Annotated in this window: 55 protein-coding genes and 3 pseudogenes (2 of these 58 only partly in view); 28 read left to right on the forward strand and 30 right to left on the reverse strand. The window is 71.4% G+C overall.

All coding sequences use genetic code 11. From position 1 onward, the window contains the following. The 6 genes and pseudogenes from BKD26_RS10675 to BKD26_RS10700 form a co-directional block, all read left to right on the forward strand. Positions 1-337, forward strand: the end of a protein-coding gene (locus tag BKD26_RS10675) for a DUF1343 domain-containing protein (RefSeq protein ID WP_084897596.1). 905 nt of this gene lie to the left of the window's left edge; 337 of the gene's 1242 nt are visible here — the last part of the coding sequence; its start codon lies off the left edge, out of view; it ends in the stop codon at positions 335-337. A 403-nt stretch (positions 338-740) separates the two neighbouring features. Beyond that, positions 741-1352: a hypothetical protein gene (locus BKD26_RS10680; RefSeq protein WP_084897597.1), complete on the forward strand. Its 612-nt coding sequence runs from the start codon at positions 741-743 to the stop codon at positions 1350-1352. 100 nt (positions 1353-1452) lie between these two features. Continuing rightward, positions 1453-1979, forward strand: a pseudogene (locus tag BKD26_RS10685) (3-keto-5-aminohexanoate cleavage protein); the annotation flags it as partial. A 108-nt stretch (positions 1980-2087) separates the two neighbouring features. Continuing rightward, complete coding sequence (locus BKD26_RS10690; RefSeq protein ID WP_084897720.1) at positions 2088-3155, forward strand: RNA ligase (ATP); 1068 nt, start codon at positions 2088-2090, stop codon at positions 3153-3155. Positions 3156-3251: 96 nt separating this feature from the next. Next, positions 3252-3677: an Hsp20/alpha crystallin family protein gene (locus tag BKD26_RS10695; RefSeq protein WP_084897598.1), complete on the forward strand. Its 426-nt coding sequence runs from the start codon at positions 3252-3254 to the stop codon at positions 3675-3677. An 82-nt stretch (positions 3678-3759) separates the two neighbouring features. Continuing rightward, entirely contained in the window at positions 3760-4212 is a 453-nt protein-coding gene (locus BKD26_RS10700) for a DUF2267 domain-containing protein (protein ID WP_084897599.1), read from the forward strand. A gap of 22 nt (positions 4213-4234) precedes the next feature. Here the strand turns inward: BKD26_RS10700 and soxR are convergent, their stop codons facing one another. Next, positions 4235-4723 (reverse strand): redox-sensitive transcriptional activator SoxR, encoded by a 489-nt coding sequence (soxR, locus tag BKD26_RS10705; RefSeq protein WP_084897600.1) that lies wholly within the window; start codon positions 4721-4723, stop codon positions 4235-4237. 122 nt (positions 4724-4845) lie between these two features. Between soxR and BKD26_RS10710 the strand changes: the two genes are divergently transcribed. Further along, positions 4846-5307, forward strand: coding sequence for a MaoC family dehydratase (locus BKD26_RS10710; protein ID WP_084897601.1), 462 nt, complete (start codon positions 4846-4848; stop codon positions 5305-5307). Here the strand turns inward: BKD26_RS10710 and BKD26_RS10715 are convergent. From BKD26_RS10715 to BKD26_RS10725, 3 genes are all read right to left on the reverse strand, one after another. Continuing rightward, positions 5298-5939 carry a TetR/AcrR family transcriptional regulator gene (locus BKD26_RS10715; RefSeq protein ID WP_084897602.1) on the reverse strand — a complete coding sequence of 214 codons (642 nt, stop codon included), beginning with the start codon at positions 5937-5939 and terminating at the stop codon, positions 5298-5300. The two genes, BKD26_RS10710 and BKD26_RS10715, sit on opposite strands and share 10 nt — an antisense overlap. A 57-nt stretch (positions 5940-5996) precedes the next feature. Further along, positions 5997-6284 (reverse strand): YiaA/YiaB family inner membrane protein, encoded by a 288-nt coding sequence (locus BKD26_RS10720; RefSeq protein WP_031075520.1) that lies wholly within the window; start codon positions 6282-6284, stop codon positions 5997-5999. Between the two features lie 74 nt (positions 6285-6358). After that, the gene (locus BKD26_RS10725; protein ID WP_084897603.1) at positions 6359-7510 is read right to left on the reverse strand and encodes an acyl-CoA dehydrogenase family protein; all 1152 of its coding nucleotides are present in this window, start codon (positions 7508-7510) and stop codon (positions 6359-6361) included. 53 nt (positions 7511-7563) lie between these two features. Here BKD26_RS10725 and BKD26_RS10730 point away from each other — a divergent pair, with 53 nt between their 5' ends. Beyond that, entirely contained in the window at positions 7564-8217 is a 654-nt protein-coding gene (locus BKD26_RS10730) for a TetR/AcrR family transcriptional regulator (protein ID WP_084897604.1), read from the forward strand. Beyond that, positions 8214-8648 carry a HEAT repeat domain-containing protein gene (locus BKD26_RS10735; protein WP_084897605.1) on the forward strand — a complete coding sequence of 145 codons (435 nt, stop codon included), beginning with the start codon at positions 8214-8216 and terminating at the stop codon, positions 8646-8648. Before BKD26_RS10730 ends, BKD26_RS10735 begins: the two co-directional genes overlap by 4 nt. A gap of 143 nt (positions 8649-8791) precedes the next feature. On the opposite strand, the gene BKD26_RS10740 is transcribed toward BKD26_RS10735, so the two are convergent. The 6 genes from BKD26_RS10740 to BKD26_RS10765 all read right to left on the reverse strand — a co-directional run bounded on the left by BKD26_RS10740 (position 8792) and on the right by BKD26_RS10765 (position 16673). Beyond that, positions 8792-10120, reverse strand: a complete 1329-nt coding sequence (locus tag BKD26_RS10740) for an MFS transporter (protein ID WP_084897606.1) — start codon at positions 10118-10120, stop codon at positions 8792-8794. A gap of 221 nt (positions 10121-10341) precedes the next feature. After that, a complete protein-coding gene (locus tag BKD26_RS10745) occupies positions 10342-11421 on the reverse strand; it encodes a zinc-binding dehydrogenase (protein WP_084897607.1) in 1080 nt (359 codons plus the stop codon). A gap of 28 nt (positions 11422-11449) precedes the next feature. Then, positions 11450-12844 carry an aldehyde dehydrogenase family protein gene (locus tag BKD26_RS10750; protein WP_084897608.1) on the reverse strand — a complete coding sequence of 465 codons (1395 nt, stop codon included), beginning with the start codon at positions 12842-12844 and terminating at the stop codon, positions 11450-11452. Positions 12845-12952: 108 nt separating this feature from the next. Further along, positions 12953-13420 (reverse strand): DUF3574 domain-containing protein, encoded by a 468-nt coding sequence (locus BKD26_RS10755; RefSeq protein ID WP_084897609.1) that lies wholly within the window; start codon positions 13418-13420, stop codon positions 12953-12955. A 179-nt stretch (positions 13421-13599) separates the two neighbouring features. Continuing rightward, positions 13600-15180, reverse strand: a complete 1581-nt coding sequence (locus BKD26_RS10760; protein WP_084897610.1) for an amidohydrolase — start codon at positions 15178-15180, stop codon at positions 13600-13602. Positions 15181-15191: 11 nt separating this feature from the next. Next, on the reverse strand, positions 15192-16673 hold the full coding sequence (locus BKD26_RS10765; protein WP_084897611.1) for an APC family permease: 1482 nt from the start codon (positions 16671-16673) through the stop codon (positions 15192-15194). Between the two features lie 147 nt (positions 16674-16820). Here BKD26_RS10765 and BKD26_RS10770 point away from each other — a divergent pair, with 147 nt between their 5' ends. Then, complete coding sequence (locus BKD26_RS10770) at positions 16821-17441, forward strand: TetR/AcrR family transcriptional regulator C-terminal domain-containing protein (protein WP_084897612.1); 621 nt, start codon at positions 16821-16823, stop codon at positions 17439-17441. Here the strand turns inward: BKD26_RS10770 and BKD26_RS10775 are convergent. The 4 genes from BKD26_RS10775 to BKD26_RS10790 form a co-directional block, all read right to left on the reverse strand. Beyond that, positions 17429-18652 carry an MFS transporter gene (locus tag BKD26_RS10775; protein WP_084897613.1) on the reverse strand — a complete coding sequence of 408 codons (1224 nt, stop codon included), beginning with the start codon at positions 18650-18652 and terminating at the stop codon, positions 17429-17431. The two genes, BKD26_RS10770 and BKD26_RS10775, sit on opposite strands and share 13 nt — an antisense overlap. After that, positions 18652-20034 (reverse strand): CitMHS family transporter, encoded by a 1383-nt coding sequence (locus BKD26_RS10780; protein ID WP_084897614.1) that lies wholly within the window; start codon positions 20032-20034, stop codon positions 18652-18654. The genes BKD26_RS10775 and BKD26_RS10780 overlap by 1 nt, the downstream gene beginning before the upstream one ends. Positions 20035-20155: 121 nt before the next feature. After that, positions 20156-22354: a molybdopterin oxidoreductase family protein gene (locus BKD26_RS10785; RefSeq protein ID WP_084897615.1), complete on the reverse strand. Its 2199-nt coding sequence runs from the start codon at positions 22352-22354 to the stop codon at positions 20156-20158. A 107-nt stretch (positions 22355-22461) separates the two neighbouring features. Further along, positions 22462-23160, reverse strand: a complete 699-nt coding sequence (locus tag BKD26_RS10790) for a transferase (RefSeq protein WP_084897721.1) — start codon at positions 23158-23160, stop codon at positions 22462-22464. A gap of 88 nt (positions 23161-23248) precedes the next feature. Here BKD26_RS10790 and BKD26_RS10795 point away from each other — a divergent pair, with 88 nt between their 5' ends. Continuing rightward, positions 23249-24124, forward strand: coding sequence for a glycosyltransferase (locus BKD26_RS10795; protein ID WP_107417816.1), 876 nt, complete (start codon positions 23249-23251; stop codon positions 24122-24124). Here BKD26_RS10795 and BKD26_RS10800 read toward each other — a convergent pair. The 4 genes from BKD26_RS10800 to BKD26_RS10815 all read right to left on the reverse strand — a co-directional run bounded on the left by BKD26_RS10800 (position 24121) and on the right by BKD26_RS10815 (position 27768). Next, positions 24121-25230, reverse strand: a complete 1110-nt coding sequence (locus BKD26_RS10800; RefSeq protein WP_241518597.1) for an NAD-dependent epimerase/dehydratase family protein — start codon at positions 25228-25230, stop codon at positions 24121-24123. The genes BKD26_RS10795 and BKD26_RS10800 overlap by 4 nt on opposite strands. Before the next feature lie 93 nt (positions 25231-25323). Then, positions 25324-25668 (reverse strand): DUF6415 family natural product biosynthesis protein, encoded by a 345-nt coding sequence (locus tag BKD26_RS10805; RefSeq protein WP_084897617.1) that lies wholly within the window; start codon positions 25666-25668, stop codon positions 25324-25326. 165 nt (positions 25669-25833) lie between these two features. Further along, complete coding sequence (locus BKD26_RS10810) at positions 25834-27051, reverse strand: helix-turn-helix transcriptional regulator (protein WP_084897618.1); 1218 nt, start codon at positions 27049-27051, stop codon at positions 25834-25836. A gap of 96 nt (positions 27052-27147) precedes the next feature. Next, on the reverse strand, positions 27148-27768 hold the full coding sequence (locus BKD26_RS10815; protein ID WP_084897619.1) for a TetR/AcrR family transcriptional regulator: 621 nt from the start codon (positions 27766-27768) through the stop codon (positions 27148-27150). Between the two features lie 138 nt (positions 27769-27906). On the opposite strand from BKD26_RS10815, the gene hmgA reads away from it, so the two are divergent. The 5 genes and pseudogenes from hmgA (at position 27907) to BKD26_RS10840 (ending at position 33056) form a co-directional block, all read left to right on the forward strand. Continuing rightward, positions 27907-29229 (forward strand): homogentisate 1,2-dioxygenase, encoded by a 1323-nt coding sequence (hmgA, locus tag BKD26_RS10820; RefSeq protein WP_084897620.1) that lies wholly within the window; start codon positions 27907-27909, stop codon positions 29227-29229. Positions 29230-29241: 12 nt separating this feature from the next. After that, complete coding sequence (locus BKD26_RS10825) at positions 29242-29991, forward strand: GntR family transcriptional regulator (RefSeq protein WP_073758470.1); 750 nt, start codon at positions 29242-29244, stop codon at positions 29989-29991. Positions 29992-30005: 14 nt separating this feature from the next. Continuing rightward, on the forward strand, positions 30006-31208 hold the full coding sequence (locus BKD26_RS10830) for a type ISP restriction/modification enzyme (RefSeq protein WP_084897621.1): 1203 nt from the start codon (positions 30006-30008) through the stop codon (positions 31206-31208). 37 nt (positions 31209-31245) lie between these two features. Continuing rightward, positions 31246-31826 (forward strand): annotated as a pseudogene (locus BKD26_RS10835) (ABC transporter permease); the annotation flags it as partial. A gap of 33 nt (positions 31827-31859) precedes the next feature. Beyond that, on the forward strand, positions 31860-33056 hold the full coding sequence (locus tag BKD26_RS10840; RefSeq protein WP_084897622.1) for a CaiB/BaiF CoA-transferase family protein: 1197 nt from the start codon (positions 31860-31862) through the stop codon (positions 33054-33056). Positions 33057-33300: 244 nt separating this feature from the next. On the opposite strand, the gene BKD26_RS10845 is transcribed toward BKD26_RS10840, so the two are convergent. After that, positions 33301-33564: a hypothetical protein gene (locus tag BKD26_RS10845; protein ID WP_073758482.1), complete on the reverse strand. Its 264-nt coding sequence runs from the start codon at positions 33562-33564 to the stop codon at positions 33301-33303. A 194-nt stretch (positions 33565-33758) separates the two neighbouring features. On the opposite strand from BKD26_RS10845, the gene BKD26_RS10850 reads away from it, so the two are divergent. Beyond that, entirely contained in the window at positions 33759-35324 is a 1566-nt protein-coding gene (locus BKD26_RS10850; RefSeq protein WP_084897623.1) for a serine/threonine-protein kinase, read from the forward strand. Here the strand turns inward: BKD26_RS10850 and BKD26_RS10855 are convergent. Beyond that, complete coding sequence (locus tag BKD26_RS10855; protein ID WP_084897624.1) at positions 35308-36105, reverse strand: SGNH/GDSL hydrolase family protein; 798 nt, start codon at positions 36103-36105, stop codon at positions 35308-35310. The genes BKD26_RS10850 and BKD26_RS10855 overlap by 17 nt on opposite strands. A 711-nt stretch (positions 36106-36816) precedes the next feature. Between BKD26_RS10855 and BKD26_RS10860 the strand changes: the two genes are divergently transcribed. The 4 genes from BKD26_RS10860 to BKD26_RS10875 are packed head-to-tail and all read left to right on the forward strand — an operon-like array spanning position 36817 to position 40557. Further along, positions 36817-37647, forward strand: a complete 831-nt coding sequence (locus BKD26_RS10860; RefSeq protein ID WP_084897625.1) for a glycosyltransferase family 2 protein — start codon at positions 36817-36819, stop codon at positions 37645-37647. After that, a complete protein-coding gene (locus BKD26_RS10865) occupies positions 37644-38627 on the forward strand; it encodes a glycosyltransferase family 2 protein (RefSeq protein ID WP_084897626.1) in 984 nt (327 codons plus the stop codon). Before BKD26_RS10860 ends, BKD26_RS10865 begins: the two co-directional genes overlap by 4 nt. Further along, complete coding sequence (locus BKD26_RS10870; protein WP_084897627.1) at positions 38624-39421, forward strand: polysaccharide deacetylase family protein; 798 nt, start codon at positions 38624-38626, stop codon at positions 39419-39421. Before BKD26_RS10865 ends, BKD26_RS10870 begins: the two co-directional genes overlap by 4 nt. A 41-nt stretch (positions 39422-39462) precedes the next feature. Next, entirely contained in the window at positions 39463-40557 is a 1095-nt protein-coding gene (locus tag BKD26_RS10875) for a DUF5925 domain-containing protein (protein ID WP_084897723.1), read from the forward strand. Here the strand turns inward: BKD26_RS10875 and BKD26_RS10880 are convergent. Continuing rightward, complete coding sequence (locus BKD26_RS10880) at positions 40554-40925, reverse strand: GntR family transcriptional regulator (protein WP_084897628.1); 372 nt, start codon at positions 40923-40925, stop codon at positions 40554-40556. The genes BKD26_RS10875 and BKD26_RS10880 overlap by 4 nt on opposite strands. Positions 40926-40997: 72 nt before the next feature. Here BKD26_RS10880 and BKD26_RS10885 point away from each other — a divergent pair, with 72 nt between their 5' ends. Both BKD26_RS10885 and BKD26_RS10890 read left to right on the forward strand, forming a co-directional pair. After that, positions 40998-41921 carry a GNAT family N-acetyltransferase gene (locus BKD26_RS10885; protein ID WP_084897629.1) on the forward strand — a complete coding sequence of 308 codons (924 nt, stop codon included), beginning with the start codon at positions 40998-41000 and terminating at the stop codon, positions 41919-41921. Further along, entirely contained in the window at positions 41902-42399 is a 498-nt protein-coding gene (locus BKD26_RS10890) for a DUF402 domain-containing protein (RefSeq protein WP_084897630.1), read from the forward strand. The genes BKD26_RS10885 and BKD26_RS10890 overlap by 20 nt, the downstream gene beginning before the upstream one ends. Here BKD26_RS10890 and BKD26_RS10895 read toward each other — a convergent pair. From BKD26_RS10895 to BKD26_RS10910, 4 genes are read right to left on the reverse strand one after another with little or no spacing between them, the layout of a single operon-like run. Further along, positions 42378-42818, reverse strand: a complete 441-nt coding sequence (locus tag BKD26_RS10895; RefSeq protein WP_084897631.1) for a GNAT family N-acetyltransferase — start codon at positions 42816-42818, stop codon at positions 42378-42380. The two genes, BKD26_RS10890 and BKD26_RS10895, sit on opposite strands and share 22 nt — an antisense overlap. Further along, positions 42815-44311: a tripartite tricarboxylate transporter permease gene (locus BKD26_RS10900; protein ID WP_084897632.1), complete on the reverse strand. Its 1497-nt coding sequence runs from the start codon at positions 44309-44311 to the stop codon at positions 42815-42817. Before BKD26_RS10900 ends, BKD26_RS10895 begins: the two co-directional genes overlap by 4 nt. Further along, positions 44311-44826, reverse strand: coding sequence for a tripartite tricarboxylate transporter TctB family protein (locus BKD26_RS10905; protein ID WP_084897633.1), 516 nt, complete (start codon positions 44824-44826; stop codon positions 44311-44313). Before BKD26_RS10905 ends, BKD26_RS10900 begins: the two co-directional genes overlap by 1 nt. Continuing rightward, positions 44823-45806 carry a tripartite tricarboxylate transporter substrate binding protein gene (locus BKD26_RS10910; protein WP_084897634.1) on the reverse strand — a complete coding sequence of 328 codons (984 nt, stop codon included), beginning with the start codon at positions 45804-45806 and terminating at the stop codon, positions 44823-44825. The genes BKD26_RS10905 and BKD26_RS10910 overlap by 4 nt, the downstream gene beginning before the upstream one ends. A 124-nt stretch (positions 45807-45930) precedes the next feature. Here BKD26_RS10910 and BKD26_RS10915 point away from each other — a divergent pair, with 124 nt between their 5' ends. From BKD26_RS10915 to BKD26_RS10920, 3 genes are all read left to right on the forward strand, one after another. Then, positions 45931-46599, forward strand: coding sequence for a response regulator (locus BKD26_RS10915; protein WP_084897724.1), 669 nt, complete (start codon positions 45931-45933; stop codon positions 46597-46599). Between the two features lie 173 nt (positions 46600-46772). Next, complete coding sequence (locus BKD26_RS39735) at positions 46773-47012, forward strand: hypothetical protein (RefSeq protein ID WP_143662634.1); 240 nt, start codon at positions 46773-46775, stop codon at positions 47010-47012. A 101-nt stretch (positions 47013-47113) separates the two neighbouring features. Continuing rightward, a complete protein-coding gene (locus BKD26_RS10920; protein ID WP_143662635.1) occupies positions 47114-48667 on the forward strand; it encodes a helix-turn-helix transcriptional regulator in 1554 nt (517 codons plus the stop codon). 25 nt (positions 48668-48692) lie between these two features. On the opposite strand, the gene BKD26_RS10925 is transcribed toward BKD26_RS10920, so the two are convergent. Beyond that, positions 48693-49616: a radical SAM protein gene (locus BKD26_RS10925; RefSeq protein WP_084897636.1), complete on the reverse strand. Its 924-nt coding sequence runs from the start codon at positions 49614-49616 to the stop codon at positions 48693-48695. A 319-nt stretch (positions 49617-49935) separates the two neighbouring features. On the opposite strand from BKD26_RS10925, the pseudogene BKD26_RS10930 reads away from it, so the two are divergent. Beyond that, positions 49936-50358, forward strand: a pseudogene (locus BKD26_RS10930) (hypothetical protein); the annotation flags it as partial. 149 nt (positions 50359-50507) lie between these two features. Here the strand turns inward: BKD26_RS10930 and BKD26_RS10935 are convergent. The 3 genes from BKD26_RS10935 to BKD26_RS10945 form a co-directional block, all read right to left on the reverse strand. Further along, positions 50508-51065, reverse strand: a complete 558-nt coding sequence (locus tag BKD26_RS10935; protein ID WP_084897637.1) for a DUF3291 domain-containing protein — start codon at positions 51063-51065, stop codon at positions 50508-50510. A 694-nt stretch (positions 51066-51759) separates the two neighbouring features. After that, positions 51760-52128, reverse strand: a complete 369-nt coding sequence (locus BKD26_RS10940) for a VOC family protein (protein WP_084897638.1) — start codon at positions 52126-52128, stop codon at positions 51760-51762. Positions 52129-52295: 167 nt separating this feature from the next. Then, complete coding sequence (locus BKD26_RS10945) at positions 52296-52493, reverse strand: hypothetical protein (protein WP_143662636.1); 198 nt, start codon at positions 52491-52493, stop codon at positions 52296-52298. Between the two features lie 483 nt (positions 52494-52976). On the opposite strand from BKD26_RS10945, the gene BKD26_RS10950 reads away from it, so the two are divergent. Continuing rightward, on the forward strand, positions 52977-54014 hold the full coding sequence (locus BKD26_RS10950; protein ID WP_084897640.1) for a lytic polysaccharide monooxygenase: 1038 nt from the start codon (positions 52977-52979) through the stop codon (positions 54012-54014). A gap of 63 nt (positions 54015-54077) precedes the next feature. Here BKD26_RS10950 and BKD26_RS10955 read toward each other — a convergent pair whose 3' ends face one another. After that, positions 54078-54828: the 3' portion of an LLM class flavin-dependent oxidoreductase gene (locus BKD26_RS10955; protein WP_084897641.1), read on the reverse strand. 299 nt of this gene lie beyond the right edge of the window; the window shows 751 of its 1050 coding nt (coding positions 300-1050); its start codon lies beyond the right edge, outside the window; the stop codon is at positions 54078-54080.

Here is a 54828-nt window from a genome sequence, read left to right on the forward strand (position 1 = left end):
CGCGCTGGAACTGCCGGGCGTGTGGTTCCGGGAGGCGTACTTCGCGCCCACGTTCTCCAAGTTCCAGGGGAAGACGGCGGGCGGGGTGCAGCTGCACGTGCACGACCGGGCGGCGTTCGACCCGGTACGGACCGGCATCGGGCTGCTGGTGACGGCGAAGCGGAGCTGGAGCGGTTTCGCCTGGCGTCCGGACAACTGGATCGACAAGCTGACCGGTTCGGCGAAGGTCCGCACCCTGATCGACGCGGGCGCGGACACGGACGAGGTGGTGGGCGCCTGGGAGGCGGACCTGGCGGCCTTCCGGGCGGTGCGGCGCGCGTACCTGGCGTACCACTGACAGCGGGACGGCGCGCGTACCTGGCGTACCACTGACAGCGGGACGGCCGGCGGCCCCGAGCGGCGTCCCGTCACCGAACCGGCCAACGCGCACGGGGCGCGGCGGCGATCGCACCGGCGGCGGCCGACGGCCGTATCCCGCCGATGTCGCCGACCGGGACCAGGGGGCGGGATCACCGTGGTCCCGGACAGACCTTCGTGCCCGCCGGGGCCGGCCGTTGCCCTGAGCCCGCCGGACGGTGAGGGAGCGTCACTTTTTCGCAATCGCCACACCGGGCGCCGTGGGGGCAATTCGCGTCAGATGTCCCGCTGATGGCCTCCATTCGTTTTTCGATGGAGCCGAACTGGGAACCCGTACGTCCATTCATCGACTCCGAAGTACGAGCGACGGAGGTGGCAGTGCGATGGCCGGTTTCCGGAGTCTTGCGAGACAGGTGCGTGATCCGGGGTGCGATCTGGCGCTGCGGCGGTATTCGCTGCGCAAGTGCCTTGAGCGGTTCGCCCCTTATGGGCACCGGGCGACCTGGGACCACCTGTGCAGCAGGCACAGGTTCGGGCCCGAGGACCGGGAGCCCGATCCGGCGCGGCTGGTGGCCGCGCTCGACGAGTTGGAAGAGGCGCGGGCGGTCTGGCTCGCGTACGAGGAGCAGTTCGCGGAGCGCCGGAAGCGCGAGAAGCACGACGGGCTGCGACGGCCCGGCTGGATCGACGACTGGCACCGGCGCACCTGGGGCGGCAACGGCATAGCCCGGTGCGACGACCCGTCGGTGCACCCGAGGCTGCCGCTGGCTGAGGCGCTGCGGCGGCTGATCGCCGCCCTGGAGGCGGGGCCGGGTGAACACTGCCCGGTGTGCGCGGGGGACGCGATCGTCTGGCGGCCGGACCTGTCGAACGAGCCGTGGTTCGGGCCGGTGTGCACGGGCTGTGGCGTGGTGGTGCCGCAGGCCGTCCTGACGCCCGAGGCGCTGGCGGCGGCCAAGCGGGGGCGGCGCAAGGTGCTCGTGTCGGTGGCGTGAGCGCACCAGCGCGGGGGCGGGCGTCGGCGCCGGTACGCCCCCGTTGCCGGAGCGGGCCCGTTGTCAGTGGCGGGTGTCACCATCGGGGCATGATCCAGGTCTGAACGGGCGCCGCGGAACGGGGGATTCCGCGGCCGTGCCCAGGTCGCCCGGCGCGCCGGCCGGGGCGGCCGCCGGAGCGGTCGCGGCCGGCGCCACGGAGGTGCACGTCCACCCCAGGACGCCCGGCGGGGACGACACGCTGTCGCCGCGCGTGCCGGCCGCGGTGCTGACGGCGATACGGGAGGCGGTGGACGTCCCGGCCGGGGTGACCACCGGCGCGTGGGCCGGAGCCGGATCCGCGACGGCGGGTGGAGCGGGTGCGGTCCTGGACGGTGCTGCCGGATTACGCGTCGGTCGACTGGTACGAGCCGGGCGCCGAGGAGGTCGCCGCCTCGCTGGACACGGCTCGCGCCCTGCCGGCGGAGTTGGGCGGCGCCCTCGGCATACCCGTACTGCTGCACGGCGAGGACGGCGGCGCCTGGCCCGTGTCGCGCCTGGCGGCTGGACACCCGCGTGGGCCTGGACGACACGCTCTTCCTGCCGGACGGGCGGCCCGCGGAGTCGAACGCGCAACTGGTCGCGGCGGCGTTCGAGGAGCGTGACGGTATCAGGCGCCGAAACCGGTGGGCCACCGGATTCGCACGGGCGAGAGTGGGCGGCGATGAGAACCGCACCACGAGGAGACCACCACCCATGTCGACCCTGCGTGTCACCGCCGAGCTGCTGACCGTCCACGAGCATCCGAACGCCGACGCCCTGGAGCTGGCCCAAGTGGGCCTGTACCGCGCGGTCGTCGCCAAGGGCGCCTACCGCACCGGTGACGCCGCCGTGTACATCCCCGAGCAGGCGGTGCTGCCGCCCGCGCTCGTCGAGGAGCTGGGCCTGACGGGACGGCTGGCGGGGAAGGCGTCGAACCGGGTCAAGGCGGTCCGGCTGCGTGGGGAGCTGTCACAGGGACTGGTGTGCCGGCCGCGTGCGCTGGCGGAGGTGGACCTGGCGCGGGCGGCGGCCGAGGGGGCGGACTTCGCGGAGGTGCTGGGCATCACCAAATGGGTGCCGCCGGTGCCGACGACGATGAGCGGCGACGTGGAGTCGGCGCCCGGTCTGCTGCCGTGGGTCGACATCGAGAACATCCAGCGGTATCCGGACGTCTTCGAGCCGGGCGAGCCAGTGGTCCTGACGGAGAAGCTGCACGGCACGGCCTGCCTGATGACGTACGTCGCCGGCGACGAGCGGGTGCTGGTCTCCTCCAAGGGCTTCGGCGCCAAGGGCCTGGCCCTGAAGGAGGACCCGCGCAATCTGTACTGGCGGGCGATCCGCGCCTACGACGTACCGGCGGTCGCCGCGCGCCTCGCCGCCGAGCTGGGCGCGAGCCGGGTCGGCGTGTTCGGCGAGGTGTACGGGGCGGGGGTGCAGGACCTGGGGTACGGCGCCAACGGCCGCAGCGAGGAGCTGGGTTACGCGGTCTTCGACGTCTCGGCCGAGATCGACGGCCACGTCCGCTGGCTGGACCCGGCCGAGCTGCCGTCGGTCGAGCTGCCGCTGGTGCCCCGGTTGTACGCGGGACCGTACGACATAGCGAAGGTGCTGGAGCTGGCCACCGGCCGGGAGACGGTCTCGGGGCGGGAGCTGCACCTGCGCGAGGGCGTGGTGATCCGTGCCGCGACCGAGCGGTACAGCCCCGTGGTGGGCGGGCGGGCGATCGCGAAGGCGGTGAGCCCGGCCTACCTGACCCGCAAGGGCGGCACGGAGTACGAGTGAAATTTCTTGAGCCCCCTCTTGTCAACTTTGGCTCCCGGAGTTATAAGAAAAAGGCAGACGGTCAGCAGCATCCCTGAGTACACAGAGGAGGAACCGATGATGCTGATGCGGACCGACCCCTTCCGTGAGCTCGACCGGCTCACCGAGCGCCTGCTGGGCACCAGCGCCCACCCGGCGGCCATGCCGATGGACGCCTACCGCGAAGGGGACACCTTCGTCGTCCAGCTCGATCTCCCGGGCGTCAGCCCCGACAGCATCGATCTGGATGTCGAGCGCAATGTGCTCACCGTCAGGGCCGAGCGCCGTACGGCTCCGGAGGGCGACGCCGAGATGGTGATCGCCGAGCGGCCGTCCGGCACGTTCAGCCGCCAGCTGTTCCTCGGCGAGACGCTGGACACCGATCGCATCGAGGCGTCCTACGACGTCGGTGTCCTGACCCTGCGGATCCCGGTGGCCGAGCAGGCCAAGCCGCGCAAGATCGAGATCAGTGGCGGAAGCGACCGCAAGCAGATCAGCGGCTGATCCGGCCCGCCGCACGGCATGATGGGCGGGGACGGGTCTCCCGGCCCCGCCCATGCCCATCGAGCGATGCCGAGGGAGAGAGATGCGCATGCAGTGGGACGCGTTCTTGGCCGCGGTGCAGGAACGCGGCGAATACCCCTCCCGGCGTGAGGCCGACCGGGCCGCCCGCGTCGTCCTGGCCCTGCTGGGCGCACACCTCGTCGGCAACGAGCGGGCCGAGCTGGCCGCCGGCCTGCCCGAGACGTGCGCCCTGGTCCTGCTCAACCCGCTCCCCGCCGCCGAACCGCTCGGGCCCGACCGGTTCGTACGCGCCACGGCCGCGTGGATCGACGGCGCCACGGAGGAGACGGCCAAGTGGGACATCGGCGCCGTCCTCAGCGTCGTGGCCGACACGGCGGACGACGACCTGATGCGCCGTATCCTCCTCCAACTGCCGCCCGGCTACGACCTGCTGTTCGGCCGCCCCGGCATGACGGAGCCGAGCACCCCCTCCCGGCCCGGGACGTCCGAGCCCGGCCTGCCCCCGGAGGCCTGACCCGGAGGCCTGCCCCCCGGGTCTACTGCGCTGCCGCCTCCTCCGACGCCGGCCGGGGCCGTTCGGGCAGGAGGCGGGAGCCGACCATCCGCTCACCGAAGACGTCGTCCGGATTGGACAGGACGCACGTCTTCAGGGAGAGGCAGCCGCATCCGATGCAGTCGGTGAGGTGGTCCCGCAGCCGGCTCAGCTGCTTGATCCGCTCGTCGAGTTCCGAACGCCACGCCTCGGACAGGCGCGCCCAGTCCTCCCGGTTGGGGGTGCGCCCCTCGGGCAGTTCCGCCAGGGCGTCCCTGATCGTCGCGAGCGGAATGCCCACGCGCTGGGCGGCGCGCACGAAGGCGACGCGGCGCAGCGCGTCCCTGCTGTAGCGGCGCTGGTTCCCGCTGGTGCGGCGGCTGGTGATCAGGCCCTTGGACTCGTAGAAGTGCAGGGCCGAGACGGCCGCCCCGCTGCGTGCGGAGAGCTGGCCGACGGTGAGTTCGTGGATCTTCTCTGGAATCTGCGGCACCCCTCGAACCCTACTGGTCGCCTCCCGGCGGTCCGTTGACAGGAGCGCACCCGCCCCAGCATGCTGAGCAAGCGCTTAGACACCCCGTGCGTACATGAGTACATGAGTCAGGGAGCTGGGAGATGGCAGAGCCGAGGATCTTCACGTCCGCCGACGAGCTGCGCGCCGCGGTCGGCGAGCAGCTGGGGCACAGCGACTGGCTGGAGATCGAACAGAAGCGGATCGACCTGTTCGCCGAGGCCACCGGCGACCACCAGTGGATCCACGTGGACCCGGAGCGGGCCGCCGCCGGGCCGTTCGGGACGACCATCGCGCACGGGTACCTCACCCTGTCGCTGCTCCCGCTCCTCGTACCGCAGGTCATGCGGGTCGAGGGCATGAAGATGGGCGTCAACTACGGGACGAACAAGGTCCGCTTCCCCGCCCCGGTGCCGGTCGGGTCGCGGCTGCGCGCGAGCGCCGTCCTCAAGGACGTCACGGACGCGGGCGGCGGCGTGCAGGTGACGGCCGTGGTGACGGTGGAGCGCGAGGGCGGCGACAAGCCGGTGTGCGTCGCCGAGTCGCTGTCCCGCTACTACTTCTGAGCCTCGGCGGCCCCGGCGCCCACCATGCGCAGCACGAGGTCGGCGTAGAGCGCGCCGACCTCGTCGGGCGTCCGGCGCCCCCCGGTGCTGAACCAGCGGGCCACGTCGATGCAGAGCGAGAGCACGGCGAGGGTGGTGCCGGAGACGTCGGGGACGTCGAACTCCCCCGCCGCCACGCCCTCGTTGATGATGCGGCGCACCGCCGCGTCGCTCTTGCGGCGCAGCTCGAAGATCTCGGCGCGGTGCTCGTCGCTGAGCGACTCGAGTTCGTACTGGACCACGCGCGCGGTGGTGCGCCGGCCGGCGTGCCAGCGGACGAAGGAGCGTACGGCGTCGGCGAGCCGCTCCGTGGCGGTTCCGGGGCCGTCGGCGGCCGCCTGGAGGATCTCCAGCGCCTTCACATGGCCGATCCGGCTGATCCGGTGGAGGAGCTCTTCCTTGGTCTTGTAGTGGATGTAGAGGGCGGCCGGGCTCATCCCGGCCCGGCCCGCGATGTCACGGGTGGTGGTGGCGTGGTAGCCGCGCTCGGCAAAGGCCTCGACCGCGGCGACGAGCAGCCGCCTGGCCGCGTCAGGGGTCACCTCGTCCCATGGCGTGTCCTCGCCGCCGGCCGTTTCCTCCGCCGTGCTCATCGTTCGCCCCTTCCGGTGTCCAAGGACGAACACCATACCCCGACAGTGAGCAAGCGCTTAGAGCTTCTGGAACGGGTCGTGCTCGGCGAGCAGCTTCTCGAGCCGGGCCTGGTCGACGCGGCTGACGATCTGCCCGGCCTCCTGCCGGTCGCGGACGACCTTGGCGAGGGTGAAGGCGGAGGTGGTGAGGTAGAGGACGGCGATGCCGAGGAAGGCGCGCACCCAGGCGTCGGTCTCCAGGTTGAAGATGCCGAGGGCGACCGCGCCCAGGGCGATCGCGAAGGAGGCTACGGCCTGGCCGTAGTAGGCGGCCGTGTTCTGCTGCTTGACCGGTGTGTCACTCATGCGGGAAAGGATGCGCGGCCGCGGCGCGGCCCGCATCCGTCCCCGTACTCATGCCGTACTCAGGACGGCCGCCGTCAGAATGCGGAGACGCCCGTCAGCGCGCGGCCGATGATGAGCTTCTGTATCTGGCTGGTGCCTTCGTAGAGAGTCATCACGCGCGCGTCGCGCAGCAGTTTGCCGACCGGGTACTCGTCGATGTAGCCGTAACCACCGAAGACCTGGAGGGCGTTGTTGGCGGAGCGTACGGCGGCCTCGGAGGCGAACAGCTTGGCCTTGGAGGCGGCCGTGGCGAATTCCTGGCCCCGGTCGACGAGATCGGCGACCCGCCAGGTCAGCAGCCTTGCCGCGTCGACGTCGACGGAGATGTCGCTGATCAGCTCCTGCACGAGCTGGTACGAGGCGATGGGCTTGCCGAACTGCTCGCGCTCACCCGCGTACCGCACGGCCGCGTCGAGTGCGGCCTGCGCGATGCCGACGCAGCCGGCGGCGACGGACATGCGGCCCTTGGCGAGCGCGGACATGGCGATGGAGAAGCCCTTGCCCTCCGGGCCCATGTGCGCGGAGGCAGGCACCCGGACGTCGTCCAGGACGAGTTCGGCGGTGGCCTGGCCGCGCAGGCCGAGCTTGCCGTGGATGGTGCGGCGGGTGAGGCCGGGCGTGTCGGTGGGGACGAGGAAGGCGGAGACGCCCCGGTGGCCGGGGGTGTCATTGGTGCGGGCGAAGAGGAGCACCACATCGGCCCAGGTGCCGTTGGTGATGAACATCTTGGTGCCGTTGATGACGTAGTCGCCGCCGTCGCGCACCGCCCGGGTGGTGAGGTTCCCGGCGTCGGAGCCGGTGCCGGGCTCGGTGAGGCCGAAACAGCCGAGCGCGTCACCGGCGGTGAGGCGGGGCAGCCAGTGCCGCTTCTGCTCCTCGTCGCCCCAGGCGGCGATGGTCTTGGCGACCAGCCCGAGCGAGACGGACACGATGCCGCGCACGGACGAGTCGCCGCGCCCCAGTTCCTCGGTGACCAGGCAGTACGCGAGGTGGTCGCCGCCGGAGCCGCCGTACTCCTCGGGGATGGTGAGGCCGAGGAAACCGAGCGCGCCGAGCTTCTTGACGATCGACTTGTCGACGTTCTCGGCGCGGTCCCACTCGACGACGTGCGGGGCGATCTCGCGCTGGACGAAGTCCTCGGCGAGCTGCCGGACGGCCGCCTGCTCCTCGCTCGGTTCCAGGTTCATGCGCGGACACCCCACTTTAACTATCACTGCTAGTTTCTTTGGTCAGGCCTACTATGTGCCGCATGGCCCGACCGCGCAAGCCCCTCCTCAGCCGAGACCGCATCGTCGCCACGGCCGGTGCCCTGGTGGACGCGGAGGGGCTGGAGGCCGTCTCGACCCGGCGCCTCGCCGCGGAACTGGGCGTCAGCGGGCCCTCGCTCTACAACCACTTCCGCACGAAGGACGAGATCCTGGAGGCGGTGGCGGACTCGGTGAGCGCCAAGGTCGACCTGTCGATGTTCGACGAGGACGACGGCCGCGACTGGCGCACGGCGCTGCACGACTGGGCCGTCTCCTACCGCGCCGCCCTCACCGACCACCCCAACATCGTCCCGGTCCTCGCCCGCGGCCCCGGCCGCCGCCCGGCCGGCCTGCGCGTCGCCGACGCCGTCTTCGGCGCGATGGTCCGCGCGGGCTGGCCCCCGGCGCAGGCCACCCACATCGGCGCGCTGATGCGTTACTTCATCACCGGCTCGGCACTCGGCTCCTTCGCGCGCGGCTTCGTCGACGACGAGACGGCGTACGACCCCGCCGACTACCCCCACCTGGGCCAGGCGCACCTGCTCGCCGAGCGCCAGGAGAAGGTCGACGAGGGCGCCTTCGAGACGGGCCTGCGGGCACTGCTGGACGGGCTGACGGCGCAGTACCAGGGGGTGGTTCGCCGATGAGCGAGGCGGACCTGCCGGCCTCGGTACAGGCCGGGGACGCGGACGCCGTACGGGCCCTGCTGAAGGCCGGCACCGCTCGGCGAGCGGCATGCTGGCACACGGCCGTGACGCCGCGCCGGAGGTCGTGGACGTCCTCCTCGTCCTGGCCCGTGACCCGGATGCCCGATGTGCAAGGGAACGCCGCGGAGGGGCTGTCGCGGGTCGGTGACCGTACGCCCCGCGTGGCGGAGGCCCTCGTCGCACTGCTCGACGAGGAGAACCAGATGGCGCGCCTTGCGGCCGCCTGGGGACTGGCCATGCGGGACGACCCGCGCACGGCGGACGCGATCGAACGTGTCGGGCCCTTGGAGCCGGGGGCCGAGCACGACCACCGGTGGTCCGAACTGTGGCGGTGGCGGCGGGATCACGGTTCGGCCGCCACCGAACCGTAGCCGCGCCATCCTGTGTCGTGACTGGTCCTCGACGAGCTGCCGCGGCCGCTGGCGCCGGGCCGGTGGCGCCCTGCGCCTCGCCGGGGTGGCCGTCCCGCGCTCCCGGCCGCCGCGGCGGACGGCGGCCGGGAGCGGTGTACCCGTCAGTGGGAGGCGGCCCGTGCCGCCCGGGAGGCCAGGATCTTGATGGAGATCAGGGCGATCACGGCGAGGCCCATGATGTAGCCGGAGACGGCCATCGAGGTGCCGGTGGCCTCCAGCAGCAGCACCATCACGAACGGCGCCAGGCCGCCGCCGAACACGGCCGCGATCTGGTAGCCGAGTGAGGCCCCGGTGTAGCGCATCTCCGCCGTGAACAGCTCGGCGAACAGCGCCGCTTGCGGCCCGTACATGATGCTGAGGAAGCAGCTGGTGACGAACGTGCCGACGGCCAGCCACAGCAGCGACCTGGTGTCGATGAGCAGGAACAGCGGCACCGCCCACACCAGCAGTCCGACCGCGCCCAGCGTGTAGATGCGCAGCCGTCCGATCCGGTCGGAGAGGGCCGCGGCGGCGGGTATCAGCACCAGCTGGGTGAGGCTCACGCCGAGGGACACGGTGAGGACCGCGCCGCGCTCCATGCCCAGCCCGCGCGTCGAGTAGTCCAGCACGCCCGTGATGATGATGTAGAACGTCGCGGTGTTGACGGCGAAGGATCCGCCGGCCAGGAAGACCGTGCCCAGGTGGCTGCGCAGGATGGTCCGCAGCGGCGAGCGCTTCACGGTCTTCTCCTGCTCGGCCAGGGCCCGCTCGGCCTCCTTGAACGCCGGGGTCTCCTCCACGCGCGCGTGGATGTACCAGGCGAGGCCGAGGACGAGGAAGCCGACGAGGAACGGCACCCGCCAGCCCCAGGCGGCGAACGCCGCGTCGCTGGTGAACGCCCCGGCGACCAGGAACACGGTGTTGGCGGTCACCACGCCGATCGGGACACCGAGCTGGACCAGGCTGCCGTACAGGCCACGCTTGCCCTCGGGGGCGTACTCGGTGGCCATGAGCATCGCGCCGCCCCACTGGGCGCCGACGGCGATGCCCTGGAGGACGCGGAAGAGGACGAGCAGCAGCGGAGCGGCGATGCCGATCGTCTCGTACGTGGGGAGCAGGCCGATGCCGGCGGTGGCGAGGCCCATCAGGGTGAGCGCGAGGACCAGCATGGGCTTGCGGCCCCGCTTGTCCCCGAAATGGCCGGCGATGACCCCGCCGACGGGCCGGGCGAGGAACCCGACGGCGAAGGTGGCGAAGGCGGCGAGGACACCGGCGGACGAGCTGCCCGCCGGGAAGTAGAGGTCGCCGAGGACGAGAGCCGCGGCGATACCGAAGACGAAGTAGTCGTACCACTCGACGGCCGAGGCGAGCGCGGCCGCGGTGGCCACCCTGCGCCGGTTCCGGGTGCTGGGAGCGGAAGCGGTGGAAGGGGGAGGGGGTGCCGTGTCCATGCGGTGCACACTCCGATTGGGTGCGGGGGACGAAAGGGGGGCGGCGCCGTGAATTGCGGGGACCGTACCGACCAGCCGGTACGGCGGTCAACGGGTGGGAAGGCAACGGTTCCGCTTCGGTCCCGGCCACCGTCCCCGGACGGCATCCCGTACGGCCCCGGCAGCACGAACACCCCGGCCGCGTGTGGCGGCCGGGGTGTGCGCGGGGCGGGTGCGAAGGGCTAGAAGACGACCAGGGCGCGTCCGCCCTTGCCCGCGATCATGTTGTCGAACGCCGCCGGGATGCCCTCCAGCGCGATCCGCTCGGTGACCAGCGCGCCCAGGTCGAGGCGCCCGGCGCGGATGTGCCCGGCGAGGACGGGCAGGTCCTCGGCGGGGTTGGAGTTGCCGTACACGCAGCCGGAGAGCGTGCGGCCCCAGTGGAAGATCTCCAGGGCGTTGAACGTCACCTGCTGGTCCTTGCCGCCGATGCCGACGACCGTGGTGCGGCCCCCGCGCCGGGTGGAGTCCCAGGCGGTACGGATGGTGGCGGCGCGGCCGACGCACTCGACGGCCACGTCGGCGCCCTGGCCGCCGGTGAGCTTGCGTACCTCCCTGGCGGTGGTGTCGGAGGCCACGACGTACTCGGTGGCGCCGGCCTGCCGGGCGAGCGCCTCCTTGTCGGGCGACACGTCGACGGCGACGATCGCCCCCGCGCCCGCGATCCGGGCGGCCTGGAGGGTGGCCAGGCCCACCCCTCCGACGCCGAACACGACGACCGACTCGCCCTCGCGCACCCGCGCGGAGTGGTGGACCGCCCCGTAGCCGGTGAGGGCGGCACAGCCCAGCAGGGCGGCGTCGGTGAGCGGGACGCCGTCGGGGACGGGCAGCACGCAGTTGGCGGCGACGACGGTCTCCTCGGCGAACGCGGCGACGTTCAGGCCCGGGTGGAGCTCCGTGCCGTCCTCGGTGACGGCGTAGACGCTGCCCGCGCCGGTGAGGGCGTCGGCGCACAGCCACACCTCGCCGAGCGTGCAGGGGTGGCAGGAGCCGCAGGACGGCGCCCAGTTGAGGACGACGCCGTCGCCGGGGGCGACATGGGTGACGCCCTCGCCGACGGCGAGCACGGTCCCGGCGCCCTCGTGGCCCAGGACGGCGGGGACGGGCACCCGCATGGTGCCGTTGGACAGGGACAGGTCGGAGTGGCAGACACCGGCGGCGGCGAGGCGGACCCTCACCTGGCCGGGGCCGGGCTCCGGGAGTTCGATGCCGGTGATCTCCAGAGGAGCACCTATGGCGGGCAGGACGGCGGCGCGGACCACGATCGTTTTCTCCCGGTATGAGAACTGGTCAGAACTGGAGGGACTTGGTCTGGAGGTACTCGGCGAGGCCGTGCGCGCCCAGCTCGCGCCCGACGCCCGACTCCTTGTAGCCGCCGAAGGGGGCGAGCGGGTTGAACCGGCCGCCGTTGATGTCGACCTGGCCCGCCTCCATGCGGCGCGCGAAGGCGACGGCTTCCGCCTCGTCGCCGGCCCACACGGCGCCGGCGAGGCCGTACACCGTGCCGTTGGCGATGCGCAGGGCGTCGTCCTCGTCCTCGTACTTCAGGAACGAGACGACCGGGCCGAAGATTTCCTCCTGGGCGATGGTCATCTCGGGGGTGACGTCCGCGAAGATCGTCGGGCTGACGTAGTAGCCGCGGTCGAGAGGCGCGTCGGTGCCGCCCACGACGAGCCGGGCGCCCTCCTCCACGCCCTTCTCGATGTAACCGCGCACGCGCTGCTGCTGCTTGGCGTTGACCATGGGTCCGATCCGGTCGCCCGGGGTGTACTTGGCGACGGCCTGGGCGGCGATCGCCACGGCCTCGTCGTACTGGTCCTTGTGCACCAGCACCCGGGTCAGGGCGCTGCACCGCTGGCCGGAGTTGGACAGGGCGTTGGCAAGGCCGGTCTGGACCGCCTTGGCCAGGTCGGCGGAGGGCAGGACGACGTTGGCGGACTTGCCGCCGAGCTCCAGGGCGACCCGCTTGACGGCCCCGCCCGCGAGCGCGCCGATCCGCTTGCCGACAGCGGTGGAGCCGGTGAAGGAGACCAGGTCCACGTCCTCGTGCTCGGCCAGCGCCTGGCCCGCGACCGGCCCGAGGCCGGTGACGAGGTTGAAGACTCCGGCGGGCAGTCCCGCCTCGTCCACGGCCTCGGCGAAGAGCTGCGCGGTCAGCGGGGTGTCCTCGGCGGGCTTGAGGACGACGGTGCATCCGGCGGCCAAGGCGGGAGCCACCTTGGCAACGACCTGGTGCAGCGGGTAGTTCCAGGGCGTGATCGCGCCCACGACCCCGACCGGTTCGTGCAGGACCGTGGAGTTGCCCACCTTCTCCTCGAACGGGTAGGAGGCCACCAGCTCCGCGTACGTGCCGGTGATCAGCACCGGCAGTCCGGCGTGCACCTGCTGGGCGAACTGCGCCGGGGCGCCCAGCTCCGCCGTCACCGTCTCCGCGATCTCCTCCAGGCGCGCGGCGAGCACGTCCCGCAGGGCGGCGAGCCGCGTGGCCCGCTCGGCGGGCGGGGTGGCCGCCCACGCCGGGAAGGCCGCGCGGGCGGCCCGGACCGCGGCGTCCACGTCCTCGGCCGTACCGGCCGGGACATGGGCGATGACCTGCTCGTCGGCCGGGTTCACCACCGCGATGGTGTCGGTGCCGGCGGCGGGCCGCCACGCGCCGCCGATGTACATCCCGTCGTGGGCCTTCATCCGCTTCTCCTTCGCCGGCGTTTCGGACGTGACTCCTCGGTCGTCCACAACCCAAACTAGCGGTGGTAGTTTTCTGGCGCCAGGGGCTGCGGGGCCGACCACATCACATCAGAAGTCCGCCGTGGTCCGTTCGTCGAGGCGGGCCACGGACTCCTGGCCGAAGGTGCGCTCATAGGCGTCACGGATCCGCTCGATCCTCGGATCGCGGGCCTTCGCCTCCGCCGCCGGGTACAGCAGGATCAGCTCGTACGAACGCTCCCGCTCGATCCTCCCGCTCGCGTCCCGCCACTGCCCACGGCCCTCCTGCACGGTCAGCCCCTCCGGGAAGGCCGGCGTGACCTCCCGGTCGATGAACGCCGTGAACTGCTGGTCCGTGACGTCCGGGCCGCCGTCGGGCCGCTCGGTCCCGAAGAACAGCCGCGTCTCCAGGTAGGCCGTTCCCCGGGAGGTGGCGGTTCCGGCGGTGTCACCGGCCCGGTCGCCGAAGGTCGCGTACGCGGCGGGGGCACCGGCCGCGAGCAGGACGGTCGCCGTGGTGACGGCCAGGCGGGAGCGGGTGGTGGACAGGATCGGCATGGCGTGTGGGCCCTTTCCGCGCGGGTGCGTGAGCGACGGCCACTCTGACAGTCCGCCGCCGCCCGGTCCGGCCGAAACACCGGATTCGGCCGGATCCGGGCGGCGGTTGCCGTCAGGACGCCCGGTGCGTCACGACACCGGTCCGTCACGACGCCCGGCGCGTCACGACGCCCGGCGCATCAGGACGCCCGGTGCGTCACCCGGCCCGACGAGACGGTCAGCCGGATCGGCGCGTCCGCGACCTCGTCGGCCGGCGCGTCGACCGGGTCGACCGCGAACGCCGTGAGGTCGGCGCGCAGCCCCGGCGCGATGCGCCCCGCCACCGTCTGCTCGCCCGCCGCGACCGCCGCGTGCGTCGTGCAGCCCTCCAGGGCCATCAGCCCGGTGAGCCCACGCCCCGCCGACGCCGCACCGCGCGGGGCACGCGCCGTGGCGAGGACCTGCCGGGCGTCGTAGTGGGCGATCGGCCAGTCGGAGCCGAGCGCCAGGTACGCCCCCGCGTCCCGCAGGTCACGGCAGCGCCACGCGCGCGACGCCCGTTCGCCGCCGAGCCGCTTGGACCACTCGTCGGTGCGGTCGGCGCGGGTGTACGCGGTGTGCGGCGGCTGCATGGAGGCGATGACGCCCAGGTCGGCGAACCGGGCGAGCTGGTCGGCGGGGAGCGTCTCGATATGCTCGATCCGGTGCGCGAGCCAGCCGCTGTCCCCCAGGGACGCGACGGTGTCCAGGACGTGCCGTACGGCGGCGTCCCCGATGGCGTGCGTGGCCGTGCGTACACCGGCGGCGTGGAGGTGCCGTACGGCGGCGCTGTACGCGGCCGGGTCCGGCCAGAACGCCTCCGTGCCCTGGCCGTGGCAGTCGGCGTGCTCCAGCCATGCCGTGCCGCCCTCGACGGTGCCGTCCATGAAGAACTTCACCCCGCCGACCAGCCAGTTCCGGCCACGCAGCCGCTGGAGGGCGATCAGTTCGTCCAGCGCTCCCCCGTCCGCCCCCGGCATGCACCAGGGGGCCAGCCGCAGCCGCAGCGGCAGGTCCTCGGCCTCCTCGACCGCCGCCAGCAGATCCGGTACGTCGCCGTCACCCAAGTCCATGACGTGCGCGCCGGTCAGCCCGGTGGCGGCCATGGCGGCCAGCAGCTCCACCAGCCGGACGCGCCGCTCGCCGTGTGACGGCTTGGGCATCACGGCCGTGACCAGGGCCATCGCCGCGTGCTCGATCAGGTGGCCGGTGGGCCGGCCGGTGGCGTCGCACACGACCTCGGAACGCTGGGCGAAGATGCGGGGCCCGTCGATCGCGGCGGCCGCCAGGGCGGCCGCGCTGGCGAGGGCGGAGTGACCGTCGTACAGCCGGATGAAGACGGGGACCCCCGGCAGGACGTCCTCGATGAGGGCGCGGTCGACGGGCCGGCCGCCGAAGGCGTTGTGGTCCAGGCCGTACGCGACGACCCAGCCGCCGGTGCGGCCGGCGGTGCGGAGGGCCGCCCGCAGCCCGTCGACATCGGTGACCGTGGACAGGTCGAGCCCGGTGGCCATGTCCAGGCCCCAGACGGGGTGGCTGTGGGAGTCGGTGAGGCCCGGGGTAAGGGTGGCCCCGGCGAGGTCGACGGTCTCGGTGCCCGGACCCGTCCAGTCGCGTGCGTCGGAGGCGTCGCCGACGGCGGCGATCAGCCCGTCGCGTACGGCGACGGCGGTGGCGTGCGGACGGGCGGCGTCGAGGGTGCGGACCTTGGCGCCGGTGAGGACGAGGTCGGCTGCGGGCACGGACGTACTCCTTAGTCGGTGGATGAGGCGGGCTCTGCGGGCTCCGCGGCGAACCGGGCGTACACCTCGGGGCGGCTGCGGCGCAGTCGGAGGGCGATCAGCAGGCCGAGGAGGAAGACGCCCGGGACGACGGCGACCAGGACGGTGTTCACGGTGGGCGAGGCACCGGTGAACAGGTCGATCTTCGACACGACCAGGGCGATCGCGGCGGTGAGGAGGACGGCGGCGGTCACGGGTGCGACGACCGTGCGCACAGCGCCCTCGCTGTGACGGACGCGGCGGAAGTAGAACGGGATCGCGAGGGCGGCCAGCAGCTGGAGCGCCAGCAGCCCGATACTGCCGGGGGTGTTCACCCAGAGCAGGAGCTGCGTGTACGGGTCGGCCCCGGCGAGCGCGAAGGCGAGCACGACGACCAGCCCGAGGACGGTCTGGGCGGCTCCGGCCAGGTACGGGGAGCCGTGCCGGGGGTGCACCTTGGCGAGGGCGGCGGGCAGGACGCCCTCCTCGGCGAGGGCCAGGCTGTAGCGGTTGATGGCGTTGTGGAAGGCCAGCAGCGAGGCGAGGATGCTGGTCACGATGAAAATGTGCATCAGGTCGGCCGCCCAGGCGCCCACATAGGTGGTGATGGCGGCGAAGAACAGGCCGCCGGGGTCGTCGGCCGCCGCCTTGACGACCTGCGCGTCGCCGAACGCCTGGATCACGGCCCAGACGATGAACGCGTAGAACACGCCGAGGAAGCAGACGGCGATGTAGGTGGCGCGGGGGACGGTACGGCCGGGGTCGCGGGCCTCGCGGCGGTAGATCACCGTGGACTCGAAGCCGGTGAAGGCCGCGAACGCGAACGCGAGGACGGCGGCGGTGCCGGGCACGAGGAAGGTGTCCGGGGCGAGGGAGGCCAGGGACAGCCCGTCGGCGCCGCCCTTGAGCAGGACGCCGCCGGCGAGGAGGACGAGTATGCCGGTCTCGGCGACGAGGAGGACGCCGAGCACCTTGGCGCCGAAGTCGATGGAGCGGTAGCCGCCGTACCAGATGAGGACCGGACCGACGAGCGCGATGGGCAGCCACGGGATGTCGACGCCCCACAGGGCGTGGGCGGTGTCGGCGGTGGCGCTGCCGAGGAGCCCGTACACGCCGATCTCCATGCCGTTGTAGCCGACCACGGCGAGGAGGGCGGCGCCGATGCCGATGGGCTTGCCCAGGCCCTGGGTGATGTAGGCGTAGAAGGCGCCGCCGCTGCGGACGTGGCGGCTCATGGTGGTGAACCCGACGGCGAAGATGGTGAGGGTGATGCCGGCGATCAGGTAGCCGACCGGGGCGCCGATGCCGCCCAGCACGATGGCGATGGGCGCGACGCCCGCCATGACGGTGAGCGGGGCGGCGGCGGAGACGACGAAGAAGGCGATGTCGGCGGTGCCGAGGGTGCCGGTGCGGAGCCGGGCCGGCGCGGGCTGCCGCTCGGCTCTCTCCGGGGACGCCTTGGAGGTCACGGACATGGGTGTGGGTGAGCCCTTCTGCATGCGGGGAGGGCGGGGCTACGAGCGGGCGGAACGGAAGCCGCGCGAAAACCTAAAGGCTTTCGGTTTCGGCAATGTAGCCTCCGTCAGGGGATCCGGGAAGAGCCGACGAGAGGAGCTTGCGCCATGGGACGGCCGCGCACACCACTGCTCGACCGCGCACGCATCACCACGGCGGCGCTGGAACTGGTCGACGGGCAAGGCGAGTTCAGCGTTCCGCAGATCGCCCGGAGGCTCGGTACGCAGACGGGTTCGGTGTACCACCATGTGGACGGCAGGGACGGCATCGTCGAGTTGATGCGGGAGCGGATCTGCGAGGCCATCGACTCCGCCACCCTGGACGTGGAGCCGTGGGACGCGGCGCTGGCCGCCTGGGCCCGTTCGTACCGTGCCGCGTTCGCCGCCCACCCCCGCGTGATCCCGCTGCTGACCACCTCACCGGTGCGGGCGCCGAAGGTGCTGGAGCAGTACGAGCGGGCCGTGGGCGTGCTGCTGGACGCCGGGTTCCGCGTGGCGGACGTGATGCCGGTGATCACCGGCCTGGAGAACCTGGTCTTGGGCTCCGCGCTGGACCTGGCAGCGCCGGAGACGATGTGGGAGCTGACCGAGGAGACCAGCACCCCGCAACTCGCCCGCGCCCTGGAGGCCGTGGGCGCGGGGCGGGCGGAGGCGGCCTTCGAGGTGGCCCTGGAGGGGCTGATCGGCCACTGCCGGACGCTGCTCGACCGCCGGGGTCACGCCCGCTGACGCGCCCCGCGGCGCGCCGTCCCCGTCCCCTTGGGCGCGTCGGGCCGCCGCCCCACCCGTACCCCCAGCCCCGCCGCCGCGAGCAGCAGGGCGCCCAGCATCACGAACGGGGCGGCCGTCCCGGCGAGTCCGGCGATCAGCCCGGCGGACGCGGGTGCCGCGACCTGGCCGAGCCGGTTGCCCGTCAGGCGCAGGGCGAGGGCCGTGGAGCGGGCCTCGTCGGGGGCGGCCTGGACCACGGTCGTCATCGACAGCGGCTGGCCCACCCCGAGGCAGAAGCCGAGCCCGGCCAGCATCACGGCGAGCGCCCACACCGGCACCGGCAGCGCGATGCCCGCGCACAGCAGCCCGGCGAGCAGACACGTCACGGTCAGCAGCACCGTACGGCCCAGCAGCCGGATCATCGGGGTCATGGCCAGCCGGCAGGCGATGGTGGCGGCGGCGCGCAGGCTCAGCAGCAGCCCGATGGTGGCGGGAGCGATGGAACGGTGCTCGCCGATCACCGGCAGGTAGGCGGTGAGGATGTCCGTCGCGGAGAGCACGGCGAGGCTGATGAAGATGCCGGCGGGCACTCCACGCGTACGGAGGATGCGGTGTACGGGCACCTTGTCGCCCTCCACGCGCGCGTGCGCCGGGTCCGGGTCACGGGGGTCGCGGTGCTCGATGCGCCAGAGGGACGTGAAGGACATGGTGGCGACGGCGGCCGCGACGACCAGGGCGAGGGCGCTCGTCCGGCCCATGTCGTCGCCGATGAGCAGCCCCGCCGCGACCGGTCCGACGAGTTGCCCGAGCGAGGCGCCGATGGTGAAGTGGCCGAAGTTGCGGTCCTGTTCGGCGGGCGCGGACTGCCGGGCCACGAGGGACTGCGCGCCGATCACGAAGCAGAGGTGACCGAGCCCCATGACGCCGCTCCACGCCGCCATCCAGGCCAGGGAGCCGGCCGTTCCGCTCAGCGCGCACCCGCCCGCGATCAGCACCACGCCGACGGGCAGCAGCGGCGCGCACCGCCCCCGGTCGGTCCTGCGCCCCAGCGGTACGGCGGCGAACAGCGGCAGCAGGGCGTACACGCCCGCGATGACACCGACCGCGCGCTCGTCCGCGCCCAGCGACAGGGCGCGGTACGACACGGCGGGCCGCGCCATCGACACCGCCCCCTGCGCGAAGCCGAAGGCGATGACGAGGCGCAGCAGCCAGTACCGGCGGCGTTCCATCAGATGATGCCGAAGAGTATTCCGGCGCCGAGCACCACCAGCGAGGTGAGCGCGGCCCACTTCACCGTGAACCGGGTGTGGTCGCCGAACTCCACCTTGGCCATGCCGACCAGGACGTACACGGCGGGCACGAGCGGGCTCGACATGTGCAGGGCCTGGCCGACCAGCGAGGCGCGGGCGATCTCCAGCGGCCCGACGCCGTGCGCGGCACCGGCCTCGGCGAGGACGGGCAGGACGCCGAAGTAGAAGCCGTCGTTGGACATGAAGTACGTCAGCGGCAGGCTCAACAGGCCGGTGACGAGCGCCATGTGCGGGCCCATGGCGTCGGGGATGGCGCCGACGAGCCAGTCCGCCATGTGCTTGACCATGCCGGTGCCGGTGAGGACGCCGGTGAAGACGGCGGCGGCGAAGACCATGCCGGCGACGTTGAGGACGTTGTCGGCGTGGGCGGCGATACGGGCCTTCTGGTCGGGCATGTGGGGGAAGTTGACCGTGAGGGCGAGGGCCGCGCCGATCAGGAAGAGCACCGGGATGGGCAGCACCTCCATGATCATGGCGGTGAGCAGGGCCACCGTGAGGGCGGCGTTGAACCAGTACAGCTTGGGGCGGAGGGTGGGACGGTTCGGGTCGAGCCCCTGGAAGCCCTCGTCGGCGTTGTCCGGTCCGTCCCCGACACCGCCGCCCGCCGCCTTGGGGCGGTCCTCTCCCCCACCGGCCGTGACCAGCACGGTCTCCGGCTCGGGCTCAAGGACCTCGTCCAGCGTCAGGTAGCCGAGGCGCTTGCGCTCACGCCGCCCCAGCACGTACGCGAGGGCGAAGACGAACAGCAGGCCGACACCCAGGGCCGGGATCATCGGTACGAAGATGTCGCCGGCGTCCAGCTTGAGCGCGGTGGCCGCGCGGGCGGTGGGGCCGCCCCAGGGCAGGGTGTTCATGACGCCGTTGGCGGTGGCGGCGACACCGGTCATCACCACCAGGCTCATCTTCAGGCGCTTGTAGAGCGGGTACATCGCCGAGACGGTGATCATGAAGGTGGTCGAGCCGTCGCCGTCCAGCGAGACGATCGCGGCGAGCACCGCCGTACCGACCACGACGCGCATCGGGTCGGCCTTGCAGAAGCGCAGGATGCCCCGGACGATCGGGTCGAAGAGCCCGACGTCGATCATCACGCCGAAGTAGACGATGGCGAACATCAGCATCGCGGCGGTGGGCGCGAGGTTGCCGACGCCTTCGATGACGTAGTCGCCGAGCTGCGCGCCTTGTCCGACGAGGACGCAGAAGAGGGCGGGGATGAGGACCAGCGCCGCGATCGGCGACATCTTCTTCATCATGATCAGGACCAGGAAGGTCGCGATCATGGCGAAGCCGAGGATTGTCAGCATGGAGGACACCTAACGTTCACCCTTGAACTCCACCGGGGGGCGGCGGTCCGGATGACGTTAGGTGCCTCATTCAGCCGTTAACAAGGTGTTGACGCGTGAGCAATACGAGCAAAACCCCAGGTCAGTGAAGTGCTGATACGTCGACGGGGAAGCCGTTGAGCACGGCGGTGCCGGACAGCGGGTCGAGCCGCGTCCCGTCGAGGAGCTGGTTGACGTTGACGCCGGGGCGCGCCGCGGCGACCGCCATGCGCGTCCCCGGCCGGTCGTGTCCCCACCCGTGCGGGAGGCTCACGACGCCCCTCCGTACGGTGTCGGTGACCTCCACCGGGACCGTGAGCTCCCCGCCCTCGGCCTTGATACGGGCCGGCGCGCCGTCGGCGAGGCCGAGGCGGGCGGCGTCGTCGGGGTGGACCTGGAGGGTGCAGGTGTTGGTGCCGCTGTTGAGGGTGGGGACGTTGTGCAGCCAGCTGTTGTTGGAGCGCAGGTGGCGGCGGCCGACGAGGACGAGTTCGGCCGACGGCTCACGGAGTGCGGTACGCAGCCGGGGCAGGTCGGTGGCGATGGGGCCCGGCAGCAGCTCGACGCGCCCGCTGCGGGTCTTGAGCAGCTGCGGGACGCGGGGCTTGAGGGGGCCGAGGTCGATGCCGTGGGGGTGTTCCTCGAGCCGGTCCAGGGTGAGTCCGTACGGGCCGAGGCGCAGCATCAGGTCCAGGCGCCGCTCGGCTCCCGTACGGCCGGCGAGGCCGGCCGCGTACTCCTTGGGATCCTGGCCGTACGCGGGTGAGTGCGGCTCGGTGACGGCCTTGGCGAGGGTGCGCTCGATGACCATGTCGTCGACGGCACCGGGGTCGGCGCCATGCATGCCGCTCACGGCGAGGATCAAACGGGCATGGATCTCGCACTCGTCCATGCGGTCCGCCTCCAGGGGGACGGGCGCGGGGGTGTAACGGGCCTGGTTGCGGACGGCGAAGCCGTTGAACGCGAAGTCGAAGTGGGCGCTCTGGGAGGGCGGCGGCGGGGGCAGGATCACATCGGCGTGGCGCGAGGTCTCGTTAAGGTACGGGTCGACGCTCACCATGAAGTCGAGTTCGCCCAGGGCGCGGTCGAGGCGGTCGCCGTCGGGGGCGGAGAGGACCGGGTTGGCGGCGATGGCGATGAGCGCGCGGATCCGCCCCTCGCCGGGCGTGAGGATCTCCTCCGCCAGGGCGGCCATCGGCAGTTCGCCCTTCGCCTCCGGATGCCCGGACACCCGGCTCGCCCAGCGGCCCAGGGCGAAGCCCTTGCCGGGGCCGGCCGCCGGGCGCGGTGCGGGGGCGGTGGCGGAGAGCGGGAACATCACGCCGCCGGGCCGGTCGAGGTTGCCGGTGAGGACGTTGAGGACGTCGACGAGCCAGTTGGTGAGGGTGCCGTACGCGACGGTGCTGCCGCCGACCCGCCCGTACACGGCCGCCGCCGGCGCTGCCGCCAGCTCGCGGGCGAGCGCCCGGATGGTGGCGGCGTCCACGTCGCACGCTCCGGCCACCGCCTCGGGCGTGAACTCCCGTACGGCTTCCCGGACTTCCTCCACCCCTTCGGCATGCTCGGCGAGCGCCCCGAGGTCGCTGAGGCCCTCCTCGTACAGCACGTGGACGAGAGCGGCGAGCAGGAGCGCGTCCGTGCCGGGGCGGATGGCGACGTGCCGGTCGGCGAGGCGCGCGGTGCGGGTGCGGCGCGGGTCGACGACGGTGAGGGTGCCGCCGCGTTTGCGCAGCGCCTTCAGCTTGCCGGGGAAGTCGGGGGCGGTGCACAGGCTGCCGTTGGAGTCCAGCGGGTTGGCCCCGATGATCAGCAGGTGGGCGGTGCGGTCCAGGTCCGGGACGGGGATGGCGAACGCGTCACCGAACATCAGCCCGCTGGAGACGTGCTTGGGCATCTGGTCGAGCGTGGACGCGGTGAACAGGCTGCGGGTGCGCAGCGCGCCGAGCAACACCGGCGGGTAGAGGGCGCCCGCCATGGTGTGGACGTTGGGGTTGCCGAGGACGACCCCGACGGCGTCGGCGCCGTGCCGCTCGACGACCGGCGGCAGCCGGCGCGCCACCAGGTCGAACGCCTCCTCCCAGGTGACCTCCACCAGGGCGCCGTCCTTGCGTACGAGAGGCGTCCGCAGCCGGTCGGGGTCGGCGTCGAGTTCGCCGAACGACGCACCCTTGGGGCAGATGAACCCCTGACTGAAGACGTCGTCCCGGTCACCGCGCACGCCGGTGACCCGCGTGCCGTCGAGGGTGAGGGTGAGCCCGCAGGTGGCTTCGCAGAGCGGGCAGATGCGGAGGGCGGTGGGCATGGAGGCCTCCCGGGGCGGCGGCGTTGACGGTGACGCGCAGATGCCGCCGAGCATACCGACCAGTAGGCATGGTGGCGATGGTCGGGAAGCGGCATCGCACGGTGATCTCAGCGACCTCCGGGAGTGCGGCGTCGGCGGATGTGGGCGTCAGCGGTGTGTGGGGCCGTGATGATGCTGTCACCCGGTACGGCGCGGGCCGCGAGGGTGACGCCGCTGTTGATGCGGGTGCGGCGGCCGATGGCGACGCCCGGGCCGAGGCTGATGTTGTTGCCGGTCTGGACGTTGTCGCCGATCGGCGCGCCGAATTGGCGCGTACCGCATCGGTACAGCCCTCGCTGTGTGCGCAGGAAGATCTCGCGGTCCGGACTGGTCATGTCGTCGGACATGTTGATCGCCGCAACGGTCACAGAGGCGGAGAGATGGGCTTCGGCGCCGACGATCGTGCGGTTGACGCCGATCCGGTGGCCCAGGACCGCACCCTCGCCGACGTAGCAGGCGGTGACCTCACAGTTGAAACCGATCCTGGCCCCGGCCGCCAGGAAGGAGCCCTTACGGACGGTCGTGAACTCGTGAATGTGGACGTCGGGCCCGATGATGACGTCCTCGCCGATGATGGCTGTGGGGTGGATGAACGCGGAGGGGTGGATCCGTTCCTGCCCGATGCGGCCGAGTGCCTCCCGGTGGATCCGTGGCCAGGCGGTGAGGAACCGGGCAAGATCGTACTCTGCCAGGTCGCCATAGGGGGTGTTCGCAGCACGGCCCATGGTCGCGCTGCGGACGTAGTCGCCGATGACGATGGTGGACATGAAGACCTGCCTCACAGGGACGAGCGGCAAACAGGGAAGTCGATAGCATTCGCCCCTCTGTAGGCCGCCAAGGACGGGAAATTGGGACGTGACTCGACCGCGCGTAGGTGTCGCCGTGCTGACCATGGGCACCAGGCCTGACGAGCTGCGGGCGCTACTGGCGTCCGTGGCGGCACAGGACGAACAACCGGCGCGGGTCGTGGTGGTGGGCAACGGCACGGAACTACCGCCGCAATCGGACGGTGTGCATGTGGTGGAGCTTCCCGAAAACCTCGGTGTGTCGGGCGGTCGCAATGTCGCCATCGACGTGCTGCGGGAGTTCGGGGACGTCGACATCGTTGTGGACTTGGACGACGACGGGCTGCTCGTCGATACGGGCGCCCTCCGCCGGATCGCCGACCTGCACGAGGCGGACGCCCGGCTTGGCATCATCAGCTTCCGTATTGCTGATGACACGGGCTTCACCGCTCGTCGGCATATCCCGCGTCTACGCGCTGACGACCCGATGCGTGGTGGGTATGTGACCACGTTCCTCGGAGGCGGCCACAGCCTTTCCATGCGGATGCTGACCGAGACGGGCGGGTGGCCGGACGAGTTCTTCTTCACTCACGAGGAGACTGACCTAGCCTGGCGGGCCCTGGATCATGGCTGGCGGATCCTGTACGCGCCGGAGCTGCTCTTGCAGCACCCGCGGACGAGCCCCGCGCGGCACGCGGTCTACTACCGGATGACCGCCCGCAACCGGGTGTGGCTCGCCCGTCGGCACCTGCCGGCCCTCCTCATGCCGCTCTACCTGACCGTGTGGGCCACGCTCGCCCTCGTGCGAACCCGGTCGGCCACCGGCCTGCGTGCCTGGGCCGCGGGCTTTGTCGAGGGGGTACGCACTCCGTGCGGGCGGAGGCGGCCCATGCGGTGGCGCACGGTGTGGCACATGACTCGCCTCGGTCGCCCGCCGATCGTCTAGGTACCGGCCCGGCTCTGTTCGCGCAGCCAGTCCGGGATGGCCGCAGGCGTCCGTCTGAGCCAGGCCACATAGCGGGCCACACCTTCTGCGATCGTGATGCCCGGCTTCCAGCCGAGCACCTCCTCCATGTGACGGGTGGAGGCATAACCCCCGAGCGGGTCACCGGGAGGCATCGGGGTGTCCAGGAACTTCGTCTTGTCGTGGTGCCGGGCAACCAGCGTTGCCACCTGGCGGATGCTCGTCGGCGTGCCTGTGCCGATGTTCACCGTCGCGCTGTCCGTGGGTGGGGCGACGAGGGCGCGGATGGTGCCTTCGGCGATGTCGTTCACGTGGACCAGGTCGCGGACCTGCCGGCCGCCGCCGTTGAGGTGGAGAGGCAGACCGACCTCCGCACGCGCGGAGAACCACGCGACCACCCATGAGTGCGAGTGGGGCTTCACCACCTGAGGCTCCCCGTAGACGGAGAAGTACCGCACGATGGTGTACGGCGTGCCGATCGCGCCGAGGACGAGTTCCGTCTGACGCTCGCCGAAGGCCTTCGTGTTGCCGTACACCGACATCGGACGCAGCTCGCGACGCTCGTGGAACTGCGGCGGTGTGCGGCCGTCGAACACTGTCTGGAGCAGCTCACGGGTAGTCCTGTGCTCGTCGTCAGGACTGGCCCAGTCCTCCGGGCCGCCGTTGCCGTACACGCTGGCCGAGGAGACGAACACAAGGCGCTGGACACCCTCGGCAGCCGCTACGGCGTCCAGCACGGTCTGCGTCCCGGTGATGTTGTTGTGAATCGCCGCCATCGGCAGCCGCGTACAGGCGGCGACGTCGGCGAGTGCCGCAGCGTGGATCACATAGTCGCTCCGTTGTACCAGCTGTCGGACGAGGCCGGCGTTCTGCACGTCGCCGGCCACCACGTCGGGATCATGCGGATCGAGTCCGAAGACGTTCTGATAGATGTGTTCCGGGTAGGCGTCGAGCTTGCACAGGGCGACGGGACGAGCCCCGAGGACCCGGAGGCGCGCGACGATGCGGTGGCCGATCAGTCCAGCACCGCCGGTGACGAGTACGGTGCGGCCTCCCAGACCGGCGAGGAGGGCATGACGATCTTGCACAGGGACTCCTTGCATGGAGGGCGTCTACTGCGACGGGTGGAGCTCGTGCCGGGGACTTGCGCCCGCGCGGGTCGCTGCCGGTGTGAAACAGCCTCAACGCAGCGCGGGGTCGAGGGTCTCGTAGTGGTCGCACAGGGAGTTCACCGACAGGGCGACCTTCTTGGCGTGACGGAAGGTGGCATCCCATCCGGGCCCGGGCGGGGTGTACAGCCGTCTCCACGCCTCTTCGATGCCGATCCGAGCCACCCTGGCCGGCACGTCACCGACCGGCATCGAACGAATGAGCGCCCGCACCTCCGGCACCAGCAACCGCACGTGGCCGTGCAGGGTGTCGATCAGGACGTCCAGTTCCCCAAGCGGCAAGAGCGCCGACTCAAGGGTGAGTACGTACCGGGCGGTGTCGCGCATCGTGGCGAGATCGAGCGGTTTCGGGTCCATCGCTGCTCCTGTCCCCAGGTGCGGTGCCGACCAGTCCTGGCGGAGGTCGTCGGCACCGCTGCCATCAGGGCATCACGCTAGGTCGGCAACCCGTCACAGCCCAGCGGCGCGATGTGACACTTTGTCAGCAGATTCTACGCGTACTCGCACGTCATGTCCTACCCCTCACACTGAGGGGCCGACGCCCAACCGCGCTGCGAGACTGCGCAGTTCGACGTTGCGCCGTCGCCCCGACTCCAGCATGTCTCGCACGGTGGCGGCCGCGAGCACCTGATACCGGACCCACTCGGGCTGCTCCCCTTCCACCTCGAGCATCGTTTCCAGAGCGTCGGCGTGGTTGCCGGTCTGGTACTGGGCTTGCGCCACGTCAAGCCGGTGGGCAGCCCGATGCACGGGGCGGCTGATGGCACGCACGTCCACCTTGTGAGCCGCCCGGAGCGCCAGATCGGGTTGTGGGTCGTCGCCTGCCAGCGCGATGTTCACGCGCTGCGTCCGGACGTCGGGCACGCTGAAGGCGGTTCCGTACCGCCGGACCGGCCCCGACTGCACGGCAGCGGCTTCCGCTGCCTTCAGCATGGCCGCCGCTTCGGTGTGCTGCCCTCGCCGCGCGGCAGGCGTAGCCGCAGCCAGGAGCAGGTTGCCGTACACCGTGAACTGATCTTTCGTGCCCTTACGGAAGCTGGGTTCCAGCGCATCAGCCTTTCGCTCGGCGACCCGTTGTGCTTCCTCCCACCGGCCTTGCCGGAGCAGCACCCAGGACAGGGTGGATACGCCCATCCCCTCCAGCAGCGGGTCGGAGGCTCGCTGCGCGGCCAGCAGTTGCTTCTCGACAGCGACGAACGCCCAGCTGGTATGGCCTGCCTGGGTGGCGAGGGAGGCGGCCAGTTGATAGGCGAGCGCCATCTGCCTCCACACCTTCTCAACGTCCGCCCCGCGGGCATCACGCGCCACCGCGCGACCTTCTCTAAGGAGGAGAGGCAGATGACCGGACAGCGCGCTGTACTCACCCTGCCAGTACAGCTCTGTGGCTGCTCGTGCGGACTCCATCCACTCCGCCGGAGGCGGTGGGTCGTCGTCGATGCCGTCCATGAGTACACCGGGCAGGGCACCGATGTCCTGGATCGCATCTCGCAGGGCGATCAGGCCACCGTCGTCGGGTTGGTGCTGAGTCACGGTGGGCTGTCCCAGCAGGCGTTCCAGCTCAACATCAAGAGCGAACGCGAGTGCACGAAGAGTTGACAGGTGAGCGGATTGACGACGGTTCTGTTCCAGCTTTTGAACGATGGAGACGCTTACGCCTGCCCTGTCAGCGAGTTCCTCCTGGGTGAGGCCCCGGAATTCGCGCAGACCCCTGAGCCGGTCGCCGATGGTGGTCGTGCTCATGCAAAAACCCCCAGAGAGTCGTGATTCCACGCTTGCTTCCAAGGTCTGCCGACCGGAACGCACAAAGGTGCCCCTGCCCGACTTCGCAAGGGGCCCTTACCCAAGGACCGGCGCCAGATAGGCGTGGAGCAGGGCGCGGGTCTCGTGGATCAGCTCGGGGTCGCCCGGCGGGCCGGTGCGGAAGGCGAGCCGGAGCAGGGCGTCGGCGGCTTCGACGGCCACCAGCACCTTGCGGCGCAGCAGGTCGTCGGCGGGGCGGTCCAGGTGGGCGGCGAGCAGGGCGCAGACGCGGTCGGCGACGAGGTGGTTGGCGAGGTGGTCGGGGTCGTCGGCCGGTTCGTCCACGGATGCCGGGACACCGAAGTCGACGAGGGCGAAGCCGGGGACGGTGCGCTTCATGGCGAGGTATTCGTCGAGGACGACGTCGACCACCCCGGCCGGTGCGCGGTCGGCCAGGCGGGCCGCCACGCGCTCGGCGTAACGGTCGAGGTTGCGGTGGGCGAGGGCGGCGGCCATGGCGCGCTTGTTGGAGAAGAAGCGGTAGACCGATCCGATCGGTACGCCGGCGCGCACGGCGACGTCCCGGGTGCTCAGCTCTTCGTAGCCCGCCTCTTCGAGGAGCTGCGCGCAGGCGTCGAGGATCCGGGCCAGGCGCTCGGCGCTGCGCTGCTGCACGGGCGTACGGCGGAGCGGAGGTCGCTGGGGCACGGGGTCCATGATGCCGCGCCGCGCCGCCGGAACCCGCTCCCGTCGGCAATCGTCCAAGACCCACCCCCGTTGACGCGGGCCGCGCGGAATCCTACGGTCTTGCATAGGATTCCGTTGGGGCAGGTCGAGCGACAGGAGCGGGCGACGATGACGAATGACGGCACCGAACAGGCGAAGAAGATCGCCGAGACGCTGGAGTACTCCTCCGGCTTCGGCAACGAGCACAGCTCCGAGGCCCTGCCCGGCGCCCTGCCGCTCGGCCGGAACTCGCCGCAGCGCGCGCCCCTGGGCCTGTACGCCGAGCAGCTGAGCGGCTCCGCGTTCACCGAGCCGCGCGCCCACAACCGCCGCTCGTGGCTCTACCGGATCCGCCCGTCGGCCGCGCACCCGCCCTTCGTACGCACCGGCAACGGCGCCCTCCGCACCGCGCCCTTCACCGAGACCGTCCCCGACCCCAACCGGCTGCGCTGGAACCCGCTCCCGGACCCGGCGCCCGGCACGGACTGGCTGGCCGGCCTGTGGACCCTCGGCGGCAACGGCGACGCCACCCAGCGCACCGGCATGGCCGTGCACCTCTACCACGCCAACGCCTCCATGGACCGGGTCTTCAGCGACGCCGACGGCGAGCTGCTGATCGTCCCCGAGCGCGGCGGCCTGCTGCTCCGCACCGAGCTGGGCATCCTCGCCGCCCGCCCCGGCGACGTGGCCCTGATCCCGCGCGGAATCCGCTTCCGCGTCGAGCTCCTGGACGAGACCGCGCGTGGGTACGTGTGCGAGAACTACGGGCAGCCCTTCCAGCTCCCCGACCTCGGCCCGATCGGCGCCAACGGCCTGGCCAACCCCCGGGACTTCCGGGCTCCGGTCGCCGCGTACGAGGACGTCGAGGGCGAGGTGGAGGTGGTGAACAAGTTCTGCGGCAACCTGTGGACCGCGACGTACGACCACTCGCCGCTGGACGTCGTCGCCTGGCACGGCAACCACGTCCCGTACGTCTACGACTTGCACACCTTCAACGTCATCGGGACGATCTCGTACGACCATCCCGACCCGTCGATCTTCACCGTCCTCACCTCGCCGTCCGACACCCCCGGCCTGGCGGGCGTCGACTTCGTCGTGTTCGCACCGCGCTGGCTGGTCGGCGAGGACACCTTCCGCCCGCCGTACTTCCACCGCAATGTGATGAGCGAGTACGTGGGCCTGATCGAGGGCGCGTACGACGCGAAGGCCGAAGGCTTCGTCCCCGGCGGCGGGTCGCTGCACAACATGATGTCGGCGCACGGCCCGGACCGGGAGACGTTCGACAGGGCGAGCGCCGCCGAGCTGAAGCCGCAGAAGATCGACGACGGTCTGGCCTTCATGTTCGAGACGCGCTGGCCCGTCACGGCCACCGCCCAGGCGGCGAACGCCGACCACCTGCAGCGCGGGTACGACGACGTATGGCAGGGTCTGGAGCGCCACTTTCGGCCGTAGTACGGAGTAAAAGTGACCGCCTTCGCCCCCGACTCGCTGGTCCTGAACCGCAAGCTCCCGCTGTGGTACCAGGTCTCGCAGTCCCTGCGCGCCTCCATACTCGGCCGCGCGCCGGACGCCTCCCTGCGGCTGCCCACCGAGGAGCAGCTGGCCGCGCACTACGGCGTCAGCGTGCTGACCATGCGGCAGGCGCTCAAGGAGCTGGAGGCGGAGGGGCTGATCAGCCGGCACAGGCGGCGCGGCACGTTCATCGAGCCGGGCGCCCGGCGCAGCGCGCCGCGCCGGCTGCTCGGCTCGATCGACGCGATCGTGGCGCAGCAGTCGGGCGAGCGGACGACGATTCTCGGCCATGGGACGGCCAAACTCCCGGGCGAGCTCGCCGAGCACTTCCCGGGCGTGACGGAGGTCGTCACGTACAAGCGGCTGCGCTGCGACGGCGAGAGCGGTGAGCCGACCAACTGGGCGGAGAACGCGGTCCTTCCGGAGGTCGCGGCCGGGATCGACCTGGCCGACCTGGAGCGGTGGCCGATGACCAAGGTGCTGCGGGACGCGGTCGGGGTGCGGATCAGCCGGATCACCGACACCGTGGAGGCCCGGCTCGCGGACCCCGAGACGGCCGAGCTGCTCCAGGTGCCGCTGCTCTCGCCGATCCTGCACTACACGGGCGTCACCTACGACGAGGCCGGCCGGGTGGTGGATGTGGCCAGGATCCGCTACCGGGGCGACCGGTTCTCCTTCACGGTCACGGTGGAGGCGGACTGAGCGCGGTCACTAGCATGCGGCGGGTGACGGATGATGTGCCCCTGCTCGACGACCTCATGCCCTGGTCCGCGGCTCCGCTGCGGCTGGGGCGCTCCTGGGTCGTCGCCCCGGACGTGCCGACACTGCGGGCCCGCTGGGACGCGCTGCTACGGGCCGGGGGCGACGAGCGGGAGGCCCTGTTCCGGCCCAGCCGGGCGCGTACGCTCACGAGCTCGGTCGCCGCGCTGCCGGGGCAGCGGACCTCGACCGCCCGGCTGGCGCGGGAGGCGGGGCCGTGCCCGGAGCCGGTACGGCTGGCGCACGGACCGTTCGACGAGCAGTGGCTGCTCCCCGACCACCGGCTGCTGGACGCCGCGCGGCCCGAGCTGTGGCGGGTGGCGGACGGTGAACGGCAGGTGTTCGCGGTCGAGCAGGGGTACGTGCCGCAGGGGCAGGGCCCGGCCTTGTTGGTGACGGCCGCGCTGCCGGACGGCCGCTCCCCGGCGGGCCGCCCTGGCCGTATCCGGCCGCTGTACCGGCGGCCCGGCGGGCGGGAGCCCAACGTCGCGCCCGGGCTCCTGGAGCTGCTGAGCGCCCGGTACGGCTCCGGGGTCGCCCCCGAGGACCTGCTGGCGTGGGCGGTGGCCGCCGCCCGCCCCTCCCCCGCCGGGTGCGCCGTCCCACTGCCCGCCGACCCGGGCGTCTGGGCGGCCGGCGTGACGCTCGGCCACCGCATGACGGACGTCCAGCTGCGCGGCGCCCGGGGCGGCGAGCGCCCCCGGCTCCCCGGCGGGCGCCGCCCCTACGTCCGCGCCGCGCTCCCGGCACGGCCCCAGGGGCTCGCGTACGACGCGGAGGACGAGGCCCTGCTGGTCGGCGACGGTGGCCGGATCTCGCCCGTCCCGGCGGAGGCCTGGGACTACCGGGTGGGCGGGGTGCGGGTGCTGGAGCTCTGGTTCGACCACCGCACCGCCCCCGCCGAGCCGGGCACCCTGGAGGCGATCCGCCCCGCCGCGTGGCCCCAGGAGTGGACGTCCGAGCTGCTGGAGCTGATCACGGTGCTGGCGCTCCAGGCCCAACTGGAGGCGAGCAGGGCGGATGTGTCCGGTGCGGCGCTCATCACCGGCGACGACCTCCGCGCGACCGGCGTACTCCCGGCGCCGGAGGCGTCGCGCCGCCCGGCCTCCGTACTTGACCGGGAGGAAGAGGGCCCCGAGGGGCAGCTCGCCCTGCTCTGACTGACCGAAGGAGTCCAGCACCCGCCGCAGCGCGCGGTCGAAGAGCGCGAACGGCATCATGACCGGGATGTTCACCGCCGCCCAGGACGCCCACCGGGGCGTGATGGACCCCTTCCGTACGCTGCCGATGAGCCGGGCGGCCGTGCCGCTGGGCCAGGCGGCGGCCGACCTGGTGACCACGGCGGCGGGGCTGGTGCCGCTGATGCTGGTGGGGCTGGCGGTTCGAGGGCGGTGCGCTGGAGGCGGCGGGGGCCTTCGGGCTGTTGCTGCTGTTCCGGTTCGCGACCACCTGGGTGGGGATTTTGCTGGGGCTCGCGTCGCGCAGCGAGGAGGCGGCGGGGCAGCTCGGCAGCGCCACGTTCATGCTGCCGCTGCTGTCGAACGCGTACATCCCGACGGACGGCATGCCGGGCTGGCTGCGGACGGTCGCCGAATGGAACCCGATCTCGGCGGTGGCGACGGCGGTACGGGACCTCTTCGGCAACGCGGCGGCCGCCGCGGAGGGTGCCGCGTGGCCGGTCGCCCACCCGGTGGCGGGGGCGGTGGGCTGGTCGCTGGGTGCTGCCGGCGGTGTGCGTGCCGGCGGCGGTGCGGAGGTATGCAGCGCCGGAGGGGTGACAAAGGTGGTACGTACACGATAGGCACGGCTGCATGAGCACACTGCCGCTTCCCCTTGAGGGGATCACCGTCGTCGCCGTCGAGCAGGCCGTCTCCGCGCCGTTCGCCACCCGCCAGCTCGCCGACCTGGGCGCCCGCGTCATCAAGATCGAGCGGCCGGACGGCGGTGACTTCGCGCGCGGCTACGACACGGCGGCGGGCGGCCTGGCCTCGCACTTCGTCTGGTGCAACCGGGGCAAGGAGTCGGTGGCGGTGGATCTGAAGGATCCGCGGGGTCTTGAGGTGGTGCGGCGGCTGGTCGCCGGAGCCGACGTGTTCGTGCAGAACCTGGCGCAGGGGGCGGCGGCCCGGCTCGGCCTGGACGCGGCCACGCTCTGCGCGGCGGACGATCGGCTGATCGCGGTGGACATCTCCGGGTACGGGGCAGGCGGCCCGTACGCGCACAAGCGGGCGTACGACATGCTCGTGCAGTGCGAGGCGGGGCTCGTGTCGGTGACCGGGACACCGGACCAGCCGGTGAAGGCGGGGATCCCGGCGGCCGATATCGCGGCGGCGATGTACGCCTTCTCGGGGGTGCTCGCGGCGCTGCTGCGGCGGGCGACGACCGGGCGGGGCGGGCCGGTGGAGATCTCCATGCTGGAGTCACTGGCCGAGTGGATGGGGCACCCGCTGCACCACGGGATGCACGGGGGTGAGGCCCCGGCGCGTACGGGCGTCGCGCACGCCGTCATCGCGCCGTACGACGCCTATGCGACCGCCGATGGGGGCCAGGTGCTGCTGTCGGTGCAGAACGACCGGGAGTGGCGGCGGCTGGCCGAGCAGGTGCTGGGCCGGCCGGAGCTGGGCGACGACCCGGCGTTCGCCACGAACACGGCACGGGTGGCGCACCGGGAGAAGACGGACGCGGTGGTTGGGGAGGCGCTGGCCGTGCTGGGCACGGCGGAGGCGGTCGGGCGCCTGGAGGCGGCGGGCATCGCGTGCGCCCGGCTGAACACGGTGGCGGACGTGGCGGCGCATCCGCAGCTCGCGGCGCGGGAGCGGTGGCGGGAGGTGGACACGGCGGTGGGGCCGCTGCGGGCGATGCTTCCGCCGATCACCCTGCCGGGCGGGGCGGAGCCGCGGATGGGGGCGGTGCCGGTGCTGGGCGAGCACACGGACGCCGTGCTGCGGGAGTTGGGCGTTCCGGAGGACGCGCGGGTGGTGCTGCGGCGGGAGGGTGTGGTGGGCTGACGACCGCGGTGCGGGTCGTCTGCTGCCGGCGGGTGGGGGGCGTAGCCCCTCCGGGCTCGTCTCTCCCCCAGAGGGGGTACCCCCACGAGGCCGGCGGCCTTGGGTACGTAGGAAGGGGAGCCCTCCGACGCCTCCCTCAAGCTCTGCGGGGGCGACCCTGCACGGCCCCGCCCCGGCCGGATGCCGACTGCGGACCGTGGCCGGGACGACGTACGCGGTGGGCTTCCGACGGGTGCGGGTGCCGTCAGGCGTGGTTGCCGAAGAGCGAGCGGCGCAGGCGGCGCAGCGGTGCGAAGAGCCTGACGCGTGCGCTCTTGCTCGTACGGGTGTGTGCGACATCACGCGTCGTCAACTCCCGCATGAGCAGCGTCGCTTCGGCCGTCTCACGCTGCGGGACGGCCGGACCGCCCAGTACCGAGAGATGTCGGTCGAGGCGCGTGCTGGTCGCTTTGCTCCCGCACGTGATGGCAGGCACCCGAGGCCTGCTGCGCACCGTTATCTGTTCCATGTCACTCCCCACCCGTACGAGGGCACCCGGCCGCTGCAGATTAACCCTATCGTCCCCGCATCTCATGCGTGTATCCCGGTGACGGGATTCACCACACATGTACGAGGGTTGACGACTACCCTCCAAATACGAGTGATTCCAGGGCGAGTTGGACACGTTCCCAGCGGGGTCGGGTTGAGCTAGCTTGAGGTCCTATGACCGAAGGGCCGGGCGGCGCACGAATGGTGGCGGGACGTTACCGATTGCTGGGCCCGCTGGGCCGGGGCGGCATGGGCGTCGTGTGGCGCGCGCGGGACGAGGTGCTGGGCCGCGAGGTGGCGGTCAAGGAGGTACGCGCGCCCGCCGGCCTCGGCTCCGCCGACGAGCAGCGGCTGTACGCGCGGTTGGAGCGGGAGGCGTGGGCCGCCGCCCGTATCTCGCACCGGAATGTGGTCACCGTGTACGACGTGGCGACCGAGGACGGCCGGCCGTGGATCGTGATGGAGCTGGTCCGGGGGCTGACGCTCGCCGACACGCTCGAAGCGGAGGGCCCCATGCCGCCGCGGCGGGCCGCCCACATCGGGGCGGAGGTGCTGGCGGCGCTGAGCGCCGCGCACGAGGCGGGAGTGCTGCACCGGGACGTGAAACCCGCGAACGTCCTGCTCGCCAATGACGGCCGGGTGGTGCTGACCGACTTCGGGATCGCCATGGTGGCGGGCACGTCCAACCTCACCATGACGGGTGAGTTGATCGGCTCCCCCGAATTCCTGGCTCCGGAGCGGGCGCTGGGACAGACGCCCGGTCCTGCCTCGGACCTGTGGTCGCTGGGCGTGCTGCTGTACGCGGCGGTGGAGGGCGTCACGCCGTTCCGGCAGGACACGCCACTGAGCACGCTGCGTGCCGTGGTGGACGAGGAGCTGCCGCCGCCGCGCTGGGCGGGTCCGCTCGCGCCGGTCATCGACGGGCTGCTGCGCAAGGATCCGGCGGAGCGGCTCACGGCCGAGGAGGCCGGGCAGCAGCTGCGTGTCGTGGGCACGGGGGGAAACCCGCGTACGGGCCCGGTCGAGGCGGGCGGGTCGGCTGCGACGGTCGTCGCGGCGGCAGGCGGGGCCGCTCTTGCCGCCGGTGACTCGCCGGGTCCGTCGCGGCGCGCCGGTGCCCTGCTGGCGGCCGGGGTGGCCGTTCTGCTGCTCGCGGTCGCGGGGCTGACGTACGCCGTGTTGCGCGACGACGACCGGGGCGCCCAGGGCGTCGGCGCGGGCGCCACCTCGCCGGGTGTGACGGCCACGCCCAGCAGCAGCAAGGACGACGTCTCGACTCCGCCGCCCAGAACGAGCGTCGCCCCGCCTCCGCAGTCGGTGAACGTGTACGCACGGGCGGTGCGCGGGAGTTACAGCGGGACGTGTCCGCCCCCGGAGTCCGAGGCCCCGGCCTTCCGCGCGACGATCACCCTGGGCCGCACGCCCGCCTCCGTCGGCTACCGCTGGGTGACGGAGAGCGGCGAGAGCCCGGGTTGGCGGACGGCGGAGTTCGGTTCCGGTGGGGACACCGTGCGGCGGGTGGAACACACGGAACTGACGTACGAGCACGGTGGGACGCACCGCGGCCGGGTCCGGCTGGAGATCCGGAGCCCGGTCGAGGCACGGTCCAATTGGGTGGGTTTCTCGGTCACGTGCAAGGAGCCCGAACCGACGGGCGGGACGCCTTCCGGCAGCCCCGCGCCGACGCCGACTCCTACGGGCACCACCTCGTCGAGCGCGGCTCCTACAGCGCTGCCTTGAAGGTGGGCAGGTAGCCACCGGACTGTCCGGCGGCGGTGGGGTGGTAGGACTCGCCGATGTTGAGCCAGTTCACGCTGTGCAGCCAGGACGCGCCCGAGCAGATCTCGTGGCCCGTGAAGGCGGGGGTGACGTCGGCGAAGGTGTAGCCGTGGTCGGCGGCGCGTTTGGCGGTCGCCGCGTTGAGGTGGTCCGCGCCGCCGTTGATGGCGCGGCGTTCGTTCTCGGTGAGGCCGGCGAGGCAGCTGCCGCCGATCTTGTAGAAGCGGGGGTAGCCGAGGACGACGACACGCGCCGACGGGGCCTTGGTCCTGATGGCCGAGTACACCGAGTCCAGGCGGCCCGGCAAGGTGGTGTCGACATAGCGCTTCGCCTCGTTGACGCGGGCGATGCAGGTGGCCTCCGACTGCATGACGCAGGTCGTCATCACGTCGGCGAATCCGGCGTCGTTGCCGCCGACGCTGATGGAGACGAGGTCGGTGGCGGAGGACAGCGGTCCGAGCTGGCTTGCCGTCACATCGTTGGTACGCGCGCCTGAGCAGGCGGTGAACGCGAAGGACGAGGGGGAATTGGCGGCCGCCCAGAGGGCGGGGTAGGCGCGGGGGGTGCGCTTGCAGTTGCCGCTGGAGCTGTCGTAGGCGCCGGCGCCGACTCCGGAGGAGTACGAGTCGCCGAGGGCCACGTAGTCGAGGGCTACGGACTGCGCCGCGCCTGCCCCGGTCAGGGTCAGGACGGCGCCGAGGAGGAGCGAGGTGGGGAATGCCGCGGCTCGGGACAGTCTCATGGAACCTCCCTTTAGCAGGATTTCTGCCTAAAAAGTTCGTAGCAGGCTGCAGTGTCCATGCCAATAGCCGGGCGTGGCGTGTAGTTGACGCCGAGTCAAAGTCTGCTCGGTCGCGAGGCCGGATATCCGGATGTTCGGGGGCAACTCACCCGTGCGGAGCATGATCTCCCGGGCGGGCCCCCTGCTCCTGCTCGGTGCCGGTCCCCGGGCGCGCCTCGATTTCCTGCGCACGGCGGAAGGGAATTGATTTCCCAGACGTAACTCCCGCCTCAATTCCCCCTGGCGCACGGAAGGATCTCCTACCGCTTTATTCACCGGAACCGACCGGGCCCGTACCGCGTCTTTGCCGCAGTCCGTCAAAGTATGGCCAAAGAAGCAAAAATGCGGGCCTCGGTCCAGGTCTTGCCATATAGTCCGCATTATCAATACCGTCATACATCCACCCGCAACGGTCCATCACGCAAGGCGGCTCAAGGGGAGGGCTCAAGCGCCGCGATGGGTCCGGAGCGGGGCGCGGTAGGGGGGTGCCGTGCTCGGTGACGTTTCCAGTGCCGGGGCGCGTACCGCGCGCGGCCAGAATTGCCAGCTCACCCATCCCGTACGGAGATCCATTCCGGCATGCGACGAGTGAGCACAACCCCCCTTTCGAACCGGAAACTCATCCGGACCGCCCGGGGGTGGGCGGTCCACCGGACGAGAGGGAAATGACTCATGAGCTCCTTCCTGCGCCCGGCCGTCGGCGATGCCGTCGAATCCGACGCCGGCCGAATAGCCGCCCAGTACCGGGCCATCACGTCGCACCTGGCCATCGCGCCGCCGGTGAGCGTGGTGATTCCCGCGATGAACGAGGCGGAGAACCTTCCGTACGTCTTCAAGACCCTGCCCGACTGGATTCATGAAGTGGTCCTCGTCGACGGCAATTCCACCGACGACACCGTGAACGTCGCCCGTGAGCTGCGGCCCGACGTCAAGGTCGTCAAGCAGGTCGGCAAGGGCAAGGGCGACGCCCTGATCAGCGGCTTCGCCGCCTGCACCGGCGACATCATCGTGATGGTCGACGCCGACGGCTCGGCCGACGGCCAGGAGATCGTGTCGTACGTCTCCGCCCTGGTCGGCGGCGCCGACTTCGCCAAGGGCTCCCGGTTCGCCAACGGCGGCGGCACGGACGACATGACACCGGTCCGCAAGCTGGGCAACCGGCTGCTGTGCGCCATCGTCAACGCCAAGTTCGGCGCCCGCTACACCGACCTGTGCTACGGCTACAACGCCTTCTGGCGCCACTGCCTCGACAAGATCACCCTCGACTGCACCGGCTTCGAGATCGAGACCCTGATCAACATCCGGGTCGTCAAGGCGGGCCTCAGGGTCCAGGAAGTGCCCAGCCACGAGTACCTGCGCATCCACGGCGTCAGCAACCTCAACGCCGTACGCGACGGCATCCGCGTCCTGAAGGTGATCCTCAAGGAGAAGGGCGTCCGGCGCGCCGAGCGCCGCCGTACGACCGACTTCTCCGTGAGCGTGCCCCGGGGTGAGCTCTCTTGAGCGGTCGTCACTTCTCCGTGGTGATCTGCGCCTACACCGAGGACCGGTGGGAGGACGTCCTGGCGGCCGTCGAGTCCGTACGGCACCAGTCGCGGCCCGCCCTGGAGACGCTGCTCGTCGTCGACCACAACGAGGCGCTGCTGGAGCGGCTCGGCAAGGAGTACGAGGACGCCGGGGAGGAGGTGCGGGTGCTCGCGAACGCGGGCCCCCGCGGCCTGTCGGCCGGCCGCAACACCGGCATCGCGGCCGCCCGCGGCGACATCGTCGCCTTCCTCGACGACGACGCCGTCGCCGAGCGGGACTGGCTGCGGTGGTTCGACGAGGCGTACGACGACCCCCGGGTGGTGGCCGTCGGCGGGCGGACCGTGCCGGCGTGGGCGTCGGGGCGGCGCCCGGTGTGGTTCCCGGAGGAGTTCGACTGGGTCGTCGGCTGTACGTACCGGGGACTGCCGCCCGGGCGGGTGCGCGTGCGCAACGTCCTGGGCGGGAACGCCTCCTTCCGGCGCGGCGCCTTCGACGCGGCGGGCGGGTTCGCCACCGGGATCGGGCGGTGCGGCGACAAACGGCCGCTGGGCTGCGAGGAGACGGAGCTGTGCATCCGGCTCGGCAACGCCCTGCCGGACGCCGTCCTGCTGATCGACGACCGGGCGGTGATCCACCACAAGGTCCCGGTCACGCGCGAACGGTTCCGTTACTTCCGTACCCGCGCCTACGCCGAGGGCCTGTCCAAGGCGCTCGTCGCCCGCAGCGTCGGCGCGGGCAAGGGCCTGGAGACCGAGCGCCGGTACACCACGCGGGTGCTGCCCGCCGGGGTGGTGCGGGGCCTGCGGGACTTCGTGCTGGCCCGGCCGGGCGGCGCGGGGCGGGCGGGCGCCATTGTCACGGGCGTGGCGGTGGCGGCGGGGGGTTACGTACGGGGCGCCCTGGCATCCCGTAAGGGCGGCGGCTTCTCGTACGGACCGATCGGCGACCCGTCATGACCGGTCCCGTACCGATCCTGATGTACCACGCCGTCGGGCACCGGCCCGCGAAGGCGGCGTACGGGCTGTCCGTCTCGCCGGAGGCGTTCGCCGCGCAGATGGAGCTGCTCGGCGAACGCGGCTTCACGCCGGTCACGACGGCCGGGCTCGGCCAGGCGTGGCGGACCGGTGCGCCACTGCCCGGCCGCCCGGTGCTCATCACCTTCGACGACGGGTACGAGGGGGTGCACCGGCATGCCCTGCCGGTCCTCGCCCAGCACGGCTTCGCCGCCACCCTGTTCGTGTCGACGGGGTGGCTGCGCGGCGCGTACGACAGGGGCGGCGCCCCGGACACCATGCTCGACTGGGACCAGGTGCGGGAACTGGCCGCCGCCGGCACCGAGATCGGCGGCCACTCCCACACCCATCCGCAGCTGGACCAACTCGACGACGAACGGCTCCGGTTCGAGACGGTCCGGTGCCGGGACATCATCACGGAGGAGGTGGGCACCGCCCCGGTCTCGTTCGCCTACCCGTACGGCTACTCCAGCCGGCGCGTGCGGCGCACGGTCCGCGAGGCCGGGTTCGCGCAGGCGCTGGCCGTGGGCAACGCGCCGGCGCGGCGCGCGCAGGGCCCGTACGCGCTGCGCCGGGTGACCGTGCGGCGCGGCACGGGCATCGAGGAGTTCGGGCGGCTCGTGGAAGGGCGGGCCATCGGGCGGACGTTCGCGAAGGACCGGGCACTGACCAAGGGGTACGCGGTCGTCCGGCGCGCCCGGCGGGCGGCGGCCGTGCTGGTTCGCACACGTACATAAACGCCGTGCGGGGAACGCGTGTGTGCCGGATCATGGAGCGCATGTCTGCAAACCCTCATGAGGCTCTGCCGATCCGGCTCACCGTCGACGACAGCGACACCCCTGCCGACGTCGTCGACGCGCTGTTCCTCGGGCGCTTCGCGACGGGCGAGCAGCCGTACGCGCACAGCTCCACCATCGACCGCGTCAAGCCCGGCGCGACCCTGCTCCCGCCGGGCGCCGCGGTGCTCCGTTCGGCCCGCGACGACGACCGCAGCGCCACGCTCGCCGAGGGCGACGGCTGGACGCTGCTGGTCTCCCGCTGGAACCGGGGCGCCGACGTGACCGTCACGGCGGTCGAGCAGGAGCTGGCCGAACGGGTGCTGAAGCAGGCGACGGACGGCGCGAAGGACGACCCGGAGCCGCAGCCGGACAACGTGACCATGGGCTTCTGGTACGTGTCGCCGCGCCGCGGCCCGCACCGTACGACCCGCCGGATCGCCGCCGGGTCGTGGGAGGCGGTGCGGGCCAACTACACCGCGCCGGTCGCCGAGGCGATGGACCGGCTGATGAAGGTCACCCCGGACGACATCGCGGGCCGCCTCCTTCTACTGCACGGCCCGCCGGGCACCGGCAAGACGTCGGCGCTGCGCACCCTGGCCCGGTCGTGGCGGGACTGGTGCCAGGTGGACTGCGTGCTGGACCCGGAGCGGCTGTTCAACGACGTCGGGTATCTGATGGACATCGCGATCGGCGAGGACGAGGGCACGGCGAACGGCCGGTGGCGGCTGCTGCTCCTGGAGGACTGCGACGAGCTGATCCGCGGCGAGGCCAGGCACACGGCCGGCCAGGCCCTGTCGCGGCTGCTGAACCTGACGGACGGGCTGCTGGGGCAGGGCCGCAACGTCCTGGTCGGGGTCACCACCAACGAGGACCTGGAGCGCCTCCACCCGGCGGTGGTCCGCCCCGGCCGCTGCCTGGCCCGCATCGAGGTCGGCCCGCTGACCCGGCCGGAGGCGGTGGCCTGGCTCGGCTCCGAGGAGGGCGTCGGCCGGGACGGGGCGACGCTGGCGGAGCTGTACGCGCTGCGCCGCGGCACGGGCCCGGCGGCGGTCCCGGACCAGTCGCGCGGCGCGGACGCGGGGCTGTACCTCTAGCCGTACACCGCCCGGAGCGCGTCGGTCACGGCCGCTTCCGCGTCGGCGCGGCTGAGGCCCAGGCGGTGAGCCTCGGCGGCGTACGCGGCGGCTGCCGTGGCGGCCTGGCGGGCGGCGGCGTCTCCGGCGGGTGCGACGAACGTGCCGGCCCGGCCGCGTGTCTCGATCACGCCGTCGGTCTCCAGCACCCGGTACGCCTTGGCGACCGTGTTGGCGGCGAGGCCCAGCTCCTCCGCGAGGCCCCGGACGGTCGGCAGCTTGTAGCCGACGGGGAGGCGGCCCGAGCGGGCCTGGGCGGAGATCTGGGCGCGCAGTTGTTCGTACGGGGCGGTCGAGGAGCCCGCGTCGATGGAAATCTTCAAGGTCACGGGCCCGATTGTCCCCCACGGAGGCGAAATTGGGAGGCGATCGGATCCGGGGCACGCGTACCGTGCGGGCCCATGACTGTGATCGTGCGTGACTTCCGTCCCGATGACGCCGAGGCCGTGGTGCGGGTGCGGCGTGCCGCGCTGCCCTTCGAGGTGACGACGCCCCATGCCGTCCTTCGCCAGGTAGAGTCGGCCAACCCGGCGAAGAAGTACCGGCTTCTGATAGCCGAGGAGGACGGCGAGATCGTCGGCACGGCCAATGTCGGCCTCGCGTACGAGTCCGGGACCCCCGGGCTGTCGTACGCCAATCCGCAGGTCCACCCGGACCACCGGGGCCATGGCGCGGGCGGCCTGCTGCTGCGTACCGCCGAGGAGCATCTGGCGGCCGAGGGCGCGGAGAGCGTGTACGCCTGGGTGCTGGACGAGCCGGGGTTCCGGTCGTTCGCCGGGAAGCGCGGCTACCGGCCCTCCCGGCCGGCGCACTTCCAGCGGCTGGACCTGGCGGGCGGCGCCCTGCCGGAGCTGCCCGCGGCGCTCCCGCCGGGCGTCGAGCTGCGTACCGCCGCCGACTACGCCGCCGACCCGCGCCCGCTGTTCGAGGCGGACGCGGAGGTGACGTCGGACGAGCCGAGCGACATCGGGGCGGAGCTGGACGACTACGAGGCCTGGCTGGCCGAGACCTGGAACAACCCGCTCCTAGACCGTGACCTGACCACGGTCGTCACGGTGGAGGGCAAGGTGGCGGCCTTCACCGCCGCCCACACCGACGGCGGGGCGCGCTACCACTCGGGCATGACCGGGACGCTGCGCGCGTACCGGGGCCGGGGGCTGGCGAAGCTCGCCAAGACGGACTCGCTGCGACGGGCCCGCGCGGCCGGCTACACGGACGCGTTCACGAGCAACGACGCGGAGAACGGGCCGATGCTGGCGATCAACAAGTGGTTCGGGTACGCGATCTGCGCGACGGAGGTCCGCCATGTCCGCACGCTCGGTTGACGTCCGGCTCGTCAAGGCGGGCCGGACGAAGATCCGGTATCCGGCCGAGGTGGTCGCCGACGACGGCACCCGCCTGACGGTCCGCGCCCCGTGGGCGGCGGACGGGGTGCGGGACTTCGGGTTCGTACGCTTCGAGCCGGGCGATGTCTTCACGGAGCACTACTGGCGGGACCGGTGGTACGCGGTGAAGGAGGTCCGGACCGGGGACGGCGCCCTCAAGGGCTGGTACTGCGACATCACGCGGCCCGCCCTCGTCTCTGATGACGAGGTGGTCGTGGAGGACCTGGACCTCGACCTGTGGGTGTCGGCGGACGGCCGCGAGGTGCGGCGGCTGGACGAGGACGAGTTCGAGGCGAGCGGCCTGGCGGAACGGGACGCGGCGGCCGCGGCGGCCGCCCGCGAGGCGCTGGACGCGCTGGAGACGCTGGCCCGCGCGGGCGGCCTGCCGGGGGCGGGTCAGGAGACGCGCTTGCGGTAGTGGACGCGCTCGGGGTCGTCCGCCGTACGCGGCTCGTCGACCTCGTACCCGTACCGCGCGTACATCGCCTGGTTCTCCCGCATCAGCGTGTGCGTGAGGAGCCGCACCTCGGGCAGGCCGAGGTCGCGGGCCCGCTCCTCCACGAAGGCGAGCAGGCGACGGCCGAGGCCGGTGCCCTGGGCGTCGGGGTGGACGGCGATGTTGTCCAGGTACAGGTGGTCGGCCTCGGTCCTGAGGACCACGAGGCCGACCACCGGGTCACCGGCGACGTACACCCTGCCCGCGGCCACGTCCGCCGCGTGGTCGGCCTCCATCGGGGCCGGTGCGCGACCGATCCGGTCGATGTAGTGGTGGTAGGCCGCGTCGGTCACGGCCTTCACGCGGGGGACGTCGTCGGCGGTCGCACGGCGAATTGTCATACCGTCAGATTATGGCGGCGCATGATCACCTTCTTGAGCAGGGGCCAGGCCAGCAGGACGACGATCACCGCGTACACGGTCACCGAGAACGGCGTGTTGACCAGGCCGGTGACGCTGCCGTCGCTGATCTGGAGCGCCCGGCGCAGCTGCTGTTCGGCGGCCGGGCCGAGGATGACGCCGATCACCGCCGGCAGCACCGGCAGGCCGTAGCGGCGCATCCCGAACCCGATGAGGCCGATGATCAGCAGGATGACCAGGTCGAGGGCTTCGCCGCCGACCGCGTACGCGCCGGTCGCCGCGAAGAACAGGATCCCCGCGTACAGGTACGGGCGCGGGATGCGCAGCAGCTTGGCCCACAGGGGCGCGAGCGGCAGGTTCAGCGCGAGGAGCAGCACCATGCCGACGAAGAGGGAGGCGATCAGGCCCCACACCAGGTCGGGTTCGCGCTCGAAGAGCAGCGGTCCTGGCTGGATGCCGTACTGCTGGAAGGCGGCCAGCATCACGGCGGCGACGGCGGTGGTGGGCAGCCCCAGCGTCAGCATGGACACGAGGGTGCCGGCGGCCGAGGCGGAGGCGGCCGACTCCGGGCCGGCGACGCCCTCGATGGCGCCGCGCCCGAACTCGTCCTTGTGCTTGGACAGCCGCTTCTCGGTGACGTACGACAGGAAGGTCGGGATCTCCGCACCACCGGCCGGGATGGCGCCGAACGGGAAGCCGATGAGCGGCCCGCGCAGCCACGGCTTCCACGTCCGCCTGACGTCGTCCTTTCCGAGCCAGGGCCGGCCGACGGGGATGGCGTCGCCGCCGGTGCGCCGCAGGTGCGCGGCGACCCACAGCGCCTCGCCGATGGCGAAGAGGCCGACCGCGACGATGACGACGTCGATGCCGTCGGCGAGCTGGAGCGAGCCGAAGGTGAGCCGCTGCTGGCCGGTCATCTGGTCGAGCCCGACGAGGCCCAGGGTGAGGCCGATGAGCAGCGAGGCCAGGCCCCGGATGCGGGACGAGCCCAGCACGGAGGTCACCGCGATGAACGCCAGCACCATGATGGCGAAGTAGTCGGGCGCGCCGATGTCCACCGCCAGGTCGGCGACGGCCGGGGCGAGGGCGACGAGCAGGATCGTGCCGATCATGCCGCCCGCGAAGTGCCCGCCCGCGGCCGCCGCGAGGGCTTGCGCGCCGCGCCCCGCCTTGGCCATCGGGTTGCCCTCGATGGCGGCGACGACGGCGGCGCTCTCACCGGGCGTGTTGAGCAGGATGGAGGTGGTGGAGCCGCCGAACATCGCGCCGTAGTAGATGCCCGCGAACATGATGAACGCGCCGGTGGGTTCGAGTCCGTACGTCACGGGCAGCAGCAGCGCGACCGCCATGGCGGGGCCGATGCCGGGCAGGACGCCGATGGCCGTGCCGAGGAGCACGCCTATCGCCGCCCACAACAGGTTGATGGGCGTCAGGGCGGTGCCGAAGCCGTCGAGGAGGGAGTTCAAAGAGTCCATCAGAGCACTCCCATCAGCGGGCCACCGGGGAGCGGGACGCCGAGCAGGTTGTTGAAGACGACGTAGGTGACGAGGGAGAGGACGGCCGCGATCAGCGGGTCGCGGTCGGCCCGGCGGCTGCCGAGCGCGTACGCGGAGCCCCAGAAGATCAGCCCGCCCGCGATGGGGAAACCGACCGGGCCGATGAGGACGGCGCCGCCGAGGAAGACCCCGGCGAGCAGCAGGACGGTGCGCCAGTCGCTGGGCTCGGACAGGTCGATGTCCTCGCCGCCCTCGGCCTCGCCACGGCCGCCGCGCAGGACGTCGACGGCGAGGAGGACGGCGACGAGGAGGAGGCCCGTGCCGACGACGAGGGGGACGGTGGTGGGGCCGACGGGTCCGCGCTGTCCCGCGGCGATGTCCATGGTCAGCGCGTCGGTCAGGACGAGTACGCCGATGACGGCGAGGAGCAGGCCGACGCCGAGCTCGGAGTGCTCGCGCAGCCAGGAGCGCCGGTCTGCGTCGGGTGCGGTCACAGCCCCAGCTCCTTCAGTACGGAGTCGACGCGCTCGTTCTGCTCGTCGAGGAAGGTCCCGAACTCCTCGCCGGACAGGTAGGCGTCGCTCCAGCCGTTCTTCTTCAGCGACTCCCGCCACTCCTTGGAGGCGTGCAGCTTCTCGACGAGGCCGATGAGCTTGTCGCGCTCGGCGGCGGTCAGGCCGGGCGGGGCGACGATGCCGCGCCAGTTGGTGAACTCGGTGTCGAGCCCCGCCTCGCGGAGGGTGGGGGCGTCCAGTCCGGGGACCCGCTCGGGGCCGGTGACGGCGAGCAGCCGCAGCTCGCCGGACTTGATCTGGTCGAGGTACTCGCCCACGCCCGAGACCCCGAAGGCGACCTTGTTGCCGAGGATGGAGGCGAGGAGCTCACCGCCGCCGTCGAAGGGGATGTAGTTCACCGATTTCGGGGCGATTCCGGCGGCCTGCGCCATCAGCATCGGCGCGAGGTGGTCGGGCCCGCCCGGGGACGATCCGCCGCCGACCGGCAGCTTGGCCGGGTTCTTCTTCCAGGCGGCGAGGAGGTCCTGGATGGTCGTGTACGGGGAGTCCTTGCCGACGACCACGATGTCCTGCTCCTCGGTGAGCCGGGCGATCGGGGTGGTGTCGGCGAGGGTCGCCGGGGTCTTGTTGGTGTGTACGGCTCCGACGACGCCGAGGCCCATGGACATGGCGAGCCTGCCGTTGCCGTGCTCGCCGACGAGCCGCGTCAGGCCGACCGTGCCGCCCGCGCCGGGCAGGTTGAAGACCTCGATGTCGTGGGTGAGGCCGGCGTCCTCGGCGTTCTTGGCGGCGGTGCGGGCCGTGATGTCGTAGCCGCCACCGGGCGTGTTGGGGACCATGAAGCGCAGGCCGGGGATCTGCGTGCCGGTGTCGGAGCCGCTGCCCGTGGTGAGCAGCGGTGGCCCCACGAGCACCAGCAGCGCCGCCCCGAGCAGGGCGAGGGGAGTGCGCAATCGCACGGGTGCCGCCTTTCATGCGGTATCTGTGAAGTGGCCCACATGTTGCCCGCGCGTTAAGAACCTGTCTCCCTTCCGCAACCAACGGACGTTGTGGTCGTTGTGGTCGGGACCTAGCGTGTCGCCGGTGACAAAGGTGCTGGTGGTGGACGACGACTTCATGGTCGCGAAGCTGCACAGCCGCTATGTGTCCGCGGTGGACGGTTTCACGGTCGTCGGGGTGGCGCACAGCGGCGCCGAAGCGCTGCGCGCCGCCGAGGCGCTACGCCCGGACGTCGTCCTGCTGGACATCTACCTGCCGGACATGGACGGGATCGGTGTGCTGCGCGCGCTGCGGGCGGCGGGGCACGGCGTCGACGCCCTGTTCATCACGGCGGCCCGGGACGCGGGCACGATCCGCTCGGCGCTGCGCGCGGGTGCCCTGCACTACCTGATCAAGCCGTTCAGCCAGGCGGCGCTGCGCGAGCAGCTGCTGCACGTGGCGTCCCTGCGCAGCCGCCTGGAGTCGCTGGACGAAGCGCGGCAGGAGGACGTCGACCAGATCTTCGGCACCCGCCCGCCCGGCTCCCGCGAACTCCCCAAGGGCCTGGCCGCCCACACCGCCGACCTGGTGGACCGCATCCTCCGCGCCCACCCGTCGGGCCTCTCGGCCACCGAGTGCGCGGAGGCGGGCTCCCTCTCCCGCGTGAGCGCCCGCCGCTACCTGGAGTACTTCGCGGAAACCGGCCGCGCCGAGGTCACCCTCCGCTACGGCGGCACGGGCCGCCCGGAGCGGCGCTACCGGCGGGTGGGGTGAGGTTGCCCCGAGCCTCACGGGGTTGCTCTGCCGCTTCCGTGGCCTGCTGCGCCGGGCGCCGGGAGATCGCGGCGGTGGCAAGGGTACAACCGCCGAGAATGGCAGCTCCCCAGAGCGCACTGAGCAAGCCGATGACCGCAGCCCCCACTCCCTCGGGGAGCACGGTCAGTGCCATGGCCAACAACGCGACGCTCACGACCACCGCGGATACGCCCAGCACCACCGCCACCGGATGCCGGCGTACCGCCTGTCGGCACGACCCGCTCAATTCCGTCATCATGAACCGCGTCCCCCTTCATCCGTTCATCGGCTTATCGTCGGGCTCCTCGAAGCACACCTCATGTTCGTGCGCGGCCAGTCCATTTCTGAACCTCTGGGACCGGACCGTTTTTCCGCTGATCGAAAGCATGTGAGCTGCGCATACCCAGATTTCCCGGCCGTTTTTCCGCCCGAGCGGGAGCGGGGTTCCGCCCCGCTCCGCAGGCGGCTACCGTGAAATCGGGGAGGATCCGCGATGGCACGAACCGCACGAGGCAAGCCGGGATGCAAACCTGAACGCGAGCAGTTGCGCAGAGAGTTACTGACACAAGGCTGCTCCCCCCGTGAGATCGTCGACGAGATGGTCCGCCGCTGGAATTTCCGACCCCGGCAGGCGTGGCGCTTCGCGTATGGCATGTCGCAGGAGGAGGCCGCGGACCGGTGCAACGCACTGGCCACGGGGGAAGGCCCTGCCCTGACCGGCAAACGCATCAGCGAGTACGAGTTGTGGCCCCTGGGCGGGTCAAGGCCGAGCATCCGTGTCCTGTCGCTGCTCAGCCGGGTCTATGGCGTACGCCCCATCGAGCTCACCGATCTCCTGGACCGGAACCACCTGCATCCGGAAGAGATCAGCCTGCTCCGCGGACGCAGCGGTCACCCCGACCGGCCCTCTGGGCGAAAGCCGGTTACGGGCGCGGGGAAGGAGGCGGAGAGTACGGCCGTCGTGCTGAGCCGTTCCGACATGGTGGCCTCCGTCTCCCTGAAGCCCACCCCGTTGAGGCACAGCAGCACAATCGAGGAGGCGACCGTCATGGCAGCCGCGCACGAGTCCAGCGAACACGCCGGATGGGCCGAGACCAGCAACGTCGGTGCCTCGACTCTCGAGACGTTACGCGACGACGTGACCCGCCTGTCACGTGGCCTGGTCCACCTGGACCCGCTGCCTCTGTTCGCGAAGATGGTCGGCACACGGGACCGTATCTACCGCATTCTGGAAGGACATCACCACCCCGCACAGACCCGGGAGCTGTACTTCCTGGCCAGCGTGGTCTGCTGTCTCCTGGCAGAAGCAAGCCAGACGTTCGGCTATCGGGCCGCTGCTCTGGAACAGACGCGCGCCGCGTGGGCCTACGCGGAAATCATCGGACACAACTCCATCCGGACTTGGTGCAGGTCCGCGCAGTCCTGGTACGCGTACCGCGATCAGCGCCCCGGCTCGGCGGTCGCGCTGGCCCGTTCAGGACTTCGGCTGGCCGGCCGGAACGAGGCCTCGAAGCAGCGCCTGCACAGCATGGAAGGCACGGCGCTCGCCGCGCTCGGCGACAGGGATGGTGCCTTGCACGCCTTCCGGCTCGCTCAGGAGGCACGAGAGAGGATGTCGGGGGCGGACGACTTCTTCGACGAGGTGGGAGGGGTCTTCACCGCCGACCCGGCGAAGCAGTTTCACAACACAGCCAATGGATTGATCCTGCTCGGCCTGGCGGACGAGGCCGCCGATGCCGCCGGTTCGTCAATCCGCCTCTACGAGCAGAGCCCAGAGGCCGAACGGGACACATCGCTGGAAGCAGGCGCACGGATCACCCTCGCCACCTCGCGCCTGCTGCGAGGTGACCTCGAAGCGGCCCGGGCGGAACTGCGTCCCGTGCTGGACACCGATTTACGCCTGCGGAGCGAGCACATGCGGGCGAGGCTGCTGGAGTTCGCCCAGGCGTTGCGGGCACCGGTGGCACGCGGAGCCCCGCAGGTGGCCGATCTGCGTGCGGAGATCGAGGACTTCCGTATCCCTGCCCTGCCCGTCGACAGACGCTGACGTCTACGGTGACGGTGACGAGGCGTCACGGCCCACAACCGTCTTGGCCACCCGAGTTCCCCTCGCACCCGTGGTGGAGCACCACCGGTGGCCGCCCGGTCACACGCGGATCGAACGCTTCGTGAATCCGCCGCCGCACATCGGTCAGGCGACCGTCCCGCACGATCGCCGCGAGCGAACCGCCGCGCACATCACCGACAGGCAGCCAGCGGGCCATGACGCACGGAAAGGCCCTGCCCCGAGGGTCCACGGCCAGGAGGTGGCCCGCGCACTGGCCACAGAGATCGGACAACGAGGGGGCACAGCCGGCTGCCGCCCGCCCCAGGGCCTGAACGGGAGCCACCTTCTGCTGTCGTACCCCCAACCGTTCCAGCGCGTTCCGCGCGGGATCGGCATCCGGTGATGTGTCCGTGGTGATGATCAGTCCAGTGACGTGCACCCCGAGCCGGGCCGCTTTCTCCAGGTTCACGACCGTACGGCGGTGACTGCCCCGTCGCCGGGTCATCGCGTCATGGGCGGCTGGATCGCTCGAATAGTAACTGACCGAGACAGAAACACCCGGCCGGACGTACACGTCCCACAGACCCGTGGGGACATGGACGAGGTTGGTCACGATGCGGACCGACAGCCCGAGGCCGAGTGCGTACTCGACGAATTCGCCCAACAGCGGATGCAGGGTGGGTTCCCCGCCGATGAACACCACAGTTTTCACACCGATGTCACGAGCTTCCGCAATGACCTCCAGCCAGTCCTGCCGCGTCATGAGGCCGTGGTCCCCGTCGGGGCCGCTCTCGGCATAACAGTGGACGCACTCGAGCTGGCATTTTCCCGTGATCTCGAGCCATAACAACGAGACACACGCAGCATCATGCGACTCGGCCATTTCTGCCCCCTGATCTGAAAGGAACCGAATGCCCCAACGGCAAAGGGGCGCGGCGACCTCCGGCATGTAACCACCTTGACTGCTGACCCGCCCCAGTCAAGTCATCCGACCGGACGTGTCCGGATGCCCCACCCTGTTTGCCAGTCGCGGGCGTGGACGACGGTGTGGTCCGGCCTTCCTGAGCGGCTTCTTACTTGAACTTGAAATCGTGATGTCGGGTGGCGCAAGCCTTGGTTCCCGGTCAGAGTGAGCAGAAGCACGATAGTTGCCACATAGGCAGACTTGTTGTCACCGTGGCTGAGTTGGTGGGCGTTGCAGCCAGTTGAGCGTTGACGCCGGTTGAGGTGGCAGGGGACTGTCGGTGGCTGGTGGCAGGATCACCGGCATGGTCTTCGTACGTACCACTCCGCCGCGGCCTGTTGAGGTGACCGCGGTCTTTCCTGAGCCGGCTCCGTTGGCGCGTCCTGCGATTCGGCTGCATCCTCGTGCCGGGTCAGCTTCGCTCAGGGACAGCTCGGTCGGGGGCCGTTCATGTGGCCGGTGGAGGAGCCGCGCGACATACCCCTGTTGCGGCCGCCCGGCCAGGCCGATCTGCTCCAGGTCCTCTGGTGCCCCTACGACCACGATCGGGATTACAAGCCGTCGACCGCACTGTTCTGGCGGTCCGCCGCCGCGGTCGTCGACGTCCTCGCCACCGCCGGAACCGTATGAGGCGAACTACCCTGGCTATGTGCCGGAGCCGTGTCTGCTGGCACCAGAAGCAATCACCGAATATCCCAACAGCCTCGATCTGAGCCCGGAGATGCGGCGGTCAGCCTGCTCTCGCCCATGCGCCGGACGGCCGCCGGCGTCTGATATCGGGATCGCCGGTGTGCCGGTGTTGCAACTCATGCCTGATCGAGCTCACTTGAAGGGTACGGGCGTTTGACAGCGAACCCAGTCGTTCAGGCTTCCTTGTCAGCGAACCTGGTCGCTCTGCGGCGCGATGCCTTTGATCCGGGTCGGAGTTCCGTCCTGGGCGAACGAGTGGTGGAAGGTGAAGGCGTGCGGCGTGGAGCCGTGGTCGTGGAGGTGTTCCAGCCTGGAAACCCCGTCCTGCCAGGTGGGTATCACGCCGTCGGAGACCCACCAGAACACGTAACTCGGGTGTCCTGTCCTCTCGAACCAGTCGTAACGCCTGTTCAGCGCCTCACGGTGCAGGCCGGTGTAGATGGCGTCGAAGGCGGGGCGCAGGCCGGTCCAGAGTGAGAGGGTCGCGGCCAGGGCGATGGTTTCCACCGTATGGCCCTTGCCGTACCAGGTCGGTACGGCAAACTCGCCCCATGCACCCCAGTCTAAGTCGAAGTGTGTGCCCCGGCCGCCGTCTGCCGCTTCAGCACGAGCGAGGTACCCGGGGTGCTGGCCGATCTTCCGGTAGATGGCCTCGCCGCTGTCGTGGAGTTCGCGCGTGAGAGGTGCGGGATCGGCGAGAGGTGACTTCAGGACGCCGAATGTGTACAGCGCAAGATGGGGCATTCGTCTCTCCCTGGTTGGGGGTGCCTGGTGTGGATCCGGTTCGGTGGCTTACGCCTGGGGGCGAGGATTCGTGGGGTGTGACCAAATCATCCCGTCGCGGGTGGCTCAGCCTGAAGGAACTCCTGTGCGACCGTGGGCGATCGCCGAAGACCAGGTGAAGGTAGCTGCCTCTGCGGGCCATGTCGAAGTTGCGTTTTCCCTGTCCAAGTGGCCTCTTGCACAGGTTCTTGCGGGGGCTGGGACGGTGGCCGCTGCCTGCCGTCGTGGAAGTCCGCATCGGCCCAGCAACTGCGGAGGAGCAGCATCGACAGCTTCGCTCAGGCTGGTGGGTCGGGGCGACGCCAGCGGCGTCGACTGGATTGGATGACGCAGCGACTGGGTTCGCTGTCAAAGGACACACGGCACGACCGATCCGGTGCCGTTGCAGGTCGGAGCGTGTGTGGCCGACAGCCCAGCGCTGGGGATCCTCGGGCCGGGAGCCAAAGGGGGGAGCCGCACGGAGCTGTGGCTCCCCCACGGGGCGCGTACCAGGTAGCAACTCCCCCGTCATCAGGGTCCTTGGCCGCCGGACGCGTCCCCTCTTGAACGATGGCTTTGCCCACCTGAAGAACTGGCGGCTCCTCACCGAGGCCGCTACCGACAATCGATCTCTACCGCAGGTGGCCCACGATCAGCACATGCCCTCGGAACAGCGTCACCGGGCCGGGATCGGCTGAGTGAGGTTCACCGGGTTGCCGTCGGGGTCCTGGATGTGGGCGACGCGCTGTCCCCACGACATGTCGGTGGGGCCGGAGCGCACCGAGCCGCCCAGCGCCGTTACCCGGCCGAGCGTCTCGTCGACGTCGTCGACACCGATGCTGAGCATGATCCGCGGCGCCGCCCCAGTCCCCGGGTTCGCCTTGACCACCAGCCCGAGGTCGGTGTCGCCGATGCGCAAGCCGAGGTAGAAGGCCGGGCCTTCTTCCGGTACCCGGAAGATCTCCTCAGCGCCGAACAATTCCGTATAGAAGCCGAGCAGAACGTCCTGGTCGGCAGTCACGATCACTGGCTGGATGGTGGACATGGCACTCCTGTCGAGAACGGTCGTGTCGCTGGGTAGACCGTTCGAGGACGGTGAACTCATCGGCAGAACCACCCCGCCGGACGATCTGCAACACAGACTGCCGCCCACGACCAGCACGAGCACGAGCACCCCGAAACGAGCTCACGTCACCCCGCTGACCAGCCACTTCAAGGTGGCGGAGCTTCAAAGATGTCGTCCAGGGCTTCGGCTTCCTCCGTGATGACGGCCCGCGCAATGACTTCGATCGGAATGCCGTGGTCAGAGAGCGTGAAACGAAGCTGTGCCGCAGCTCGCCGCAGCAGCGCTCGGAAGTTCCGCCGAACCTGGTCCGTGGGGCGCGGATCGCCACTGTCCGTGCCGAACACGAACCCCTCTGGGTCCCAGGCCAACCCAAGTGCCTCTCTCCTTCGTCGCTGCTCAGCAGATCTGCCCGAACTGCCGCACACGCGGACTCACGCACGCGGACGCTCCATGGGTACCAGGTCGCTCCCGCGAGGGCGGCACAACCGGTCGGTGGCTCCCCATGGGGGCCATGCAGGGAGCCACCAACCACGGCATCAGGCGGACGTCGACGGACTACGGCGGACGGTGAAGGCCGTGCTGTCAGGGGCGGACGACCGCGCGAGGAGCATCTACCTGAGCGTCTTCTTAGCGTCGCCTTAAGCGGAGCATAAGGATCCTCATCAGCCGCTTCCAGCAGGCGATTCCGGCCTTCCGAGGGGCTAGCTTGCTGATCACGGGGCTGGTCCGGACCGTCGGTGCCGAAGCCGGGGGGCTGCGCCGCCCGTCCGGGATCCGGCCCCGTAACCCCCCACATACCGCTTTCCCGTCGAAGGAGAACCGTCACCATGACTGCTCGCCGCAGCAGCACGGCAGCCGCCGCCGTCGCCCTGGGCATCGCGCCGCTCGCGCTCGCCGGACTGGCCGCGTCGCCGGCCGCGGCGCACGGCACGATGACCGATCCGGTCAGCCGGGTGTCCGCCTGTTACGCCGAGGGGCCGGAGAGCCCGGATTCGGCGGCGTGCAAGGCGGCGGTGGCGGCCAGCGGGGCGCAGGCGTTCTACGACTGGAACGAGGTCAACATCGCCAACGCCGCCGGCAACCACAAGCGGCTGATCCCTGACGGCAAGCTGTGCAGCGCGAACCGCGACAAGTACAAGGGGCTCGACCTGCCCCGCGGTGACTGGCCGTCGTCCGAGCTCGCCGCCGGCAACCACACCTTCCGCTACAAGGCGACCGCCCCGCACAAGGGCTCCATCGAGCTGTACATCACCAAGGACGGCTACGACCCGTCCAAGCCGCTGAAGTGGTCGGACCTGGAGGCGAAGCCGTTCGCCAAGGTCACCGACCCGAAGCTGGAGAACGGTGCGTACGTCTTCGACGGCACCGTCCCCGCCAAGTCCGGCCGCCACCTGGTCTACTCGATCTGGCAGCGCTCCGACTCGCCCGAGGCGTTCTACACCTGCTCCGACGTGGTGTTCGGGGAGGACAACGGCTCTGCGGGCACTCCCGCTCCGACCGCGTCGGCCCCGTCCGACGAGCAGATCGAGGACGGCGCGGACCAGTCGACGGTCGACCACGGCGGGCACGGGGGCGACGACCACGGCGACGGCCACGGCGACGACCACTCGGCGGAGCCGTCGGCGCCCGCTTCGGCGCCCGCTTCGGCTCCGGCGGCTCCGGCGGCTCCCACGGAGCCGGCCAACGAGCCCCAGGCCAATGGCGCCGGCACCCCGTCGCCCGCCGCCGCGCCGGCGAGCGGTGACAACCTCGCCGAGACCGGCGGCAGCGGCACCACCCCGTACCTCGCCATCGGCGGCGCGGGCGTCCTGGCGATCGGAGCCGCGGTGCTGTTCGCGACGACGCGCCGCAGGTCCGCACGGTAACGACGGACGGTGACGACCGGGGCGGCGCCGGGGCCCACCGCGAAGGCGGGGGCCCCGGCTCCGTCATGCCCAGGCCGGCATGATCCGCTCGTGGATCAGCCGCAGCTGCGTGTCCACGTCCGCGACCCCGTCCAGGTCCCGCCCGGTGAAGGCGCGCACCAGGCTGCGGTCGGTGATCGCGCAGATCATGTGGTTGACCCCGCTCGGCTCGATCTCCCGGCGGATCTTCTCCAGGCACTCCTCCGGCGTGCCCGACACCGACAGCTTCTCCGCCACCTCCGGTGAGGTCAGCTCGATGCCCCGGGCGAGGTCGCCGCCGCCGATCGCGTCGATCACCGGCTTCAGCTCCGCCGGGTCGACCCCGTTGCGGCGCAGTTGCTCCTCGGGCATCGACGAGGCGTAGATGCCGACCATCGAACGGGCGGCCTCCTTCGCCTTGGCCGAATCCGGCCCGGTCGCGAAGACCACCCACGCCCCGATGTCCAGCGACCGCCAGTCCTTGCCGGCCCGCTCGGCGCCGGCGCGGATGTGGGTGACGGCGTAGTCGTACGCCTCGCGCGTGTAGCTGAGCGCGTGGTGGCAGCCGTCCGACAACTCCCCGGCCGCCTCGAAGGACTTGGGCCCGCGCATCGCGCCCAGCTTGACCGGCAGGTGCTCCTGCACCGGGCGGGCGAAGGTGAACAGCCGGTTGTAGGTGAAGAATTCGCCGTCGTACGTGATGCTCCCCTCGTCCAGCAGGGTGCGCACCACGTGCAGCGCCTCCTTGGTGCGGGACAGCGGGCGCTGCCGGGCCCAGTCGATGCCGTACTGGGCG

The sequence above is a fragment of the Streptomyces sp. CB03238 genome, from assembly GCF_002099185.1.
In the GTDB taxonomy this organism is placed as follows: Bacteria; Actinomycetota; Actinomycetes; order Streptomycetales; family Streptomycetaceae; genus Streptomyces.

Coding starts and splice junctions, on each gene's coding strand:
- BKD26_RS10680 (WP_084897597.1), top strand. CDS start 741: ATGGCCGGTTTCCGGAGTCTTGCGAGACAGGTGCGTGATCCGGGGTGC.
- BKD26_RS10690 (WP_084897720.1), top strand. CDS start 2,088: ATGTCGACCCTGCGTGTCACCGCCGAGCTGCTGACCGTCCACGAGCAT.
- BKD26_RS10695 (WP_084897598.1), top strand. CDS start 3,252: ATGATGCTGATGCGGACCGACCCCTTCCGTGAGCTCGACCGGCTCACC.
- BKD26_RS10700 (WP_084897599.1), top strand. CDS start 3,760: ATGCGCATGCAGTGGGACGCGTTCTTGGCCGCGGTGCAGGAACGCGGC.
- BKD26_RS10710 (WP_084897601.1), top strand. CDS start 4,846: ATGGCAGAGCCGAGGATCTTCACGTCCGCCGACGAGCTGCGCGCCGCG.
- BKD26_RS10715 (WP_084897602.1), bottom strand. CDS start 5,939: ATGAGCACGGCGGAGGAAACGGCCGGCGGCGAGGACACGCCATGGGAC.
- BKD26_RS10720 (WP_031075520.1), bottom strand. CDS start 6,284: ATGAGTGACACACCGGTCAAGCAGCAGAACACGGCCGCCTACTACGGC.
- BKD26_RS10725 (WP_084897603.1), bottom strand. CDS start 7,510: ATGAACCTGGAACCGAGCGAGGAGCAGGCGGCCGTCCGGCAGCTCGCC.
- BKD26_RS10730 (WP_084897604.1), top strand. CDS start 7,564: ATGTGCCGCATGGCCCGACCGCGCAAGCCCCTCCTCAGCCGAGACCGC.
- BKD26_RS10735 (WP_084897605.1), top strand. CDS start 8,214: ATGAGCGAGGCGGACCTGCCGGCCTCGGTACAGGCCGGGGACGCGGAC.
- BKD26_RS10740 (WP_084897606.1), bottom strand. CDS start 10,120: ATGGACACGGCACCCCCTCCCCCTTCCACCGCTTCCGCTCCCAGCACC.
- BKD26_RS10750 (WP_084897608.1), bottom strand. CDS start 12,844: ATGAAGGCCCACGACGGGATGTACATCGGCGGCGCGTGGCGGCCCGCC.
- BKD26_RS10755 (WP_084897609.1), bottom strand. CDS start 13,420: ATGCCGATCCTGTCCACCACCCGCTCCCGCCTGGCCGTCACCACGGCG.
- BKD26_RS10765 (WP_084897611.1), bottom strand. CDS start 16,673: ATGTCCGTGACCTCCAAGGCGTCCCCGGAGAGAGCCGAGCGGCAGCCC.
- BKD26_RS10770 (WP_084897612.1), top strand. CDS start 16,821: ATGGGACGGCCGCGCACACCACTGCTCGACCGCGCACGCATCACCACG.
- BKD26_RS10775 (WP_084897613.1), bottom strand. CDS start 18,652: ATGGAACGCCGCCGGTACTGGCTGCTGCGCCTCGTCATCGCCTTCGGC.
- BKD26_RS10780 (WP_084897614.1), bottom strand. CDS start 20,034: ATGCTGACAATCCTCGGCTTCGCCATGATCGCGACCTTCCTGGTCCTG.
- BKD26_RS10785 (WP_084897615.1), bottom strand. CDS start 22,354: ATGCCCACCGCCCTCCGCATCTGCCCGCTCTGCGAAGCCACCTGCGGG.
- BKD26_RS10790 (WP_084897721.1), bottom strand. CDS start 23,160: ATGTCCACCATCGTCATCGGCGACTACGTCCGCAGCGCGACCATGGGC.
- BKD26_RS10805 (WP_084897617.1), bottom strand. CDS start 25,668: ATGGACCCGAAACCGCTCGATCTCGCCACGATGCGCGACACCGCCCGG.
- BKD26_RS10810 (WP_084897618.1), bottom strand. CDS start 27,051: ATGAGCACGACCACCATCGGCGACCGGCTCAGGGGTCTGCGCGAATTC.
- BKD26_RS10815 (WP_084897619.1), bottom strand. CDS start 27,768: ATGGACCCCGTGCCCCAGCGACCTCCGCTCCGCCGTACGCCCGTGCAG.
- hmgA (WP_084897620.1), top strand. CDS start 27,907: ATGACGAATGACGGCACCGAACAGGCGAAGAAGATCGCCGAGACGCTG.
- BKD26_RS10830 (WP_084897621.1), top strand. CDS start 30,006: ATGCGGCGGGTGACGGATGATGTGCCCCTGCTCGACGACCTCATGCCC.
- BKD26_RS10840 (WP_084897622.1), top strand. CDS start 31,860: ATGAGCACACTGCCGCTTCCCCTTGAGGGGATCACCGTCGTCGCCGTC.
- BKD26_RS10845 (WP_073758482.1), bottom strand. CDS start 33,564: ATGGAACAGATAACGGTGCGCAGCAGGCCTCGGGTGCCTGCCATCACG.
- BKD26_RS10850 (WP_084897623.1), top strand. CDS start 33,759: ATGACCGAAGGGCCGGGCGGCGCACGAATGGTGGCGGGACGTTACCGA.
- BKD26_RS10855 (WP_084897624.1), bottom strand. CDS start 36,105: ATGAGACTGTCCCGAGCCGCGGCATTCCCCACCTCGCTCCTCCTCGGC.
- BKD26_RS10860 (WP_084897625.1), top strand. CDS start 36,817: ATGAGCTCCTTCCTGCGCCCGGCCGTCGGCGATGCCGTCGAATCCGAC.
- BKD26_RS10870 (WP_084897627.1), top strand. CDS start 38,624: ATGACCGGTCCCGTACCGATCCTGATGTACCACGCCGTCGGGCACCGG.
- BKD26_RS10875 (WP_084897723.1), top strand. CDS start 39,463: ATGTCTGCAAACCCTCATGAGGCTCTGCCGATCCGGCTCACCGTCGAC.
- BKD26_RS10885 (WP_084897629.1), top strand. CDS start 40,998: ATGACTGTGATCGTGCGTGACTTCCGTCCCGATGACGCCGAGGCCGTG.
- BKD26_RS10890 (WP_084897630.1), top strand. CDS start 41,902: ATGTCCGCACGCTCGGTTGACGTCCGGCTCGTCAAGGCGGGCCGGACG.
- BKD26_RS10895 (WP_084897631.1), bottom strand. CDS start 42,818: ATGACAATTCGCCGTGCGACCGCCGACGACGTCCCCCGCGTGAAGGCC.
- BKD26_RS10900 (WP_084897632.1), bottom strand. CDS start 44,311: ATGGACTCTTTGAACTCCCTCCTCGACGGCTTCGGCACCGCCCTGACG.
- BKD26_RS39735 (WP_143662634.1), top strand. CDS start 46,773: ATGGCCAACAACGCGACGCTCACGACCACCGCGGATACGCCCAGCACC.
- BKD26_RS10920 (WP_143662635.1), top strand. CDS start 47,114: ATGGCACGAACCGCACGAGGCAAGCCGGGATGCAAACCTGAACGCGAG.
- BKD26_RS10925 (WP_084897636.1), bottom strand. CDS start 49,616: ATGCCGGAGGTCGCCGCGCCCCTTTGCCGTTGGGGCATTCGGTTCCTT.
- BKD26_RS10935 (WP_084897637.1), bottom strand. CDS start 51,065: ATGCCCCATCTTGCGCTGTACACATTCGGCGTCCTGAAGTCACCTCTC.
- BKD26_RS10940 (WP_084897638.1), bottom strand. CDS start 52,128: ATGTCCACCATCCAGCCAGTGATCGTGACTGCCGACCAGGACGTTCTG.
- BKD26_RS10950 (WP_084897640.1), top strand. CDS start 52,977: ATGACTGCTCGCCGCAGCAGCACGGCAGCCGCCGCCGTCGCCCTGGGC.